This window comes from Luteimonas sp. MC1750 (assembly GCF_016615955.1).
Lineage (GTDB): Bacteria > Pseudomonadota > Gammaproteobacteria > Xanthomonadales > Xanthomonadaceae > Luteimonas.
In genome coordinates this window covers 112,727-167,987 of the sequence record NZ_CP067113.1, presented here as the reverse complement: position 1 = coordinate 167,987, position 55,261 = coordinate 112,727, and the positions used below count along the sequence as shown (strand labels likewise).

Sequence of the window (55,261 nt, the reverse complement as noted above, 5' to 3'; positions counted from 1 at the left end):
TCCGAGCAGGAAGTACGCCGCCATCGCCACCAGCAGCACCGGCACCAGCCCGGCGAGGAAGGAGGGGTCCACCAGCTGGATCGCGATCGCGCCGCCGACCGAGCCGGCGAACGCCCCCACGGCCGGCCACAGTACGCGGCGGAAGTCGATCCGTCCCTGGCGCGCGAAGGCCAGCACGGCGCTGGTGGTGCCGAAGCTCGACTGCAGCTTGTTGGTGGCGATCGCCTGCACCGGGGGGATGCCGGCGGCCATCAGCGCCGGGATCGTGATCAGCCCGCCGCCACCGGCGAGCGCGTCGATGGTGCCGGCCACGAAGGCGGCCAGGGCCAGCAGTGCCAGCACCTCGAAACCAAATTCCATGTCCCGCCCAGCCTCCGGTGAGTGTGCGCCCAGAACGGCGAAGGGCCGGACAAGCCGGCCCTCCCGTGCATCACTGCCGCGTGGTTACCAGACCACTTCGGCCATCGAGCAGTTCAGGCCCGAACCGATGCCCAGCAGCGCGATGCGGTTGCCCTTCTTCAGGCGGCCCTCCTCGCGCAGCTTGCTCAGGACGATCGGCACCGAGGCCGGGCCGATGTTGCCGTGCTCGCCGAAGATGGTCATGACCTTCTTCGGGTCGATGCCCATGGCCTTGGTGAAGGCCGCGGTGTGCACCTTGCTGACCTGGTGGATCACGAACTCGTCGAGTTCGGACGCCACCCAGCCCAGCTTGTGCTTGGCGACCTCGAAGGTCTTGGTGGCCAGCTTGATGCCTTCGATCAGCAGGGTGCGGGTGTCGGTGATCATGCCGTCGAGGTTGCCGCGGCAGAGCTTGTTCCACTCGGTGGCCGCGCGGGTCACGCCGCCGCGGTAGCGCGGGGCGCCCGGGGCCAGCTCGGCGCGCGCCAGCACCATGGCGGCGGCGCCGGAGCCCAGGGTCAGCGTGGCCAGTTCGTTGCGGAAGTCCTCGTCGGTGACGTCGGCGCGGGTCAGGCGATCGATCGTCTTCTCGTAGGCGAGGTCGGCGGTTTCGCCGTCCACCACGAGCGCGTACTCGATCTCGCCGCGCTCGATCATGCGGCTGGCGATGTCCATGCCGTTGATGAAGGCCAGGCAGGCGTTGGCGACGTCGAAGTTCTGGCAGGTATCGGGCAGGCCGAGGTTGCCGCTGACGATCGAGGCCGTGGACGGCTCGAGGTAGTCGCGGCTGACCGAGGTGTTGACCAGCAGGCCGACCTTGTCCGGGTCGATGCCGGCGTCGGCCAGCGCCTTCACGCCGGCCAGGGTGGCGGCGTCGGAGGCGAGCATGTCGCCGTCCCACAGGCGCCGGGCATGGATGCCGGCGATGTCCTTGAGGACGTCGGTCTTGATTCCGAGGCGGTCGAGCGTCGGCTTCAGGCGTGCGTTGATCTCGTCCGAGGACAACCGGCGCGGAGCGTCGATGTGGGCGAGGCCGGCAATGGCTACGTGCTGGAACAACATGGGCGAGCCGCCAGAATGCAGGAACAAAGATTTCCTAGGGTACCGGCTTCCGCCCCCACGCGCACTTTCCACCCGGCGAATCCGTTCACGTTCCTGTAGGAGCAGCTACATCAGCGCCCGCAGCGCCAGGCCGCCCAGCGCTGGGCGCCCCGCACCGGGTCGGAGAGCGGGTTGATGGTGTCCGCCTGCAGGCCCGGAGCCTCGTTGCGGGCCAGGGTCTCCAGCTCCTCGCGCACGCGCAGCGCGTTGCGGTCGATGAAGGCGACGCTGTGCTTCACCGCCACCTCGACCTCGCCACGCTTCTCGCAGCCGGCCGGCGGCGAGGCGGCGATGCGCACGGAAGACGCGCCCGGTGCCATGTGCACCCAGGTGCAGGCGGACAGGGTGGCGAGGAGGGGAATCAGCAGCAGTGGACGCATGGATCGGCTCCGTGACGAGTGCGCCGATTGTGCCCGGGAAACGCCCGGCCATCTGCAGGAGCCGCCATCGCTGCGACCGGGTGTGCCGACCCCGTTCAGATTTCGGCGGCGTGGGTCGCAGCTGCAGCTGCTCCTACAGGACAGGGAGGGACGGGCGCGGCGGGCCGGTGCCCGGGCCAATCAGCGGGCGACGGGCTTGCCGTCGGCGTCGAGTACCGTCACTTCGCCCAGCTCCAGCGCGCGCACCGGGGCCTCGATCTGCGACAGGTCGCCGACCACCACCCAGGTCAGGGCATCCGCGTCGATGGTCCGGGCGGCCTCGGCCACCTGCGCGGGGGTCATGGCCTCGATCTCGGCCTTGCGCCGCGCCACGTAGTCGTCGGGACGCCCGTACATCACGTTGCCGGCGATCGTGGACGCCACCGAGGACGCGGTTTCGTAGGCGCCCGGCAGGCTCAGGGTGTTGATCGCGCGGATGCGCTCGACCTCCGCCGCGGTCGGCGGGGCCTTGCCGCTGGCGAAGCCGGCGATCTCGCGCTGGATCTCGGCCATGGCGTCGGCGGTGCGGTCGATCTGCACCGGCGCCGAGGCCAGCCACGGGCGCTGGCCCAGGGCGCCGGAGGCGCCGCTGCGCGCGCCGTAGGACCAGTGCTTGTCCTCGCGCAGGTTCATGTTGAGCCGCGCAGTGAAGTCGCCGCCGACCACGCCGTTGGCGATGTCCAGGCGCACCGAACCGGAGTCGGTGGTCGGCGGCACCAGCAGGCCGGCATAGATGTTGGCCTGCACCGCGCCCGGCTGGTCGATCAGGAACACGCGCGCCTTGTCCGGGCGCGCCACCTCGGGAATCGCCGCGGCCACGGCCGGCGCCTCGCCGCTGCCGCGCCAGTCGCCGAGGTGCTTTTCCAGCAGCGGGACGATCTCCGCCAGGGTGGTGTCGCCGACCACGACCAGGGTCGCGCCCTCGGGGCGCACGCTGGCGCGGTGGAAGGCCAGCAGGTCATCGCGGGTCAACGCGGCGATCGAGGCTTCGGTGCCGCTGCCGGTGAACGGCATCGCATAGGGATGGCCCTCGCCGTACAGCAGCGGCGGCAGCACGCGCAGCGCGGCGGTCTGCGGCCGGGCCTTTTCCTGGGCGATGTTGGCGATCCAGGTGGCGCGCACGCGCTCGAGCTCGGCGGCGTCGAAGTCGGGGCGGCGCAGCATGTCGGCGAACAGCGCCACGGAGGCGTCGAGCTTTGCGCTCAGCGCGGACAGCCAGGCGGTGCCGGCGTCGAGCGCCGCGCCCGCGCCCAGCTGCGCGCCCAGGGTCTCGGCGCGCTCGGCGAACGCGAGCGGACCGGCGCCGGCGGCGCCCTCGTCGAGCATGCCCATCGCGAAGCTCGCGGTGCCCATGCGGCCTTCGGCGTCGGCGCTGTAGCCCGCGGCGGGGAACTGGTAGTTGAGCTGCACCACCGGCACGCCGCTGCGCCGCGCCAGCACCACGGTGCTGCCGTTGGACAGGGTGGCGCGCTCGACGGCGGGGAACTTCAGCTCCGGGAAGGCGGTGGGCATCGGCACGCCCTGGGTGCGATCGACCGCCACCGGCAGCGTGGCGTAGCGGGCGTCGACGTCGGGCAGCGTCCAGGGCTGCGGAACGCCGGCCGGGTCCTCGGCCAGCGCGGTGCGCTCTCCGGGCATGACCACCAGGGTGTGCTCGCCCTTGCCCAGCCACTGGCGGCCGGCGGCCTGCAGCTCGGCCGCGGTCGTGGTATCGATGATGCGCAGCGACTCGCGGAAGCAGCCAGGATCGCCGGCGTAGACCGCGCACTCGGCCAGCGCATCGGCCTTGCCGCCGAAGCCGCCGATGCGCTCGATGCCGCGGGTGAAGCCGGCGCGGAACATCGTGCGTGCGCGCTCCAGCTCCTCCGCGGTCGGACCCTCGGCGAGCAGGCGCGCGATCTCCTCGTCGATCGCGGCCTCCACCTTCGCCGGGTCCACGCCCTGCTTCACGTTGGCGATGACCATGAAGTTCGAGCCGAGCTGCTTGCCGTAGGAGCCGGCGCTGATGCTGTCGACCAGCTGGTCGCGGTGAAGCAGGCGCGCGTCCAGGCGCGAGGAACGGCTGCCGCCGAGCACCTGGGCCAGCAGCTGCAGCCGATCGAGGTCGGGATTGCCGACTTCGGCCACGTTCCAGACGCGGTAGATCCGCGGCTGCGGGACCTTGTCCTCCATGACCTCGCGCGTCGATTCCGCGCGGCGCGCCACGTCCACCTGCGGCTGCGCCATGTCCGGGCCGGCGGGGATGTGGCCGAAGTATTTCGTCACCTTGTCCTTCGCCGTGGCCAGGTCGATGTCGCCGGCCAGCACCAGCACGGCGTTGTTCGGGCCGTACCAGGCGCGGAACCAGGCGTGCACGTCCTCGAGCGCGGCCGCGTCCAGGTCGTTCATCGAACCGATCACGGTGTGGCTGTACGGGTGGCCCTCGGGATAGAGCGCCTTCATCAGCCGGGTCCAGGCCTGGCCGTAGGGCTGGTTCTCGCCCTGGCGCTTCTCGTTCTGGACCACGCCGCGCTGCTCGTCCAGCGCCGCCTGGTCGACCGCGCCCAGCAGGTGGCCCATGCGGTCGGACTCCATCCACAGCGCGGTATCGAGCGCGGTGGTGGGCACGTTCTGGAAATAGTTGGTGCGGTCGGTGTTGGTGGTGCCGTTCTGGTCGGTCACGCCGATCTGCTTGAAGGGCGCGAAGTATTCACCGTCGTGGTTCTCCGAGGCCTGGAACATCAGGTGCTCGAACAGGTGCGCGAAGCCGCTGCGCCCCGAGGGCTCGTCCTTGCTGCCGACGTGGTACCAGAGGTTCACCGCCACGATCGGCGCCTTGCGGTCGGTGTGCACCACCACGCGCAGGCCGTTGGGGAGGGTGAACTGCTCGTAGGCGATGTCGATGCCGGCCTCCGCGGACGCCGGCGGCGACGCGGCCCAGGCCAGGGGCGCGGCCACGCCGAGGGCGGCGGCAAGCGCGATGGCGAGGACGGTGGCGCGGCGCGGCTGGAGCTTGGAGGTCGGCATCGGGTCTTCCCTGCTGGATCGAACGGCCATGGTAGGCCTTGGCCCCGAAGGGGGAGCGGGCCATTGGTCCCGGCCGCCACGGCGCCGCCACCGCGGTTCGTGCATCCTCGGGCCATGGACATCCGCATCCGCACTTCGCTGGTCACCGGCGCCAACCGCGGCCTCGGGCTCGCCCTCGTCCGCCACCTGCTCGACCGCGGCGACCATGTCGTCGCCGCCTGTCGCGAGCCCGGGCGTGCCACGGCGCTCAACAGCCTTGCCGGCGAACATCCCGGCCGCCTGCACGTGCTGCCGCTGGACGTCGCGGATACGCGTTCGCGCGCGGCCTTCGTGGCCGAACTGCCGCTGGTGCTGGGAAACGGCCGGAAGGTCGGCCTGCTGCTCAACAATGCCGGGGTGCTGCACTCCGGCGAGCGCTTCGGCCGCCTGGACGAGGCCACGCTGGAGCACAGTTTCCGGGTCAACGCCATGGGGCCGCTGCTGCTGGTGCAGGCCCTCGCACCCCTGCTGGCGGATGGCTCGCGGGTCGCCAACCTCTCCTCGCAGCTCGGCTCGATCGCCGGCTGCACGCGCTTCGGCACGCCGAGCTACAACATGAGCAAGGCGGCGCAGAACATGGCGACCGCGCTGCTGGCGCATGCGCTGGCCGACCGCGGCATCGCCGTCGTCGCCCTGCATCCGGGCTGGGTCCAGACCGACATGGGCGGCGAACAGGCCACCGAGACGGTCGATGCGTCGGCCGCCGGGCTGCTGGATGTCATCGACGGCCTGGACGCCGGCGACAGCGGCCGCTTCCTCGACTGGCGCGGCGCCGCGCTGCCTTGGTGAAACCGCCTGGCCGGGTATCCTGCCGGCCCTGCCGTCCCGCCAGCGCGCGATGATCGACCTCATCCTGTACCAGCCCGAGATCCCGCCCAATACGGGCAATGCGATCCGCCTGTGCGCGAACACCGGCGCCCGCCTGCACCTGGTGCGGCCGCTCGGCTTCGACATGGACGACCGCCAGCTGCGGCGCGCCGGGCTCGATTACCACGAGTACGCGCGGGTGGCGGTGCACGACAGCCTGGACGCGGCCCTGGCCGCCATCTCACCGCCGCGTCTCTACGCGCTCAGCGCGCGGGGCAGCGTCCGCTACGACGCCCCGCGCTACCGCGCCGACGACGCCTTCCTGTTCGGCTGCGAGACCTCCGGATTGCCCACCGAGGTGCTGGCGCGCGTTCCGGACGCACAGCGTCTGTTGCTGCCGATGCGGCCGGGCAACCGCAGCCTCAACCTGTCCAACGCGATCGCCGTGGTCGCCTACGAGGCGTGGCGCCAGCTGGATTTCCCCGGCGCCGCGTGAGTGATCGCGAAAAGTTCCTGCACCGTCGAGTTCAATATTCAGGTGGCGTTGCCTTCGCGCTGGGAGAATGCGTCCACCGGCCACGGCGGGTATCCGATTTCCCCGATCGGTTCTCTCCCCTCCCCTGCCCCCGTGGCCGGTCCTCTCCCTAAAGCAATAACGAAATAGAGGCCTCTCCCCTGATGAAGCGTTCCCTGATCGCCATTGCGCTGGCGGCATCGATGCCGCTCGCCGCCAACGCCGCCGAAGGCGTGACCTACAACTACCTCCAGGCCGGCTATGTCGCCTCCACGGGCGATGTCGACGCCGACGGCTACGACGTCAATGGCTCCGCCGCGTTCCACCCCAATTTCCACGTCTTCGGCGGCTTCGGCAGCCAGGAGATCGACAACACCAACCTCGACATCGACCAGTACCGCATCGGCGTCGGCTACAACCTCGAGATCGCCCCGCGCACCGACCTGCTGGCGCGCGTGGCCTACCAGAAGCTCGACGCCGGCCGCGTGCTCGGCCAGGAGCTGGACTTCGACGGCTGGAGCACCGAGGTCGGCGTGCGCGGCCTGCTGGCGCGCAACTTCGACGGCTACGCGCTGGTCGGCTACGAGGACTATGACCGCGGCATCGACGGCGACTTCTACGGCCGTCTCGGCGCCAACGTCGCGTTCAACGCGAACTGGGGCCTCAACGGCGACGTCAAGTTCAACGGCGACGTGACCGAGTGGTTCATCGGCCCGCGCTTCACCTGGTAACACGGGTAACTCCCGGTCGCGGGGCGACCTCTCTCCCCGTTCCGCGACATGACCCCGGCCGCAAGGCCGGGGTTTCTTTTTTGGGCCTGCTTCTGAGTGCGGGCGGGACGCTTGGCGGCGCTGCGGCGCGATGCCTGCTGCCGCTCATGTCCCCCGGCTGCGCCCTTGCGGCCGCAGCCTCCTCCTTGACTTCCCGTCAGCAGGCATCGCACCGCAGTCCGAAGCATCGTCGGCCGCGCAACGCTTTCGCAGCGCCGGTCCACGTGGGTGCTCAGGCACCGCTCATCGCCCTTCGCTCTTCGCTCTTCGCTCTTTGCTCTTTGCTCTTTGCTCTTCGCCCTTCAGCTCTTCAGCTCTTCAGCTCTTCGCTCCTTGGCGGCAGCGCCCGCGCCCACGCACCGCTGCGGCGCGTGGCCTGCTGACGGGAAGTCAAGGAGGAGATGCCGGCCCAGCGGGCCGGCATCGGGGGACATGAGCGGCAGCAGGCCATGCGTCGCAGCGCCGCGCAGCAGCACCCGCGCTCGTCTCGCGAGCCCGTCAGCCCGCCAGCTGATCAGCCCTCAGCCCTCAGCCCTCAGCCCTCAGCCCTCAGCCGATCAGCTTGCCGGCGTATTCCGCCTTCTGCTCGCGCGCGAGCAGGCGCGCGAGGCCTTCGGCGGGGGTGATGTCGCCGTGCAGCACGTCGCGCACGTTGCTGGAGATCGGAAGCTCCACGCCGTGGGCCTCGGCCTGGCGCATCACCTCGTCGGCGGTCTGCACCGACTCGACCACCTGGCCGATCTCGCGCACCGCATCGTCCAGGCTCTGTCCGCGTCCCAGGGCGAGGCCCAGGCGGCGGTTGCGCGAAAGATCGCCGGTGCAGGTCAGCACCAGGTCGCCGAGGCCGGCCAGGCCCATCAGGGTCTCCGGGCGGCCGCCAATGGCGATGTTGAGGCGCAGCATCTCGTTGAGGCCGCGGGTGATCAGGCCGGCGCGGGCGTTGAGCCCGAGGCCCATGCCGTCGGCGACACCGGTGGCGACCGCCAGCACGTTCTTCATCGCGCCACCGAGTTCGGCACCGCGCATGTCGCTGCCGGTGTAGGCCCGGAACGCGGGGCCGTGCAGCACGTCGGCGACGGACTGGGCGAAGGCCTCGTCATCGCCGTGCACCGTCACCGCGGTCGGCATGCCGGCGGCAACCTCCTTGGCGAACGACGGCCCGGTGACCACGGCCAGCGGCACGTCGTCGCCCAGCACCTCGCCCGCCACCTCGTGCAGGAACCGGCCCGAACCGGGTTCGAAGCCCTTGGTCGCCCAGGCCACGCCGGCGTGCGCCGGGCGCAGCGGCGCGAGGTCGCGCAAGGTGCCGGCGAAGGCGTGCGAGGGCACCACCACCAGCACCAGGTCGGCACCGGCCAGCGCCTCGGCCAGCTCGGTGGTCGCGCGCAGCGCGCGCGGCAGGTCGATGCCGGGCAGGTAGCGCGGGTTGCCGGAGCCGGCGTTGATGGACGCAGCCACCGCGTGGTCGCGACCCCAGAGCAGGGTTGGATGCTGGTGGCGCGCGATCAGCGCGGCGAGCGCGGTGCCCCAGGAGCCCGCGCCGAGCACCGCGACCGCCGGCTTGCCCGGCGGTGCGATGGAAGGTTCCGCGGACACTCAGGCGTTGCCGCTGGTCTCGCCGCTGGCCAGGTCGGTGCCCTGCGCGGACTGCTGCTGCGCGCGCTGGCGCAGGCCTTCGGCGTACAGCGCCTCGAAGTTGATCGGCTGCAGCAGGAACGGGGCGAAGCCGCCGGCCTGGATCAGGTCGCCGATGATCTGGCGCGCATACGGATACAGGATGGTCGGGCAGTGGGTGCCGAGCATCGCGTCCAGCGACTGGTCGTCGAAGCCGGAGAGGTTGAACAGGCCGGCCTGCTGCACTTCGACCAGGTACACGGTCTTCTCTTCGGTCAGCTTGCAGGTCAGGTTGATGCCCAGCACCACCTCGAACGACGCGTCGGCGATGCGGGTCACGCGCTGGTTGAGGTTCATCTGCAGCTGCGGCTGGCCCTGCTCACCGAAGGCCTGCGGGGTCTTCGGGGCCTCGAACGAGACGTCCTTGACGTAGATCTTCTCGATCGTGAACTGCGGGCCGTTGGGCTGCTGCGCACCGCCGGCGGCGCCGTTGGCGTTGGTGGCTTCCTGGTCGGACATCTCGTGTTGCTCCAGCGGAATTCGGGTAAGAGGAGGATTATCGCATGTGGCCGGCGGCCACCCGCGCGGCTACTTGCCGCGTCCCTTGGCCAGCGGCAGGTCGGCCTGCTGCCAGGCGCCGATGCCGCCCTCGAGCACGTAGACCTTTTCGAAGCCGGCCTTGCGCAGGCGCTTGGCCGCGTCGACCGCGGACACGCCGGTCTTGCACACGGCCACCACCGGCAGCGACTTCGCCGCGGCCAGCGACTTGTTCTCGGGGTCGAACTGGGCCATCTGCACGTTCTTCGAGCCGGGGATGTGCCCCTTCTCGAATTCCGCCGACGCGCGCAGGTCCACGACCAGCGCGTCCTCGCGGTTGACCAGCGCGGTGACTTCAGCCGGGCGCAGGCCCTTGAAGCCGCGGAACACGCGCAGCAGTTCGGTGTAGACGATGGCGACCGTGATGCCGGCGAGCGCCAGGGCCAGCATGGGGTTGCGGCCAAGGAAGGCCCACAGTTCTTCGAAATTCACGTTGGTCGGCGATCCGGCGGCGGGCGGGGATTGTCTCCCAGCGCCGTCGGCGGCGCAAAGCCGCGCTGCGATTACTCGCCGCGCCAGAAGTCCGGCAGGCCGGCGGTGTTCCACCACGTGCCCGCCGTCTCGTCCCAGCGCCACGATTCGCGGTAGCGCAGGCCGCGCTCGGCCATGGTGTGGCGGTTGATCACGCCGATGTCGATGTCGCGCCCCACGCTGCCGTCCGCTGACGGCGGCGGCGCGCCGAGCTCGCGGTAGTGCGAGACCTGCACCTGGGCATAGCGCTCCAGCGCGACGTCGGTCAGCGGGTTCTGCTCGCGGTATTCCGGATCGACCAGGTTCCACGCACCCTCGAAGTCACCCCAGCGGATCGCCGCCGACCAGGCGTACTGCGCGCGCTGCAGGGCCTCGCCCTTGCCGGTGCTGGCGCAGCCGGGCAGCAGCAGCGCGCAGGCCAGCAGCGCAAGGAGGGCGAAGGCGTTGCGGGCGTGCATCGGTCGCATGTCGGGGTCCCCGGTGATGGCGGCGGCCATCCTAACCCCTGGCGATGGCGGCGTAGCCGGCGCGCAGGGTGGTGGCGATGCCGCCGTCGGGCAGCGGCACGCTGGCGGCGATGCGCACGCGGGCGCGTCCGCGGCTGCGCAGGGAGTCGTCGAACGGCGCCCAGCCGCTGCCATCGGCGGGCGCGGCGGTGGCCTGCAGGTCGGCGTACAGCGGCGCCAGGTAGCGGATCTCGCTGTCGGCGACGAAGACGTCGGCGTCGATCCCCAGCTGGTGGCAGCGCAGGGTCACCAGGCCCCAGCCGGCCAGGGTCATCAGCGAGACCAGGCTGCCGCCGAAGGCGCAGTGCTTGTCGTTGACGTTGAGCGCCAGCGGCGCGCGCAGGGTCAGCGTGTCGCCGTCGCGGCCGGCGATGGCGATGCCCATCGCCGCCACCGGCGGCATCGAGCGGTAGTGCGCATCCAGCGCACGGAGTTCGTCGTCCAGTTGCATGCAGCGCGTTCCAGGTCCTTGGGTGGTGCGGCTCGATGCCCGGCGGGCGGGCCGCCGCTTGCGGGTGCATGCCACAGGCACCAAGCTGGCACGATGCCTGCGCACGCCTCCACCGGGCCGCTGTCCGGATGCTACGTGATCTCGCTGCGGCCGGTCGGCGGCCACGGCGGCGTGCGCCGGGCCGCCGCGGCGCTCGGCGCGCGCACCCTCGCGCTGTCGCCCTGGCGCATCGACCACCTCGATGGCGACGACGCGCGCGCCGCGCTGCAGCGCTCGCTCGCCGCGGAACGGGTGGTGTTCACCAGCCCGGCGGCGGTGGCCGCCGCGGCCCGCCTGCATCCGCTGCGGCCGGCTCCGGCGCGCCCGTGGGTTGCGGTCGGCGCGGGCACCGCGCGTGCGCTGCGCCGGGCGGGCGCCGGCGAGGTCGCGTCGCCTGCGCGCATGGACAGCGAGGGACTGCTGGCCATGCCCCAGCTGCAGGACATCGAGAGCCTGGACGTCGGCCTGGTCACCGCCCCGGGCGGTCGTGGCGTGATCGCCGCGACCCTGGCCGCGCGCGGTGCGCGGGTGCTGCGCGCCAATGTCTATGCGCGCGTGCCGCTCGCGCCTTCGCCACGCGCGGTCGCCGCGCTGCGCGTGCTGGAGGCCCCGGCGTGGCTGCTGGTGAGCAGCGGCGAGGCGCTGGAGCACGTCCTCGCGACCCTGCCCGCGGCCGCCCTGGATGGCCTGCGCCGCGCGACCGTGGTGGCGGCCAGCGAGCGGCTGGCCGGCCTCGCCCGCGGCCACGGGCTGCGCGTCGCCGCGGTCGCGGCCAGCGCGCGCGTCCCTGACATGCTCGCCGCCTGCGCCGGGACCGCCGCAACGCCCTAACATGTGCGCCCCGGCCCCCTTGCGCGCGCGCCCTTGAACGCCCCCGAGTCCCCTGCGACGCCCCGCCGCCGCACCTCCGCCCTTGCCTGGCTGCTACTGGTCCTGCTGCTGCCGCTGGCGGCGCTGCTGGCGTGGCGGGCCTGGCAGTCGGAGCGCGACGAGCGTCGCGCGGCGGATACCCAGGACCGCATCGGCATCGAGGCCCTGCAGCAGCGCGTGGCGATCCTGCGCCAGGGACAGCAGGCGCAGGGCAAGCGCCTGCAGCAGGCCGAGGCCACCAACCGCCTGCTGCGCGACGAACTGCTGGCGATGGGCCAGCGCGCGGCCCTGCTGGAGGACAGCGTGCAGCGCCTCGCCGACCCGGCGCAGGACGCCGCACGCGCGCTGCGCCTGGACGAGATCGAGCTGCTGCTGGCCCAGGGCGGTCAGCGCCTGCTGCTGGCCGGCGACCTGCAGGGCGCGCGACGCGCCTACGGCCTGGCGGCGCGGCTGCTGGATGGCCTGCACGCCCCGGCCGACATCGACCTGCGCCAGGTGCTTGCCGACGAGCGCGCGATGCTCGACGCGCTGGGGCAGGACCCGCGCATTGTCGCGCTGGCCCGGATCGACGCCTTCGAGGCCGGCCTGGACGCACCCGCCGGACCCGCCGCGCCCTCCAAAGACACCACCGCGCCCGCGCCCGCGTCCGCCCAGCCCTGGTGGGAGCGCCTCGCCACGCGCATCGTCGACGTGCGACGCAGCGACGCCCTGCTGGTGGTCGATGCCGGCGAGCGCGCCGCCGGCCTGGCCGCACTGCGCCTCGAACTGTCGCTGGCGCGCACCGCCGCGGAGCGCCGCGACACCGCGGGCCACGCGGCCGCGCTGGCCCGGGTGCGCGCCCTGGTCCCGCGGCTGTGGCCGGCCTCGGCCACGCGCGACGCGCGCCTGCGCGAGCTGGACGCCATCGCCGCGCTGCCATTGAAGCCGGAGCTGCCAACGCTCGGCACCACGCTCGACCAGCTGCGCCTGCAGCGCGGACGCCTGGAGGGCGACCACGCAGCAATGTGAACACGGCCGCGACATCCGCGCCGCTACGGTGGCGGCGACTTTGGAGACTGCCATGAACCTGTTCCGCAACCTGCTCGTCTGGATCCTGCTGGCGATCATCGGCGCACTGGCCTGGCACCTGCTCGCGCAGGACCCCGGCTACGTGCTGGTGCGCTACCGCGGCTGGGACTACACCACCAACCTGCTCTGGGTCTCGGTGGCCGTGCTCGCCGGCCTGTTCGTGCTCTGGCTGCTGTGGTCGCTGATCGCCCTGCCGATGCGCGCCTGGCGCCATCGCCGCGAACGCCAGTCGCGCGAACGCCTGGGCAGCGGCCTCGAAGCGCTGCACCAGGGCCACTACGCGCGCGCCGAGAAGTTGCTTCCGCAGGCCGCCGAGGACAGCGACGCCGCCGTGGCGCGCCTGGCCGCGGCCCGCGCCGCGACCGCGCGCGGTGACCACGCCGCCGCGCGCAGCCACCTCGACGCCATCGACAGTGGACACGCCCTGACCCGCGCCATCGGCCGCGCCGAGCTCGCGCTGGCCGAGGACCGCCCCACCGACGCCCTGGTGGCGCTGGACGATCCGAACGCGCAGCCGCTCTCGCCGCGCGGCCTGGCGCTGCGCGCCGACGCCTACGCCGCTTCGCGGCGCGCGGCGGATGCCTATGCCCTGCTGGGCGCGCTGCGCCAGCAGCAGGCCCTGCCCGAAGGCGCGCTTGCGCAGCGCGAGCGCGTGTGGGCCGCCCAGGCGCTGGCCGAGGCCGGCGATGCCAATGCATTGGCCGACCGCTGGGAAAGCGTTCCGAAGGGCCTGCGCAGCGAGCCCGAGGTGGTCGCCGCCTACGCCGACCGCGCTGCCGCGCTCGGCTGGGACGACGCCGCCACCTCCAGCATCGAGCACGCCCTCGACACCCGCTGGGACGAGGACCTGGCCGCCCGCTACGGCCGCCTGCCGATCGCCCGCGTCGAGCACCGCGAAGCCGCGGCCCAGCGCTGGCTGCAGCAGCGCCCCGGCAGCCCCGCCCTCCTGCTCACCCTGGCCCGCATGGCGCGCGCCCGCGGCGACTGGCTGCAGGCCGAAGATCACCTGCAGCGCGCGATCGCCCAGGGCGCCGGCCCCGAAGCCTGGGAAGAACTGGGCGACGGCCACGCCGCCACCGGCGACGACACCACCGCCCGCATCGCCTACGCCAACGCCCTGCGCATGCAGCGCGGCGAACCCGTCACCCCGCTCGCCAACCGCTCGCCGGGACTCGGTGGGGAACGGCTGGAAGGGCTCTAGAAGCGTTTGCCACGGATTGACGCGGATAAGAGCCGATTTACACGGATAGAGCTAACGCTCAGGTAGAGAGCCGTTCCTGGTGACGCCATTCGCGAATTCGCTCGTCGCCAGCGAATAGACCGGCATCCGCGCGACCCACCCCAACCGCTTCTGCCCTATCCGTGTAAATCGGCTCTTATCCGCGTCAATCCGTGGCAAAAACGCTCTGCTCTCCCAACATCACCGCTCGAGAATCGCCACCACGCCCATGCCGCCGGCGGTGCAGATCGAAACCAGGGCGCGGCCGCCGCCGCGTTCCTGCAGCTGGCGGGCGGCGGTGGCGACCACGCGGGCGCCGGTGGCGGCGAAGGGGTGGCCGGTGGCCAGTGACGAGCCAACCGGATTGATCTTCGCGGGGTCGATGCGGCCCAGCGGTGCGTCGAGGCCCAGGCGGTTGCGGCAGTAGTCCTCGCTCTCCCAGGCGCGCAGCGTGCACAGCACCTGGGCGGCGAAGGCCTCGTGGATCTCGTAGATGTCAAAGTCCTGCAGCGCGAGGTTGTTGCGCGCGAGCATTTCCGCCACGGCCACCGTCGGCGCCATCAGCAGGCCCTCGCCGTGGACGAAATCGACCGCCGCGACATGCGCGTCGCGGACGTGGCACAGCACCTCGTGTCCGTGCTGCGCGGCCCACTCGTCGGTGGACAGCAGGCAGGCGGCGGCGCCGTCGGTCAGCGGCGTCGAGTTGCCTGCGGTGAGCGAGCCACGGCCGGAGGTGCGATCGAAGGCCGGCTTCAGCGTGGCCAGCTTCTCCAGCGTGCTGTCGGCACGCAGGATGTTGTCGCGCGAGACGCCGCGGAAGGCCACCACCAGGTCGTCGAAGAAGCCGCGTTCGTAGGCCGCGGCCAGCTTGTGGTGCGAGGCCACCGCCAGCTCGTCCTGCGAGTCGCGCGCGATGCTCCACTCCTTGGCCATGTCCTCGCAGTGCTCGCCCATCGACTTGCCGGTGCGCGGCTCGGCCACGCCGGGGAAGTCGGGCTTGAGCTCGCGCAGGCGGAAGCCGCGGAACTGCGCCAGCCGGTCGCGCGGGGCCTTGGCCGCGTTGGCCGCCAGCAGGCGGCGCCGCAGCGACTTGCCGTAGACGATCGGCACGTCGGACGTGCTGTCGCTGCCGCCACCGATGCCGCTGTCGATCTGCCCGGCGGCGATCCTGTTGCCGATGGTGATGATCGAATCCAGCGAGGTGCCGCAGGCGCGCTGCAGGGTGATGCCCGGCGTCAGCGGCGACAGGCCCGACGACAGCGCGGCTTCGCGGCCCAGGTTCCAGTCGCTGGAGTGCTTGATCACCGCACCCATGGCGACTTCGCCCAGGCGCTGGCCATGCAGGCCGAACTTCTCGACCAGGGCGCCAAGCGTGCGGACCGACATCCCGAGGTTGCCGACGTCGGCATAGGCGGTGTTCTGGCGGCAGAAGGGAATGCGGACGCCGCCGAGGACGGCGACGGGGCGACCATGCAGCATCTGGGGAACCTCGCAGGCAGCCCGCCGACCGTGGCAGGCATAATGGATCGGAGTTTAGCGCCGCTCACGCGCAGGGCCAATGAACCAGACCATCGCCAACCAGCAGGGACCCGCGCGCGTGCTCGGCGCGCTGGCGCTCGAACTGTCGCCGGGCAGCAGCAGCGGGCGCGACGCGCTCCCCCAGGCCGAGGCCGGAGCGCTGGCCGCGCTGGTCGCCACCGATCTCGCCGCGTTCGCACCCGAGGCCGCCCGCCTGGACTGCAGCCTGGTGGCCGCGCACTTCGATCCGGTCGAACTGCTGCGTCCGGGCTGGCCGCTGCACCAGGAACTCTGGCAGCTGGCGGCCAAGGCGCCGCGCGCCCCCGGCGGCGGGGCCCGCGTCCTTGCCTTCGGCAGCCACGAGGGCCGGCTGCCGGGCGCGCTGTCGCCATCGCCGGAGTACGCCGGCGGCCCGCTGCGCCTGCTGCCCTTCGTGCTCGATGGCGATCCGGCGACGGTGTCCACCGTGTCGGCGCGCCTCGAGGCGGACCTGATGGAAGAAGGCATGGCCGGCGCCGCGACCGCGCTTGCCGCGCAGGAGGCCTTTGGCATGCAGGTGGAGCACGCGCGCTACCTGACCGTCCACGACCTCTGCGCGATGACCGCGATGCAGTACGAGCATGCCGGCCTGGCCGGACTCTGGCCGCTGCTCGAGACCGCCCTGCTGTCACCGGCGCGCGACGCCTGGCTGGATGCGCCGCCGGAACCGCTGCTGCACTACGCGGGCAAGGGCCAGGTGCGCATGGCGCTGTTCGCTCCCGCGGCGTGGCGCTCGCATTACCGGGCCGCGATGCCAGGCGTGGACGCCGGCAGCGATGCAGACCCGGAACCGGTGGAGCGCATGGAACGGCTGTACGCCCACTTCGAGGCACGCCAGCGCCAGCTTGCGAGCCTGCTGCGCGCGCATGGACTGGCGGTGGAATTCATCCACTGCCGGGAGGATGCGCCGGCGGAGCTCGCCGCCCCGCCCGCGCCCTGAGCGGCCTTACCGGGCCTGTGCACCCGTCTGGCTGATGACGCCGCAGGCCAGGCGCGCGCCCGCGTTGCCGGTCGGCTGGGTCGCGTAGTCGTCGGGGTCGGCATGCACGATGACGCCGCGACCGAGCACGTCGGACGGCGCGCCGTCCGCCAGGGTCGCGCCCTCGAGCCGCGCGTTGACGACGGCCACGCCGGTGTCGTCGGCGGTGACGTTGTCGCTGTCGCCCACGTGGTGTTCGCCCGCACCGACACGACCGTGCGCCGCGCCCGCCGGGTTGAAGTGGCCGCCGGCGCTGCTGCCGTCCGGCGCGCTGCAGTCGCCGGTCTCGTGGACATGGAAGCCGTGCTCGCTGCCCGGCGCCAGCCCGTTGATCTGGCCGGTGATGGCCACGCCGCCGTCCACCGCCTCGAAGGCGAGCTCGCCGGTGACCGCATTGCCCTCGGTGGCCGAGAGCACCGCGACGGTATGCGGCGCGGGGGTCGTGGTCATGTCGGTCGCGCCGGGTGCCTGGCTGGCATCCGCCGGCGGAGTCACCGCGCCGGCCGCGGTCGCCGCATCCGTCGACGGCGTCGTGGAGGCACCGGCGTCGTCCTGGCGATCGCCACAGGCCGCAAGGGCCAGGGCCATCGAGGCGGCCAGCAGGGTCATGGGAATGGTGCGCATGGGTGGGACTCCTTCCTAGGGCGCGCCGTCAGGCGCAAGGGTGATGACGCCACAGGCGATCCGCGCACCGGTCGCACCGGCGGTGGATCCAAGCACGACGAGCGAACGCCCGGCGATGTCGTTCGCCGCGCCACCGCCGAGCACGGCGCCCGGCACCAGCTGGTCGACCCGGGCCACGCCGCCGGCGTCGGCGACGATGCGGTCGCTGCCGCCGTCGGGCGCGCCGCGACCAGTGGCGTCGAAATACGGCCCCGCGCTGGAGGCGTCGATCGCGCTGCAGTCGCCGCGCGCGTGCACCTGCAGCACGTGCGCACCGTGGCGGCTGAGGCCGCCGATCTCGCCGGCCAGGCGCACCCCACCCTGCACCGCGCGCAGGTCGATGCGTCCGCTGGCCAGGGTCGCCGAGGCCGCGGCCAGGTTCGCGCGTGCGGACGTGGCGGTGCCGGCGTCCACGCGTGGCGCCGGCGGCGACGTGGCGGCTGGCTGGCGCGGGAGCGTGGGCGGGGTGCTGGCGCAGGCCGCCAGCAGGACGCTGGCGGCGAGGGCGGCTGGGATGCGTCGCATGCCTTCCGATCGGATCCGGTAAAACGCCGAGGCTAGCGACACGGAGGTTCGCGATGCGTGAGTCACGGCCCGGGGCGCCGGGCGCCGAGCTTGCGCGTCAGGGTGTTGCGGCCGAGGCCCAGGCGCGCCGCGGCCTCGCCGCGGTGCTGCCCGGTGTGTTCGAGGGCCGCCTCCAGCAGCACCCGGTCGAGGCGCTCGCGGGCCTCGGCGTGGATGCCCTCGGCCTGGGCGGCCAACCTGGCCATCGCCCAGTCGCGCAGGCCCGACTCCCAGCGGGCCTCGTGCCCGCCTGCCGCATCCGCAGCGTCGGGGCGCGCGGCCGCGTCGGCCACGCCCCAGGCCTCGCGCAGGTCCTCGCCATCGACCACGTCACCCGGCGCCAGTGCGGCCAGGCGCCAGCACAGGTTCTCGAGCTCGCGCACGTTGCCTGGCCAGTCGTGGGCCTGCAGTCGTGCCAGCGCCTCGCGGGACAGGCGCTTGGCGGGCGCCTGGAAGCGCGCGGCCGCGCGCTGCAGGAAGCGCTCGGCCAGGCGGGGAATGTCGCCGCGGCGCTCGCGCAGCGACGGCAGGCGCAGGCGCACCACGTCCAGGCGGTGCAGCAGGTCGGCGCGGAAGCCGCCCTCGCGCACCTTCGCCTCGAGGTCCTGGTGGGTCGCCGCGATCACCCGCACGTCGACCCGGATCAGCTCGCGCCCACCCACGCGGAAGAACTCGCCCTCGGCCAGCACCCGCAACAGCCGCGTCTGCAGCGCCAGCGGCATGTCGCCGATCTCGTCCAGGAACAGCGTGCCGCCGTGGGCCTGCTCGAAACGGCCGACGTGGCGGCGCTGGGCGCCGGTGAAGGCGCCGGCCTCGTGGCCGAACAGCTCGCTTTCCAGCAGCTCGGACGGAATGGCGGCGGTGTTGAGCGCGACGAACGGCGCGCGCGCGCGCGGCGACTCGCGGTGCAGCGCGCGCGCCACCAGCTCCTTGCCGGTGCCGGTCTCGCCGGTGACCAGCACCGACAGCGGCGCCTGCGCCAGGCGGCCGATGGCGCGGAACAGCTGCTGCATCGCCGGCGCGTCACCGACGAGGGCATCGTCCGACGCGCCTGCGGGGTCCGCGGTGCCGTCGGCGTCCGCGCCGGCCGTGCGCGCGGCATCGCCGCGCGCGTCGCCCAGCGCGCGCGCGGCCAGCGCGACGGCGTCGTCGAGGTCGAAGGGCTTGGACAGGAACTCCTGCGCGCCGCCGCGGAACGCACCGGCGGTGCTGGCCACGTCGGTGTGCGCGCTCATCACCACCACCGGCAGCGACGGCAGGCGGCGCTTGAGCGCGTCGAGCAGCGCCAGGCCGTCCTGGCCGGGCATGCGCACGTCGGTGAACAGCAGCTGCGGACGCGGACCGCCGCGGTCGAGGGTGGCGAGCACGTCGGCCGCCGTTTCGAAGCCGGTGACCGTGTAGCCCGCGTCGCGCAGCGCGGTGGCGAGTACGAAGCGCACCGCGCGGTCGTCGTCGACGACCCAGACGCGGGCGCCTTCAGCGCCGGGCATGGCCCGCCTCCACGCCAATGCTCCGCGTGCCGGCATCGGCGTCGGCAGGCGCATCGCCCGCGGCCACCGCCGCATACGGCAGCAGCAGGGTGAACACCGTATGCCCGGGCCGCGAACGGAAGGCGATGCTGCCGCGGTGCTCGCGCGCCACCTGCTGCGCCATCGCCAGGCCGAGGCCGCTGCCGTCGGCGCGCCCGGAGACCAGCGGGACGAAGACCTGCCCGGCCAGCTCGTCGGGCACGCCGCGCCCGTCGTCGACGATGTCCAGGCGCAGCGCCAGCGCGTGCAGCTCGCTGCCGATGCGCACGCCACGCTCGGCGCGGGTGCGCAGCACCACCTCGCCGGAGCCGGCCTCAAGGGCATTGCGCACCAGGTTCCAGACCGCCTGCACCAGGCGGTCCGGATCGCCATCGAGCTCGGGCAGGCTGGGGTCGTAATCGCGCACCAGCTTCACCGCCCAGCCGGCGTCGGCCTCGGCCAGGCGCAGCACGCGCTCGAGCACGGCATGGACGTTGAGCGGCGCGTGCGGCGTGGGCGGCGCCGGATCGAGCAGGCGCTCGACCAGCTGCGCCAGGCGGCCCACCTCGGAATCGATGAGTTCCAGCAGCTCCCGCGCCGAGGCGTCGTCCCCGGGGATCCGCCGACCGAGCAGCTGCGCCGCGCCCTTCAGCCCCGCCAGCGGGTTGCGCAGCTCGTGGGCGAGGCCCTTGAGCGCCGCCGACAGCGCGAGCGGCAGCGCCGCCAGCGGGTCGCCGCCGGGGAACTCATCGACCGGGTGCAGCTCGAGCAGCCAGCCGCCGCCATCGCGCGGCGTCAGCCAGGCCTCGGCGAAGCGCGGGGCCGCTCCGGGATACGACAGGGCGAGGCGCGGGAGGCGGATGACGCCGGAGGGCGCGACCGCCACCGCCGCGGCCAGTGCCTCGCCCTCGACTTCCAGCGCCGCCACGGGCAGGCCCGGCAGGCGTCGGAGCGAGACCCCGAGCCACTGCCCGCTGGCCACGTTCCCGGCCTCGACCACGCCTGCGCGCGAGACAGCGAACATCGGGGTGCTCAGCTGGTCGAACGCGGGGTCGAGGCGAGGCGTCATTGCACCAATCTAGTGCAAGGCCGGGCCGGCGAACAGGGCTTCAGCGCGACGCGGGTACCAGCAGCCCCACCTGGTCCGGCAGCGTCAGCGCATGCAGGATCCGCAGGTCTTCCGCGTCCAGCACGGTGCCGGCATCGCCGCGGAAGCGGAGGCGGAACGCACGGATGGTCGCCTCGCGGTGGGTGGTGTCGTAACCGACCTGCTCCAGCGCGCGCATGGCATCGAATCCTTCCGGCGCCGGGGGCGCGTCGTCGGCCGGCCAGATGCCGAAGCCCGCCTCGGCCAGGCGCCGCCAAGGAAACAGCGGACCCGGGTCGATCTTGCGCGAAGGCGCCAGGTCGGAGTGCCCGATCACGTGGCTGGGCGGGATGCGCAGGCGCCCCGTGAGGTCCTCCAGCAGGCGCAGCAGCGCCTGCACCTGCGGCTCGGTGAAGGGCTCGCGGCCGTTGTTGTCGATCTCGATGCCGATCGAGGCGGAGTTGAGGTCGGTGATCGTGCCCCAGCGACCGCCACCGGCATGCCAGGCGCGATGGCCGTCGGCAACCAGCTGGTAGATCGCGCCGTCGTCGCCGACCAGGTAATGCGAACTGACCGGCCCGCCGCTGTTGCGCGTGCGCAGGGTGTGCAGGCTCTGCTCGACCGAATCCTGCTCGGTGTAATGAAGCACGATGACGACGGGGCGCCGTTCGTCGAAGTTGGGCGACGGCACCCAGGTCGCCATCGGGTTGCGTGGCGCCTGGTGGGCGCAGGCGGAGAGGAGTGCAACGCAGAGCGCGACGGCGGCAAGCTTCTTCATGCATCGCATTGCACCCGGCGCGCCCGCGCGACGCAAGTGCGGACGCGGCCGCTCCGGGAAGGAGCGGCGCTGCAGCCGCACCGGCGGGCGCGTCAGATGGCGTAGTACATCTGGTATTCCAGCGGATGCACCGCGCCGCGGAAGGCGGTGACTTCCTTCATCTTCAGCGCGATGTAGGCGTCGATGAAGTCGTCGCTCATCACGCCGCCGGCCTTGAGGAACTCGCGGTCGGCGTCGAGCGCTTCCAGCGCCTGGTCGAGCGAGTGGCAGACGGTCGGGATGCCCTTGGCCTCTTCCGGCGGCAGGTCGTAGAGATCCTTGTCGCTGGGGCCGCCCGGGTCGATCTGGTTCTTGATGCCGTCCAGCCCCGCCATCATCAGCGCGGTGAAGATCAGGTAGCCCGAGTTCATCGGATCCGGGAAGCGGAACTCCACGCGGCGCGCCTTCGGGTTGGACACGTAGGGGATGCGGCAGGACGCCGAGCGGTTCGACGCCGAGTAGGCCAGCATCACCGGCGCCTCGAAGCCCGGCACCAGGCGCTTGTAGCTGTTGGTGCTGGAGTTGGCGAAGGCGTTGATCGCGCGCGCATGCTTGAACACGCCGCCGATGTACCACAGCGCGGTCTGGCTCAGGCCGCCGTAGCCGTCGCCGGTGAACAGGTTCACGCCGCCCTTGGCCAGCGACTGGTGCACGTGCATGCCGCTGCCGTTGTCGCCGACGATGGGCTTGGGCATGAAGGTGGCGGTCTTGCCGTTGCGGTGCGCGACGTTCTTCACGATGTACTTCATCGTCAGCAGTTCGTCGGCCTTCTGCACCAGCGAGCTGAACTTGGTGCCGATCTCGCACTGGCCGGCGTTGGCCACCTCGTGGTGGTGCACCTCGACCTCGATGCCGACCTGCTCGAGCGTCTTGCACATCTCGGCGCGGAGGTCGTGCAGCGAATCCAGCGGCGCCACCGGGAAGTAGCCGCCCTTGACGCCCGGACGGTAGCCGGTGTTGCCGCCGGCGTATTCGCGGCCGGAGTTCCACGCCGCTTCTTCCGAGTCGATGTGGAAGAAGGTGTGGCCCATCTCGTTGGCGTAGCGCACCGAGTCGAAGATGAAGAACTCCGGCTCGGGGCCGAAGAAGGCCTGCTCGGCGATGCCGCTGGCCTTGAGGTAGGCCTCGGCGCGGCGGGCGATGCCGCGCGGATCGCGGTTGTAGGCCTGCATCGTGGCCGGATCCAGCACGTCGCAGGTCAGGACCAGGGTCGGGTCGGCGGTGAACGGGTCGAGGAAGGCGGTGTCCGGGTCGGGCAGCAGGACCATGTCCGAGTTCTGGATGCCGCGCCAGCCGCCGATCGACGAGCCGTCGAACATCTTGCCGTCCTCGAACAGGCCGGGCTCGATGATCGACTTCGGATAGGTCACGTGGTGCTGCACGCCGCGCATGTCGGCAAAGCGCAGGTCGATGAATTCGACGCGGTGGTCGGTGATCAGCTTTTCGACGGTCTCGAAGGACATGGGGGCTCCGCTGGGATGGTGGCTGGTAGGCCCGGGCTTCCGGGCAGGTCGGACGGAAGGACGCAAGCGCCATGCCAATCGCAAACCTTTGATTCAACTCGGGCCAGCAAGAATACGGGCGGGACAAAGCACCAGAAAGGTGCACCATTTCTAATGATTGCACCCGAATGATGCAACCTCGATCCGCTATGCTGCCGCGCTTCCGGCGCCGCGCACCGGCACCACCCGCGCCTCCACCACGGACCCACCGATGACCGACCCGCTGGCCGCCCTGCTCCTGGGCATCCTCGAAGGCCTGACCGAGTTCCTGCCGATCTCCAGCACCGGCCACCTGCTGATCGCCCAGCACTGGCTGGGCGCACGCTCGGACTTCTTCAACATCGTGATCCAGGCCGGCGCGATCCTGGCGATCACCCTGGTGTTCCGCGAGCGCCTGGTGTCGCTGGCCGCCGGCCTGGGCGAGGCGCGCAACCGCGACTACGCCATGAAGCTCGCGGTCGCCTTCCTGGTCACCGCCCTGGTCGGCCTGCCGGTGCGCCTGATGGGCTGGGAGCTTCCGGAGACGGTGACCCCCATCGCCTGGGCGCTGGTCATCGGCGGCGTCTGGATGATCGTGGCCGAGCGCGTGGCCGAGCGCCGCAGTCCGGACGGCACCCGCGTGACCTGGACGATCGCGGTACTCGTCGGCCTGGCCCAGGTGGTGGCGGGTGTCTTCCCGGGTACTTCGCGCTCGGCGGCGGCGATCTTCATCGCCATGCTCGCCGGCCTCAGCCGGCGCACCGCGGCGGCCGAGTTCGTGTTCCTGGTCGGCATCCCGACCATGTTCGCGGCCAGCGCCTGGACCTTCCTCGAGCTGGCAATGGACGGCGGGCTGGGCGGCGAAGCCTGGGCCGACGTCGCCATCGCCTTCGCGGCGGCCACGATCACCGGCTTCCTGGTGGTCAAATGGCTGCTCGGCTACATCGAGCACCACCGGTTCACCGGGTTCGCGGTGTACCGGATCCTGCTGGGCGCGGCCCTGCTGCTGTGGCTGCCCGCCGGCGATTGAGGCCCACGCAACCCCGTTCCCGCGCCTCGCGCGTTGACCCAGGTCCCTGCCCCGGAGCCACGCCATGAAGCCACTGCTCGCACTCGTCCTGCCCCTCGTGCTGGCGGCCTGTTCGCCCGGCACCGACGACGCCGCGACCATCGCGACGCCCGCGCCGGCCACGGCCCCGGCGGCGCCGGGCACGACGCCCGCTCCCGACCTCGCGGCCACGCTCGGCGCCTACCACTGGCAGCTCGACGCCGCGACCGCCGCCGATGGCAGCCGCATCGACGCCCTGTTCGCCAACACCGACGCCGCGCTGCAGCTCGACTTCAGCGATGGCCGGGTCTCGATCTCCAACGCCTGCAACCGCATGGGCGGCGACTTCAACCTCGGCGCCGACACCATCGCGGTCGGCACGATGATGAGCACCGAAATGGCCTGTGCCGAGCCACTGATGGCGATGGAGCGCGAAGCCCACACGCGCCTGTCGGGCAGCCATGCGCTCGCGCTGGACGATGGCGCGCCGCCGCGGCTTGCGTTGACCAATGGCCTGGGCGACCGCCTGGTCTTCATCGGCGCGCCGACCGCGCGCACCCGCCACGGCGCCGAACCCGAGCGCGTCTTCCTTGAAGTCGCCGCCGAGCGCGTCGACTGCCACCATCCGCTGATGCCCGGCCACCGCTGCCTGCAGGTGCGCGCGATCCGCTACGACGACGGCGGGATCAGGCAGGACAGCGGCGAATGGGGGCCGATGTACGAAGAGATCGAGGGCTTCGCGCACACGCCCGGCGTGCGCACGGTGCTGCGCCTGGACCGCTACCCGCGCAAGGACGTGCCGGCCGACGCATCGGCCGTGGTGCACGTGCTCGACATGGTGGTCGAGCAGGAGCAGGTGGCTGCCGCCGAATAGGCGGGGTCCGTCGCGGTCGCAGCTGTAGCTGCTCCCATAGGCGTCCGGGTGTGGGCGCGGGTCAGGCGTGCAGGCTGTAGCTGCCCCAGGTCGCGGCCTCGGCCAGCACGTGGCCCTGGATCGCGCGCAGCACGTCGCCGGCGGTGAACCGTTCCGGCAGCTCCAGGCGCGCCACGTCCAGCGCGAACACCCGGAAGAAGTAGCGGTGCTCGCGCAGGTCGTGCGCCGGCGGATACGGGCCGTCGTAACCCGCCCAGTCGCCGCCCATGTCTGCATCGCCGGCGAACCAGCCGGTGTAGTCGTTGAGGCCCTGGCGTGCGCCGTCCGGGCCGGGCGGCGTGCGCTTGCCGCCGCGGGTGACGCCATCGCTGCAGCTGCCGGCGGGGACCGCGGTGACCTGCGGCGGGATGTCGACCATCGCCCAGTGCACGAAGTCGCCGCGCGGATGCGCGACCGGAATCGCGACCTGGTCGTTGGCGACCAGCGCGGGATCGGTGGGCGCGTCGGTGTCGATGCACAGCAGCGCGAACGAACGCGTGCCGTCCGGCGCGCCGCCCCAGGACAGCTGCGGATTGCGGTTGCCGCCGAAGCCGCCGGGCGCGCCGAGGGCGAACTCCGCCGGGATCGGTTGGCCGTGGCCGAAGCTTGCGCTGCTGATGTGCATGGTCGTGCTCCTCGTGGTCAGGCGTCGGGGTAGCCCAGGCGGCGGGCCACCGGGGCCAGGGTGGCGAACGGCCCCGCCAGCAGGCCGGCATAGTCGCGCCAGCCGCCAGCCGGGAAGCGCGCGGCACCGAAGTAGCCGGGCGGCGGCTCGGACAATTCGAGTCCCAGGGCGTCGCGCAGGCGCGCCACGATCGCCACCGGGTCCTCGCTGACCTCGTCCAGGCGCAGCAGGTGGTGCGGCACCAGGTCCTGCTCGTGCAGGTCGGCCAGCTGCGCGAGCGCCCCGGCCAGCCATTCCGCCGCGACCTGCGGCGACGCCAGGGCGAACGGCGTCGAGGATCCGAACGCCAGCCAGTTCAGCAGCATGTCGCGAGGATCGCGGATCACCGCCAGCAGCCGCGCCTCGGGCAGCGCCTCGCGCAGCACCGCGGCATAGGCGTTGTCCCACCACAGCAGCCAGTCGATCACCGCGCCGTCCACGCCGCGCGCGGGCAGCGCACCGCGCCACGAGGCGGCGACCGCGGCCGGCGCCACGGCGCCCTTGGCGATCGCGACCGGGGTGGCGATGTTCTGCAAGGCGTCCGACGGTGGCCGGGCGCCGAAGCGGTCCGGGCGGAACGCGGGCACGGCGCCGGCCAGCAGGTCGGCCACGCGTTCGACCGGACTGCCGGGAAGACCGGCGAGGAAGACCACCTGCGAGGCGGCGGGGTCGGCCGCGGCCTGCTCCGGCCACGCGTCGCGCGCCGGCGACAGGGTCGGCAGCGGCACGCGCTCCGACGCCTGGCGCGCATTGAGCCGCTCCCAGCAGGCCAGCGCGGCCTTGCGGTCGCCGGCGTGGTGGTGGGCGACGCCCAGGCGCTGGCCCAGCAGCGCGTGGTCGCCCGGCGTGTCGGCCCGGGCCAGCAGTGCGTCCAGGCGTCGGGCGGCCTCGGCCGGATCACGCTCCAGCAGGCTGTCGGCGAGCTGCAGCTCGGCGCGCATGTGGCCGGGCGCGCGTTCCAGCAGCGCGCGCGCAACCGAATCGGCCTCGTCCTGGCGGCCTTCGCGGATGCGCAGGGCCAGCGCGGCGTCGAGCGCCTCCAGCGAGTCCGGCATGATCGAGCGCCAGCGTTCGACCAGCCCGGACGAGACCCGCGTGTCGCGCCATTCGAACATCAGGCGCGCGCGCCACAGGTCGTCGCTGTCGGGCGTGGTGGCGAGCGCGGCGTCCAGCGTGCGACGGGCGTCGTCGATGGCGCCCAGGCGGGCCCAGGCCGCCATGATCGCGGACAGCGTGCGCCCGTCGCGCGGGTCGGCGGCCAGCGCCGCGCGCAGCAATTCCAGCCCGCGCTCGGGCCGGCCCGCGGCCAGCTGCAGCTCGCCGGCGTGCCGGCGCAGTTCGGCGGTGGCCAGCGCCGGGTCGGACACCAGGGTCGCGAGCTCGTCGGCCGCCTCGGCCGTGCGGCCCTGGCGCTGCAGCAGCTCCGCGATCAGCAGCCGCACCATGCCGGCCGCCGGCGCGTGCTCGAGCAGGCTGCGGAAGGCCTGTTCGGCGAACGCGAAGTGGCCCTTCGTCATGTGCGCGATGCCCAGCGCGTGCAGCGCAACCACATCGTCGGGCGCGCGCTTCACCGAGTCGGACAGCAGGGCCAGGGCCTCGTCGACGCGGCCACGGCGCAGCGCCAGCGTGCCGGTCACGCCCTGCAGGGCCGGATCGTCCGGCGAGACGCGGGCGGCGAGCCGCGCCAGGCGCTCGGCCTCGTCCAGGTCGTTGCGGCCCATGGCCAGCTGGGCCTGCACGATGTAGGCGCCGAACGCGTTCGGGTTGTTGCCGATGGTGGCGTCCAGCGAGCGCGCCGCGCCCTCCACGTCGCGCTGGCCCAGCAGCAGCCCGGCGTGCTCGAGGTGCAGGGCGGCGTCGTCGGGCGCCAGCACCATCGCGCGCTCGATGGCCGCGCGGGCGCCCGTATCGTCGCCGCTGCTGCGCAGGGCCAGGGCGAGCAGGCGCTGGGCCTGGGCATCGTCCGGCGCGCTGCCGGCAAGGCGGCGGGCGGCGTCAACGGCGGCGGCGGTGTCGCCGCGGCGCAGCGCGTCGAGGATCTGGTCGTGCATCGAGTGGGTTCCTGCAGGCGCTGGGCGCGGAAAACCTCGATTGTAGCCCGCGCCTAATCCGCGCCCGCCAGGCGATCGACCACCCAGCGCTCGGCATAGCCCTCCAGCCGCGGGCCTTCGAGGAAGCCGCAGTGCCCGCCCCAGCGGGCGATCTCGAGGCTGGCGTGGTGCGGCAGCGACAGGCGCGCGAAGTCGTCGACCGGGATCACCGGGTCGTCCGCGCTGGTCAGGATGGAGGCCGGCACGGCGAGGCCTGCCAGGCGGTCGCCGGCGATCGAGTAGCGGTCGAAGTAGGCGTCGAGGCTGCCGAAGTCGGTGTGCCGAAGCACCAGCCATTCGGTGAGCGCGCGCATGCGCAGGCGCAGCACGCGGTCGTCGAAGCCCACGCGCTCGGGAAACAGCTCGCGCTTGCGCACCAGCGAACGCCGCCAGCTCTGCTCGAAATGGCGCAGGTACAGCGGCAGCCCGCGCTCCATCGCCTCCATCGTGCGCGCGGGGTCCAGCACCGGGCAGACCGCGGCCACGGCGTCGACCTGCAGGCCGGCGGCCGGCGCGCGCAGCGCCAGGCGCAGGGCGAAATTGCCGCCGAGGGAATGGCCGGCCACCACCAGCCTCGGCCGCGGCATGCGCCGGGCGACATCGCTTGCGGCGTGCACCACTTCGTCGATGCGCGCGGAGTGGAAGATGTCGGGATTGAGGTGGTGGCTGCCGCCGTGGTCGCGAAAGTTCAGGCGGAACACGTCCCAGCCCCGGGCCAGGAAGCCCGCCGCCGCCAGGCAGACGTAGGCCGACTCCGCGCTGCCTTCCCAGCCGTGCAGCAGCAGGGCCATGCCCCGCGGCTCCGCGCCCGGGCGCGCCGTGTGCAGGCCGAGCAGGCGCACGCCGTCGCCGCCGTCGACGATGACCGGGCGGGTCTGCGCGCCGGCCTGCCCCAGCGCGGCCAGTCCGCGCCGGCGCCGCGGCGGGCTGCCCGCCAGCACCGACTGCAGGTGCGGGTTGCGCAGCCAGCGCGGCGGACGGTAGCCGCTGGCCGCGGCGGCGTTCACGGCGCGCGCAGCGCCTCGACGATGCGCTCGCGGGCCAGCTTCGCGATCCCCGCCCGGCCCTCGGCCGCGCCCGGCAGCACCGGTTCGAGGAAGACCACGTCGACCGTGCGCGGCGGCTCGCCGAGCAGGCGCAGGAAGTTCTGCAGGAAGTTCTCGCGCGTCTGGAACGCCACCGCGCGCTGGCCTTCGCCGGCGGCCCCGTAGCGCAGCGCCACCGGCTGCACCGGCACCCCGGCCTCGACCGCGGCGGTGAAGATGCGCGCGTGGAACGGCCCGACCTCGTCGCCGTCGCGGGTGCGGCCCTCGGGGAACACGCCCACCGAGCGCCCCTCGCCCAGCCGCAGGCGCATCGCCTCCAGCACGCCGCCCAGCGATTCCTGGCTGCCGCGCTGGTGGAAGATCGTGTCGCCGCGGCGGGCCATCCGGCCCACCACCGGCCAGCCCTCGATTTCCTGCTTGGCGACGAAGCCCATCATGCGCTGGCTGTGCAGCGCCGAGATGTCCATCCAGCTGACATGGTTGGCGACGAACAGGGTCGCGCCGGGCAGCGGCGTGCCGACGCGCCGCATGCGCATGCCGAAGACGCGCATCAGCCCGCCCTGCCAGAACTGCACGATCCGGCTGCGCAGGTCCCGGCCGCCCAGCGTGATCCGCTCGCTGGGCAGGGCCAGGCCGAGCATCACCAGCGGGAGGTGGATGAAGACATGCCAGAGCAGCATCGGCACGCGCAGGGCATAGCGGCCCGCGCGCGCCAGGCGGCCTCCGGCGGGCGCGGTGAGGACGATGGGGGAACGCATGCGCGAACGATACCGGATGGGGATCGCGCGCCGGTAGCGGCGCGAGCGCTCAGGCCGCGGGAACCACCGCGAGGGTGATGCGCGAGATGCAGGCCAGTCGGCCGCGCGCGTCCTCGATGCGGATCTCCCACACCTGGGTGCTGCGCCCGAGGTGCAGCGGCCTGGCGGTGCCGGTCACCCGGCCCTCGCGGACGGCGCGCACGTGGTTGGCGTTGATCTCGAGGCCGACGCAGACCTCGCCTTCGGCCACGCACATGTTGCCTGCGCTGCTGCCGAGGGTCTCGGCCAGCAGCACCGAGGCGCCGCCGTGGAGCAGGCCGTAGGGCTGCAGGGTGCGTGCGTCCACCGGCATGCCGGCGACGAGGTGGTCATGGCCGATGGCCAGGAATTCGATGCCCAGCGCCTCAATCGCCGTGCCCTTGGAGAGGGCGTTGAGCGCGGCCAGGTCGAGGCCGCGGCGGAAGATCGGGGTTTGGGGGGTCATGCCGGGCTCCGTGTCCCGGGCTGGCGCCGGGGGCGGGCCAGCCTAGGACCGGGTCCCCCCCGGGTCAATCGGTTCAGGCGAGACGGAAGCGGGTGAGCGGCTGGCTGCCCGGGGTGTAGCGGCGGCTGGCGGCGTAGCCGCTGCTGCTGCCATAGCCGGTGCCGAAGTCGCGGCTGCGGTAGCGCGGCGCGTGGACGAGCGGGCGGGCGGCGGCGGCGGCGGCGGCGCGGGCGGACGGGGCGGCGTTGGCGTCGGTGCGGTACATGGCGATCTCCATCGGGGGGTGTGTGGCTTGGTGTGTTGGTAAAGTACCACACCACACATCTACCGCAATAGGTCAAAGGTCACGCCTGCCCGTGCCGGAGGGTCCGGCCGACGAACGGTCGTCAGGGCGTCAGAGGATCGGGGCCAGGCCCGCGCCGAAGGCGGTGAAGATGCGCGTCAGGATCGCCTTGAGCCCGATCTGCACTTCGGGGAAGTCGCCCACCGGTTCGTGGCAGTCGCGAAACCGGGGATCACGCGGCGGCGGCGGCGCGGAACAGCCGGGACCGGGGCGGAACTCGTAGCTGGTCGCGTAGCGCGTGGGCCAGAGGTCGAACACCGGCAGCGACTCGGACACCTTGCCCAGCGAGTAGTCGAGCCCCGACAGGACCACCGGACGGTCGCGCGGCGCGATCACCCAGGCATTGGCCGGCGCCATGTCGCGACGGATGCTGTCGGCGAGCACGCGCGCGAACGCTCCGTCCTCGATCACCACCGCGCTCTCGGTGTTGTAGTCGTCGCCACGCGGATCGAAGTTGTGCGTGCCGACCACGCCGACGCGCTCGTCGACCACCAGCGACTTCGAATGCAGGCCGAAGCGCACGCCGCCGCGCTGCAGCGGCACGCGCTCGTGCGCCGAGAAGCCCGACCAGCGCAGCGCGGAATACTCGCGCTCCAGCGGCCGCGTGCGTGGTGCGCGGGAGCCGTCGGAGAGCGTCGTCGCCGACGGCGCCTGGCCATCGCCCAGGTCCACCGTGCCGGTCGCCTCGACGTCGATCGGCGCATCCTGCGGGAAGGGCTTGAACTCGTGGATCTCGAAGCCGAACTCGCGCAGGTGGCGGCGCTTGTACTTGTACGACAGCGCGTAGGTGATGAAGGCGTCGGTCGCGGCCAGGCTGTTGGTCGACACCAGCACCCGCGGGGCGTCCTCGCGCTGGTGCAGGCTGGCGAACAGGTCCTGGGCACCCGGCGACAGCACCAGGTAGGGCGTCTGCAGGATCACTTCCTTGCGCGCGCCCTCGATCAGGTCGAGCAGGCCGCGCGTCGACGGCGCCACGCCCTCGTAATCGGCGCGGTGCTTTTCCGGCGGATCGGAGATGAAGTCGACCACGCCCACCGGCAGCGACTCCGCGGCCAGCGCCTCGACCAGCCAGGGGTCGTCGGCGTCGCGCGAGATGCGCTCCACCCGCTCCGGCAGTTCGAAGGGCGCGTGCGGCAGCGCGGGCACGCCGTCGCGCAGCAGCCGGCGGCCCACGTCGGCCAGGCCCGGCAGGCTCCGGGTCAGGCGCGCGCTCCAGTACTGCTCGAAGCTCGCGGCCATGTCGGCCACCGCGGGGCCGGCGAGGAACAGGTCGCGGTCGCGGAAGTTGTACCCGGGGTCCCAGTCGTAATAGCTGTCCTGGTAGTTGCGGCCGCCGGTGATGCCGACCAGGCCGTCGACCAGCAGCAGCTTGTTGTGCATGCGCTGGTTGAGCCGCCGCCAGCAGCATGCGGCCGCCAGCACGTACTGCGGATAGCTGATGCGGGCGCGCCCGAGCACCGGGTTGTAGATGCGCAGCTCGAAGTTGGCGTGCGCCCCGGCCAGCGCCGCCAGCGTGTCGACCTCGCGCAGCGCAGAAAGCTGGTCGACCAGCACCCGCACCTTGACCCCGCGGCGCGCGGCGGCCAGCAGCTCGTCGAGGAACAGGTGGCCGGCGTCGTCCTCGTCGAAGATGTAGGTCTGCAGGTCCACGCTCTGCTGCGCGGAGCGGATCAGGCTCAGCCGCGCCAGCAGGGCGTCCTGGCCATAGTCGAGGATCAGTGCGTGGTGGCGCGGCGCAGCCGGCGTACTGGCCGCCAGCGCCTCGCGGCCCAGCGCGCGCAGCGCGGACGGCGATGCGCAGGCATCGTCACGCGCGCAGTCCACCAGCACCGGCTGCGCCTGCTTCGCGATGCGCGACGCGGCGGCGGCCTGTTCCGGCGAGAGACTGGCGCAGGCGCCCGCGGCCAGCGCCCAGGCCAGCACCAGCATGCGCAGCAGCGGCTTCACTCTTCGCGGTCCTCCACCAGGATGCGCAGCTCGAAGCGGACCTTGCGCGCGACCACCACCGGCCAGCGGTTGATGCCGTACGCCGCGCGGTCGACCATGCCCGCCGCGCGCACCGGGCAGTCGCGGGCCGGTCGCGCGCACGCGGAGGCGGCGACCGTGAACGCCTCGCGCCGCTCCACATCGCGGATGCTGAGCAGGCCCGGCAGCTGGCCGCCGCGCGCGAGCAGCTCCGGTTCGAAGGGATCCGACAGGAAGGTGATCCAGGGATAGCGCCTGGCGTCGAAGAAGCCGGCGCCGCGGGTCATCTGGGTGCGGCGCGCGCTGTCCAGTATCTCCACGTCGGCCGCCGACAGCGACAGCCGCACCTGCTGGCGGCCATCCGGCAGCCGCGACACCTCTCCGTCAAAGACCGGGAACCGGCCGTCGATCACCTCGCCCCAGCGGGTGACCAGCTGGAAGCCCACCTGCGACGCGGCGGCATCGATGCCGGTTGCCCGGACCGGCGCTGCACCCAGGACGAGCGCGACGAGGGACAGGCATGCCGGGACGCAGGAGGCACGGCTCACGGCCACCAGAAGTCGGCGAGGCTGGCGCCGCCGGGTTCCACCTCGACCGCCGCCGGCAGCCGCAGGTGCACGATCGAACCCGGCGGCATCCCGCGGTAGTCGCCCGACTGGCCGCTGTGGAGCAGCGCCGCCAGCCGTTCGAGGCCCGGGTTGTGGCCGACCAGCATCAGCCGGCCGAGGTCGCGATGGCCATCGGCCAGGGCCGCCAGGGTGCCGGGCGTGGCCTCGTAGATCGCGGGCTCCAGGCGCTGGTCGACATAGCCGATCACCGCGAGCACGGCTTCCAGCGTCTCGCGCGTCCGTCGCGCCGGCGAGCACAGCACCAGGTCCGGCAGCAGGTGGTGTTCGAGCAGCCAGCGCCCGGCGGCTTCGGCCTCGGCCTGGCCCTCCGGCGACAGCGGCCGGTCGAGGTCGGCCTGCCCCGGCCCGGCCGCTTCGGCATGGGCGTGGCGCAGCAGCAGGATGTCCCGGGTATCGATGGCCATGATGTCGTTCTCCTTGCCGGGCCCGCCGCTCAGGGCTTGCCCAGCCATTTCAGCAGCGGGGCCCAGTCCGCCTGATGGTCGCGGACCTGGGCCGAACGGTAGTCGAACAGGCTGCGGCCCAGGCCCACCAGCAGCACATAGGCCTGGCTGTCGCGCAGCGTGGCGACCACCGGGTAGGGCCATTGGCCGAGCAGGTCGAGCGTGGCCTGCGAGGCATTCGTCCAGGGCTTCATGCGGTTGGCCACCAGGCCGACGCGCAGCTCGCCGCGGCGCACGCGCGGGTGCTGCGCGAGCGTGTTGAGGAAGTGCACGGTGGCGTCGAGGTCGAGCGCCGAGGGCTGCACCGGCACCACCACCGCATCGGCGTGTTCGAGCCAGGTGTCGAGGTCCTCGGCCATGGCGCCGGCCGGCGCATCGACGACCACGCGCTGGGTGTCGTCGGGCAGGGACTTCCAGACCGCCTTCGCGCGCCGCGCGCCGGAGACCGGGAGCACCGCGGCTTCGAGCCCGGCGCGGCGTTCGGCCCAGCGCGTGGAGGACTGCTGTGGATCGGCGTCGACGAGGACCGTATGCAGGCCATCCAGGGCCGCATGCGCGGCGAGATGGGTGGCGATCGTGGTCTTGCCCGCACCGCCCTTGGAACTGGCCACCAGCACCGTCTTCATCCGCTCTCCGGTCACGTCCGCCCGCGTTCGCAGTCGAGGGTACACCGCCCCGGCCGACCTGGCGCACATAGAATGCCCGCTCTCCCGACACGTGCACGCGACCGATGAGTGACCTGCAGGACCTGGCCGCGCTGATCCGCGCAGACACCCCCCTGATCATCATCGAGACCCCGGACGAACCACGGGTGGTCGAGCTGTTCCGCCAGTCGCTGCTGCATGTCTGGCGCGCGCTGTACCGCTGGACGATCACCGAGGGCCTGCGCCGCATCGACCTCGACGGCGAGGACCCGGCCGAGGACGCGCCCGACGCCACCAGCACGCTGCGCGCGATCCACGCCGCCGGGCAGCGCGGCGTCTACCTGCTGCTCGATTTCCACCCCTACCTGGGCTATGCCGGCACCCAGCGCATGCTGCGCGACATCATCCAGCGCCGCGGCTGCCAGCCGCACGTGCTGGTGCTGGTGGGCCACAAGGTCGAGCTGCCGGGCGAGCTCGAGGCCAGGGCGGTGCGCTTCCGCACCCGGCTGCCCGACGCGAACGCGCTGTTGAAGATGGTCCGCGAGGAAGCCGGGCGCTACCAGGCCGAGCATGGCGGCCGCCGCGTCGAGGCCGATGCCGAGGCGGTGACGCTGATCGTGCGCAACCTCCAGGGCCTGTCGCTGCCGGACGCGCGGCGCATCGCGCGCCAGCTGATCTTCGGCGACGGCGCGCTCGGCCATGACGACCTGCCGCGGCTGGCGCAGCTGAAGTTCGAGCTGCTCAACCGCAGCGGCCACCTGCATTACGAATACGACACGGCGCGCTTCTCCGACGTCGCCGGTGCCCGTGCGCTGAAGCGCTGGATCGAGCAGCGGCGCGCGGTGTTCACCTCCGGCCGCGCGCCGCCCGGGCTGGACCCGCCCAAGGGCGTGCTGCTGCTGGGCGTGCAGGGCTGCGGCAAATCACTGCTGGCGAAGTCGATCGCCGGCGGCTTCGGCGTGCCGCTGGTGCGGCTGGACTTCGGCACGCTGTACGACAAGTTCCACGGCGAGACCGAGAAGAACCTGCGCACGGCACTCGAATCCACCGAGCAGCTCGCGCCCTGCGTGCTGTGGATCGACGAGATCGAGAAGGGCCTGGCCTCCTCCAGCGGCGATGGCGACGGCGGCGTGTCGCGGCGCGTGCTCGGCTACCTGCTGACCTGGATGGCCGAGCGCAAGGCCCACGTGTTCCTGGTCGCCACCGCCAACCAGGTGCAGGAGCTGCCGGCGGAACTGCTGCGCAAGGGCCGCTTCGACGAGATCTTCTTCGTCGACCTGCCCGATGCCGCTACGCGCGCCGAGCTGTTCGCCCTGCACCTGCGCCGGCGCGGCCTGGAGCCCGGTGGCTTCGACCTCGACGGCCTGGCGGCGGCGGCCGACGGCTTCTCCGGCGCCGAGATCGAGCAGGCCATCGTCTCGGGCCTGTATGCCGCGCATGCCGCCGGCACGCCGCTCGGCGACTTCCTGCTGCGCGCCGAGCTCAAGCGCACCCGCCCGCTGTCGGTGGTGATGGCCGAGCAGGTCGACGCCCTCCGCAGCTGGGCCCACGGCCGCACCGTCCCGGCCGACTGAGCCCCCCCTTCTTCTGCCCACCTTCACCTGCCCACCTTCACCTGCCCGCCTTCCCCTGTAGGAGCGGCTATAGCCGCGATCAGGAGCTGCGGCATCGCCATGGCATTGATCGCGGCTGTAGCCGCTCCTACAGGAGGGGGTGCCTAGGGTCGCTCCCAGCTGGCGACCCGCGCGGCCCTGGCTAGGCTGGGGGCATCCAGATCCGGAGTCGGCCCATGAGCCTGTCCATCGCCAGCCAGCTGTCGGTCCCCCAGCAGGCGCGCATCGACGACCGTTTCACCCAGCCGCTGCAGCCGCAACCCTTGCTGATGCTGGTGGCCAACTCCTGGCCGCGCGGCGACGGCAGCTTCGCCAGCCAGGTCGCCGGCACCCAGCCGCAGCCCGACCTCGACCTGCAGCTGGCGATGATGGCCAACGATGTCTATGCCGCCGACAACCCGCAGACCGAACAGGCGCTGCAGGACGCGGGCTGGCAGCGGCTCGAGCCCAGCGCCGATGGCAGCGCCCTGGTCGATGCCCGCGGCAACGAGATCCCGATCGATCCGGCACTCCTGAGCACCGCCGAGGGCTTCGACGCCGCGATCTACCAGAACGAGCAGGGCCAGTACGTGGTCGCCTATCGCGGCACCGACGACTGGGGCCTGGCGCCGTCCGGCGACGCCGACGACAACGGCCTGCAGGGCCTGGGCTTCGAGACCGGCCAGTACCGCGACGCGGTGGCCCTGGCCGAGGCCGCGCAGCGCGCCTTCGGCGAGGGCAACGTGGCGTTCACCGGCCATTCGCTCGGTGGCGGCCTCGCCTCCGCGGCATCGCTGGCGACCGGCATCCCGGGCGTGACCTTCAATGCGGCCGGCCTCAGCGACCAGACTCTGGAATCGCTGGGCTTCAACCCCAACGCCGTGCGCGACGATGCCGCCGACAGCGGCCAGTTGCGCCGCTACATCGTCAACGGCGATCCGCTCAACGCCGCGCAGCAGGACGTGCCGCTGATCCCGCTGCTGAACATGTCGCCCTCCAACGCCGTCGGCCACGAACTGCGCATCGACCCGCCCGCGGGCATGGGCGGACTGGGCGACCTGGCCGCCCTGCACGGCGGCGGCGGCGATGGCGCCTCCTACGTCGACGCGCTGAGCCAGAACACCGCCTACGATCCCGCCACCCGCCCGACCCTGTCCGAACAGGCCGGCAGCGCGGTCAACGGCGGGCTGAACGGCCTGGGCGACCTGGCCAACCGCGTGCTGACCGCCGGCGGCGAGCCCGCGCTGGGCTGGGCGGTGGACGGCCTGCTCGACGCGGGCGGCGACGTGCTCGACGCCGGCATCAGCGTCGCCGGCAACATCGCCGTGGACGGCCTCGAGCGCGCCGGCGAATACAACCTCAACCAGCTCGGCAGCGTCCTCCGCCAGGGCCAAGAGCTGTTCGGCGAGCTGCGCGGCAACGGCGCCGAAATGATCGACGGGCTGTCCCAGGCGGGCCAGGAGTTCCTCCAGGGCGATGCCGTCGACGGAACCGCGCAGGCGCTGGGCGACGTGGCCGACTTCGCGATCGACACCGTCGGCAGCCTGGCCGACGGTGCGCTCGGCCTGGTCGGCGACACCACGCAGAACCTCGCCAATGCCGGCGGCGGCCTGCTGCGTGACATCGGCGATGCCACCGGTCTCGACGCGCCGCTCGATGCCGTGGCCGGCTTCGTCGAGGGCGCGGGCCAGGTGGTGAGCGATGCCGCCGACACCGTGGGCGATGCGGTCGACGTCGCCGCCGACGCGATCGGCGACGGAGTCGAGTTCGTCGCCGACGTGGCCGGCGATGTCGGCCAGGCGGTCAGCGACGGTGCCACCTGGCTGGGCGAGAAGCTCAACCCGGTGAACTGGTTCTGATCCGCGCCGCGCCGGTCACGGAAGGCGCGGCCCTGACGTAGTAAGTTGGCGCGCATGTCCGACGCACCCCGCAGACCGCCCATGACGGCGCCTTCCATCCGGTTGGCGCCGCCTGGCATGCGCGCACTGCTGGCCGCGTCGCTGATGCTTGCCTCCACCGCCGGCTGCGCCCGGCAAGGGACAGACGTGAACCCAGGCCAGGCCTTTGCAAACCCGGGCAGCACCCAGCTGGCCGACGCCGTGCTCGCGGGCGACGACGCGCTGGCGCGCGAACTGATCGCCGCCGGCGCCAACCCGAACGCCGAGGACGACCGGGGCCAGCCGCTGCTGCAGTGGGCGATGAAGCGCGGCGACCGCGGTGCCTTCCGCCTCCTGCTGGCGCTGGGCGCCGACCCCGCGCGCGGCAACCGCGACGGCCGCACCGCGCTGCACGTCGCGGCGATGGGCAAGTCGCGCGAGTGGCTCGAGGCGCTGCTCGAACACGGCATGTCGCCCGACACGCCCAACACCGTCACCGGCGCGACGCCGCTGTACGACGCGCTGCGCGCCGACAGCGACGCGAACATCGACGTGCTGCTGCGCGCCGGCGCGCGGCTGGACGTCGCCGATCGCAACGGCACCACCCCGCTGCACCAGGCCGCGCTGGTCAAGGATGCCGGCGCGGCGCTGCGGTTCCTCCAGGCGGGCGCCGACCCGCGCGCCACCGACCGCACCGGCGCGACCTTCCAGGACTACCTGTACAAGGGCGATCCCAAGCTGCTCAACGCCGCCACCCGACGCGACCTCGGCAGGATCGACGCCTGGCTCCAGGCCAACGGCGTCAGCGTGCAGCCGCGCGGCTGACGGTCACACGCCCGCTTCAACGCGCCCGCTTCAGCGCGCCGGCTGCTCCCACGGCGCCCGCCAGTCCGCCGGCGGCAGCGGCGCGACCCCGGCATCGAGCAGGATCCGCCGCACCAGCGCGTCTTCCGTGGTGATCGAGGTGTCGGCCAGCAGCCGCGCATGGACCCCTGCGCTGGCCGCGCCCTCGCGCGCCGCCAGGTCCGCCATCTGTTCGTCGCGCCAGTCGACGCCGCGGCGACGCGCGTCCAGTGGCGCGCGCTCCGCGGCGCTGCGGCTCAGCGCGCGCGCCAGGGACAGACCGATGCGCTCGTCGTGCAGGGTCTGCGGATCCGACAGCAGCAGGGCGGACAGGTGCCGGCAGCCCTGCGCACGGCCGGGCGCACCCAGCTGGCGCCCGGTGCAGGCGCCCAGGACCTCGCGATAGTCCGGCACCAGCAGGCCCTGCACGGCACCGGCGGTCAGCGCGGCGCCGGTTCCTGCCGACGGACGCGGACCCTCGCCGAACGCCGCCCACTCGGCGGCGCTGGGCGCATGCGGGCGCATGGCGGTGGCGACCCAGCGCTGCAGCGCGAGCGGATCGGACGCCTGGCGGCCGGACCGTGCGGCGGCGGCAAGCGTGGCGTCGGCGCCGAGACCCTGGAACAGCAGCGGCGCCAGGTTGCCGGGTTCCAGCGCCTGCCAGCGGAGCGCGGCCACGCCAGCCGCGTCCGGGTCGCCGGCCGCGATGCCGGCGGCCACCAGCAGCTGCTGGGTGATGCGGTCGCCCGCGCCCCGCGTGGACGCGGTCTCGCGCCAGGTCGCCGCGGTTGGCGATGCGCGCGCGACGCCATCCTCGTCCGCGGGGCGCGCCAGGGCCTCCAGCACGACCGCCAGCGCCCGTTCCCGCGCACCGTCCGAGCGCGCAAGCGCATGGGCCGCGCGCGAGGCATAGGCCTGCCAGGCGTCCGATCGCGCCTGCGCCTGCTGCAGTTCCGCCGCGGTCGGCTCGACCGGCTGCGGCGATTGCGCCTGCACGGGGGCGGCCAGGGCCGCGAAGAGCAGCAGCGGAAGGAGGCGTGGCGGCATCGGTCGGTCCCTGGTCACAACGGTCCGCCGCAGCATAGCCGCGCCTGCGTCAGTAGCCCGCGGCCTGCCCGTCCTTGCGCGACTCGCTGGCGCCGGTCCAGCCGCCCTGCGGGTTGGCCATGATCGCCTGGTAGCCGCCGAAGGGGCCGAGTGCCGAGCGCACCGAATGCCCGCGGTCCATCAGCGCGCGCACCGTCGCCTGCGGGAAGCCCGACTCGAGTTCGACCCAGCCGCCGTCGGACATCACCGTCGCGCGCCCCGCGGGCTCGGTCGAGCCGTCATGGTGGATGCGCGGCGCGTCGCCGGCCTCCTGCAGGTTCATGCCGAAATCGATCATGTTGATCAGGATCTGCACGTGGCCCTGCGGCTGCATCGCGCCCCCCATCAGGCCATAGGACAGCCAGGGCTTGCCGTCCTTCGTCGCGAACGCGGGGATGATGGTGTGGAACGGTCGCTTGCCCGGCGCATAGGCGTTGGGGTGGGTCGCATCGCCGAGCACGAACTGCTCGCCGCGATCCTGCAGGATGAAGCCCAGCCCCGGCGGCGCCATGCCGCTGCCCATGCCGCGGTAGTTGGACTGGATCAGCGAGACCATCATCCCGTCGGCGTCGGCGGTGGTGAGGTAGATCGTGTCGCCCTGGTCGAGCTCGGCCGGGGTGGCCGGCTGCACCTCGCGCAGCACGCGTTCGGGCGACATCAGTCGACCGCGTTCACGCGCGTAGTCCTTCGAGATGAGCTTCGACACCGGCGCCGGATGGAAGGCCGGGTCGGCGTACCAGCGCGCGCGGTCGGCGAAGGCCAGCTTCTTGGCCTCGACGAACAGATGCACGTGCTCGGGGCTGCCGAAGCCGTAGGCGGCGAGGTCATACGGCTCGAGCAGGTTGAGGATCTGCAGCGCGGCGATGCCCTGCCCGTTGGGCGGCAGCTCCCACAGCGTGTAGCCGCGATAGTCCGTCGACACCGGCTCCACCCACTCGCCCTGGTGGGCGGCGAGGTCCTCGTAGGACAGGAAGCCGTCGTTGGCGGCGAAGTAGGCCGCCATCGTGCGCGCGATGTCGCCCCTGTAGAACGCGTCGCGGCCGCCATCGGCGATCTGCTGCAGGGTGTCGGCGAGGTTCGGGTTCTTCCAGGTCTCGCCGTTGCGGGGCGCGCGGCGGCCGTCGCCGTCGGCGACGGTGAACTGGTCGCTGAAGCCCGGCCATTTCGACAGCCGCGGCACCGAGCGCGCCCAGTAGTAGGCGATGGTCTCGTGCACCGGATGGCCGTCGCGCGCGTAGCGGATCGCCGGCGCCAGGTTCTCGGCCATGCTGCGCCGGCCGAAGCGCCCGTGGAGCGCGAACCAGCCGTCGACCGCGCCCGGCACGGTGACCGGCAGCGGGCCGTGCGCGGGAATGTCGGTGAGCCCGCGTTGCGCGAACTCCGCCGCCGTGAGCGACATCGGCGAGCGCCCGGAGCCGTTGTAGCCATGCAGCCTGCCCGTCCGGGGATCCCAGACGATGGCGAAGAGGTCGCCGCCGATGCCGTTGCCGGTGGGCTCCATCAGGCCGAGCGCGGCGTTGGCGGCGATCGCGGCGTCGACCGCCGTGCCGCCGGCCTTCATCACGTCCAGCGCCACCTGGGTGGCGAGCGGGTGCGAGGTCGCCGCCATCGCATGCGGCGCATGCACTTCGCTGCGGGTGGCGAAGGTGTGGCCGGTGATGCGGTCGGCGGCGTCGGCGACGGGGACCGCGGCGAACAGCAGCGCGGCAAGGACGAAGCGGGAGCTGGCGGGCATGGAGGGCGACCATCGGAGCGGAAGCGCGACCTTAGCAAGCCGACCTAGGGTCCGCCCCCGATTGAACCCGCCTGCCGGGAGCGGTCCACTGGCTGCAGACCCCCGCTGGACCGCTCCCATGCTGCACGCACGCCTGGACCACGACTCGAGCTCGGCCCTCCACCTGCGTCGCCTGCAGCCGGCGCCCCCGCCGCCGCCCGAGGCGGCCAACGCACCGGCGCTGCAGCCGCTGCAGGGCCGCCACGAGCCCGGCTACCACCCACAGCTCGGCGCGCTGGCCCCCGGAGCGCAGGCCACGCAGCCGCCGTCGCCGCAGTGCGCGCCCGGCGGCGTCGGCGCGGGCGAGCTGTCGGCGCTGGCCGGCGGCCAGCAGGCGCAGGCCTTCGACGTGGTGCTGTCGCAGCTCGCCACCGCCGTCTACGGCACGCGCGGCGCACCGCCGGCCGGCTGGTCCGAAGTGACCGACGCCGACCTGGCCGCGCGCGGCATCAGCGATCCGGCCGCCTGGCGCGCGCAGTACCTCGACGGCGGCGACCAGCTCGCCGCCCAGCATTTCAAGGCCGAGATCTACCAGGACTGCAACGGCAACTTCGTCCTCGCCTACCGCGGCACCGACGGCACCGGTGCCGACTGGATGAACAATTTCCGCCAGGGCGCCGGCTTCACCACCAGCGACCAGATCGACAAGTTCAGTGGCCTGGCCACCCGCACCGCGGTGGAATTCGAGCGCCGCTTCGGCACGCCGGATGCCGACGGCAACGCCACCAACCTCGCCATCACCGGGCATTCCCAGGGCGGTGGGCTGGCTTCGGTGGCCTCGCTCGCCTCGGGCGTGCCGGCGGTCACCTTCGACGCCTCGGGCCTGCATCCGAACACGCTGGACCGCCTGGGCATCGACCCGCAGGCCGCGCGCGACCTGGCCGAAGGCGGCCTGATCCGCCGCTATTCGATGGCCGACGACCTGCTGACCAACTTCCAGGAGAACAGTCCCTTCGCCCTGGCCGCGCCCGACGCGCTGGGCACGAAGATCGTGGTCGACCCCGAAGGCGTGCAGGACCTGACCCTGGTGCCGCGCGGGCTCGACGCCGAAACCGGCCTGCCGACGCCGGTGGCCTGGGGCCTGGGCGCGGGCCTCGAGGTCATGGACCGCCTGGACGTCCCGGTGCTCGGCGACATCGCCGGCCTGGTGCGCGGTGCCGTCAGCCACAGCCCCGAACTCCTGACCGAGGCGATGATCCAGCAGCAGCCCTGGCAGGCGGGCTACCGCAACCCGTCGCAGGGCACCGCGGCGAGCCTCATCGACCGGGTGCCGGACGCACTGCAGGACGACTTCGCGCGCAATACCCATGACCTGGCCAGCGACATCGTCGACGTGGTGCAGACCGACTTCGCCCGCGGCAACGGCATCCAGGGCGGCTTCCGCATCGCCGGCGACGTGGTCGAGGGCGTGGTCAATTCCGCCGCCGACACCCTGCGCCAGGGCACCGATTCGCTGGCCCGGCGCATCGACGACCGCCATGACGGTCCGGTCAGCGACGTCGCCGCCAGGGTGGTGTCGGGCACCGGCAACGTGGTCGAGGGCGTGATGGACTTCGGCGGGAACGTCATCGAATCCGGCGCCGACCTGGTGGGCGGCGGCCTGCAGGCGGTCCGCAACTGGTTCCGCTGAGCCAGGGACCCGCCTCCACCGGCCGGGCTCGCGACGCTGTGGCACCATCGCCGGTGATGCGCACCTGTGCCCTGATCCTCCTCCTGGCGGCAAGCGCGGCCGCATGCAGCGGACCGCCCACCATGGACCATCCCTTTACCGACCCGAAGCTCGCGCCATTGGCCGACGCCGTGGCGCGCGGCGATGCCGACGCGCTGCGTGCCCGCTTGTCGGGCATCCACGCCGATACGCCGGGCAGCGACGGCAGCAGCCTGCTGCAGCTGGCCGTGGCCGCCGGCCGCGCCGACGTCGTGACGGTGCTGCTCGATGCCGGCGCCGATCCCGACCGCCAGGCGCCCGGAGGCGGCAGCGCGGTGCACGTGGCGGCCTTCGGCGACGATCCGGCCCTGCTGCAGCTGCTGCTCGCGCGCGGTGGCGACCCCGACCTGCGCAACAGCGCCACCGGCGAGACGCCGCTGGTGCGCGCCATCCTGGGCGGCGGCCGCGAACAGGTGCGGATCCTGCTGGCGGCAGGCGCGGATCCTGGCGTGCCGGACAGCAACGGGGCCACGCCCCTGCATGCGGCCGGCGCGGTCAATGCGGGCGGGATCGTGCTGGAGCTGCTCGAGGCCGGCGCACCGGCGCATGCGACCAATTCGGCCGGCGAGACCTTCCAGCCCTACTACTTCCAGATGCGCGAGGCCCTGCTCAACGAACGGGCGCGTGGCGAGCGCGAGGCGGTGCGCGCCTGGCTGCGCGCGCACGAGGTGCCGCTCGAGGCCGGCAGCGGCGGCTGAGGCCGGAACACCCCGCCCCGAGGGGCGCCGAGGCGGGTGGCCCAGGCGGCGCGCAGGCGCCGCCGGATGCTCAGGGCCAGGGCGGAGGCGCCACCTTCCACGCGGCGGCGACCTGGGCCAGCACGTCGCGGTCGGCCTGGCTCCAGCCGGGCAGCAGGCGCTGCAGGTCGGGCGTGGTCCACAGGGCCGGCTCGGTGCGCACGGCGGCCGCGTACCAGCGCACCGCTTCGTCGCGGCGGTCCAGCTGCCACAGTCCGAGCGCCAGCGTCGGCGGCAGCCAGGCCGGGCCCTTCAGCCGCTCGGCGCCGGCGATCCGCCACTGTTCGATCGCGCCGGCGACGTCGCCGCTGCGATACAGGTCCCAGCCGTGGTTCCAGTGCAGCGCGTCGCGCTGGCGCGCATTGTCCGGGCGCTGCAGGGCTTCCTGGTAGAGCGCGGCGCCGGTTTCCGCGCGGCCGCCGGCATAGGACAGGTGCGCCAGCTGCGCGGTGGCCAGGTTGGCATCGCGGCGACCGTTGCGGCGCGCCTGCAGCAGGCGCTCCACGGTGGCGTCGTCGGTGCCCGGGTACAGCTCGAGCGGCCGGGCGACGTCGGCGTCGGATTCGAAGTAGAACTCCTTGGGCCAGGGCAGGTTCTGCGCACACAGGCCGAAGGGAAGAAGCGCGAGCACGAGCACGGCGAGCCGGCGTGCGGAAACGTGGTTCATTGCGTCGTACGGGTAGCGGGGCCCCTGTACCCCGGCACCATGGTAGCGGCAACCGCCGGTGGAATCAGCCCGCGCGCGTGAAGATGGAACGCAGGTCCGCCTCCGGCATCGGGCGTGCGTAGTGGAAGCCCTGTCCGTAGGCGATCCCGCAGTCCATCACCGCGCGCGCCTGGGCGGCGGTCTCCACGCCCTCGGCCACCACCTGCAGCCGCGCCCTTGCGCCCACGGTCGCGATCGCGGCGAGGATCGCCATGTCCAGCGGATCCCCGGGCAGGTCGGCCACGAAGCCCCGGTCCACCTTGAGCCCGTCGATCGGCAGCTGCTTGAGCCGGGCCAGCGATGACTGGCCGGTGCCGAAGTCGTCCAGGGCCACGCGCACCCCAAGCTCGCGCAGGCGCTGCAGGGTCGCGATCGCGAACGGGGCATCGGCGAGGAGCGCGGTCTCGGTGAGCTCCAGCCACAGCCGCGCCGGCGCCAGGCCGCTGGCGTCGAGCGCGGCCGCGACGTCGCCGACCAGGCCCGGCTGTTCGAGCTGGCGCGCCGAGACGTTGACCGCCAGGGTCAGCGGGCCGGCCTCGGCCGGCCAGGCCGCGGCGGTGGCGCAGGCGGTGCCGAGCAGCCAGCGGCCCAGCGGCACGATCAGGCCCGAAGTCTCGGCCACGTCGATGAACTCGGCGGTCGGCCGCCAGCGGCCGCCGTCGTCGCGCCAGCGCAGCAGCGCCTCGGCGCCGATCGCCCGGCCGTCGGCCAGCCGGACCACGGGCTGGTAGTGCACGTGCAGGCGTCCCTTCTCGTGCGCCTCGCGCAGCTCGCGCTCCAGGCGCATGCGCTCCATCAGCTCGCGGTGGCGGCCGGCGTCGAAGACCTCGCAGCGGTCCAGCCGGCCGAGGCTGCGCGCGCGATGGCTGGCCAGCTCGGCGTTGCGCAGCAGCATGTCGGCCGAGGGGGCGGCGAGGTCGTGCGAGAACGCGATCCCGGCCACCACCCGCGACCGCTCGCCACCGCGACCGGCGCGCTCGGCCAGTTCGACGCAGCGGCCGGCGAGCTCGAGCGCTTCCGCCCCCCGCAGGCTGCGGTGCGGCACGAGGGCGAAGGCGTCGTCGCGCACGCGGGCCAGGGTCGCGTCCTCGCCGAACCCTGCGCGCAGGGCCGCCGCCACGGCCACCAGGTTGGCCACGCGGTCGCCCTCGCCGGGCTCCACCTGGAGGTGGATGGCGGTGATCGCGGGTTCGCCGCTGCCCGCCGGGCACAGGGCGCTGTGCGCCACCTCGAGCAGGTGGTCGCGGTTGGGCAGGTTGGTCTGCGGGTCGTGCAGCTCCAGGTAGCGCAGGCGGCGCTCGGCGTCGTGGCGGCGGTGGATCTCGATGACCATGGCCACGCAGTCGCCGATGCTGGCGGCGAACGCCTGGTCGGCCTCGCTCCATGCCCGCGCGCGCCCAACCTGCTCGTGGCAGACCACGCCCAGCAGCGCGCCCTCGCCGCGGACCGGGGCGTCGAGCAGGGACGCCACCCGGTAGCGCTCGAAATACGACTGCAGCGTCGCCAGGCCGGGGTCGCGGTGCACGTCGATGGCGTCGATCACCCGCACCTCGTCCAGCCGCCGGCCGTACTCGCAGTCGGCGTCCAGCGCCTCGCCGTAGCCGCCCGCATCGTGCGCGCCGCCATGGCGGTCGTAGGCGTGGATGCAGCGCAGCACGCCGTGGGCGGGGTGCAGCCGCCAGACGTTCACCCGGTCCACCTCGAGGACTTCGGCCGCGGTCTCGCAGATCCGGGCGAGCGCCCATTCCAGGCTCTGGAGCCCGGTCCAGCACTGCCGCGCCAGCGCCACCAGCGCCTGGTTGTGGCGGCGTGCGCTGTTGCCGACGTCCGGCGGCACGGCCGCGCAGCGCTCCTGCATGGCGGACACCTCCTTTTCCCCAACGGGCCAGGCCCGCGGCCCATGTAGCGCCGGCAACTGTTAAGGAAAAGTCACGAAAACCGCCCCGCTGATAGAATCCGCGCCGCTTCCGCGTCCCCACCCGCCCGTGCGCCCCGCGCCCGGCCGCCGGGCCGCGCCCTCAGCCAGCGCCTTGCCCGCACGGGGTCCCGCATGACCAGCACCGCCGAACTCTCCTCGCCCGCCTCCGCCCATGGCGGCCTCACCCGCGGCGTGACCGATCCCGACTACACGCTCGAGGACAAGTACGCGCGCACCCGGGGCCGGATCTACCTCTCGGGCGTGCAGGCGCTGGTGCGGCTGCCGCTGATGCAGCGCCTGCGCGACCAGGCGGCGGGGCTGGAGACGGGCGGCTTCATCTCCGGCTACCGCGGCTCGCCGCTGGGCGGCTTCGACCTCGAGCTGTGGCGCGCGCGCCGGCACCTGGAAGGCGCCAACGTGCGCTTCCAGCCGGGTCTCAACGAGGACCTTGGCGCGACCATGGTCTGGGGCAGCCAGCAGACCAACTTGTTCCCGGGCGCGACCGTCGATGGCGTGTTCGGCATGTGGTACGGCAAGGGACCGGGCCTGGACCGCTCCGGCGACGTGTTCAAGCACGCCAATGCCGCCGGCACCTCGCCGCACGGCGGCGTGCTGGCGCTGGCCGCGGACGACCATGCCTGCCGCTCGTCCACCCTGCCCCACGGCTCGGAAGGCGAGTTCACCAGCGCGCTGATGCCGATCCTCAACCCGGCCGGCGTGCAGGACATCCTCGACATGGGCCTGGTCGGCTGGGCGATGAGCCGCTACACCGGCCGCTGGATCGGTTTCAAGACCATCGCCGAGACGGTGGAGTCCTCGGCCTCGGTCGACGTCGATCCGTTCGCGGTCCGGATCGTGACCCCGGACGACTTCGAACTGCCGCCCGGCGGCCTCGGCATCCGCTGGCCGGATCCGCCGATGGACCAGGAGATGCGCCTGCACCGCTATGCGGTGAAGGCGGCGCAGGCCTTTGCCCGCGCCAACCGCATCGACCGCGTGGTGATCGACTCGCCGAACGCGCGCCTGGGCATCGCCACCACCGGCAAGAGCTACCTCGACGTGCTGCAGGCGCTGGAGTACCTCGGCCTCGACGCGCGCGCATGCGCCGAGCTGGGCATCCGCGTCTACAAGATCGGCATGACCTGGCCGCTGGAGCCGGTCGGCATCCGCGCCTTCGCGCGCGGGCTGGAAGACATCCTGGTGGTGGAGGAGAAGCTGTCCTTCATCGAGAGCCAGATGAAGGAGCTGTTCTACAACTTCGACTTCGGCCTCGACGGCGGGCGCCGGCCGTCGATCGTCGGCAAGCATGACGAGGCCGGCGAGTGGATCCTGCCGTCGACCGGCGAGCTGACGCCCGCGACCATCGCCGGCGTGATCGCGCGGCGCATCCTGCGTTTCATGCCCGAGGGCAGCGATGGCGCGGCGCGTATCCACACGGTGCTGCGCTGGATGGACGACAAGGAAGGCGCGCTGGCGCTGCCGCGCGCGCAGTTCCCGCGCGTGCCGCACTACTGCGCGGGCTGCCCGCACAACACCTCCACCCAGGTGCCCGAAGGTTCGCGCGCCATGGCCGGCATCGGCTGCCACTACATGGTCACGTGGATGGACCGCAGCACCGAGACCTTCACCCACATGGGTGGCGAAGGCGTGACCTGGTCGGGGCAGGCGCCGTTCACCGAAACGCCGCACGTGTTCCAGAACCTCGGCGACGGCACCTACTTCCACTCCGGCACGCTGGCGATCCGCCAGTCGGTCGCGACCGGCGTCAACATCACCTACAAGATCCTCTACAACGACGCGGTGGCGATGACCGGCGGCCAGCCGGTGGACGGCACGCTGTCGGTGCCGCAGATCGCGCACCAGGTGCGGAGCGAAGGCGTGGAGGTGATCGCGCTGCTGTCCGACGAGATCGAGAAGTGGAGCGACCACTCCATCTTCCCGGCGGGCGTGACCTTCCACGACCGCCGCGAGCTGGATGCCGTGCAGAAGCGCCTGCGCGAGGTGAAGGGCACCAGCGTGCTTATCTACGACCAGACCTGCGCCACCGAGAAGCGCCGCCGCCGCAAGCGCGGCAAGCTGCCGGATCCGGCCAAGCGCGTGGCCATCAACTCGCTGGTCTGCGAAGGCTGCGGCGACTGCGGCGTGAAGTCGTTCTGCGTGTCCGTGCTGCCCAAGGAGACCGAGTTCGGGCGCAAGCGCGAGATCGACCAGTCGGCCTGCAACAAGGACTTCAGCTGCGTGGAAGGCTTCTGCCCCAGCTTCGTCACCGTGCTCGGCGGCAAGCCGCGCAAGGGCAAGCCGGCAACGGGACTGTCGAAGCTCGCCAACCTGCCCGACCCGGTGTTCGCCAGCGACGACTCGCGGCCCTGGAACATCCTGGTCACCGGCGTCGGCGGCACCGGCGTGGTCACCATCGGCGCGCTGATGGGCATGGCCGGGCACCTGGAAGGCCGCGGGGCGAGCGTGCTCGACCAGACCGGCCTGGCGCAGAAGGGCGGCGCGGTCACCACCCACATCCGCATTGCGCCGAAACCTTCCGACATCCACGCCGTGCGCATCGCCGCCGGCGAAGCCGACCTGGTGCTGGGCTGCGACATGGTCGTGGTCAACGACTACTGGACGCTGTCGAAGCTGCGCGCGGGCCGCTCGCAGGTGGTAGTCAACAGCTACGAGGCGATGCCGGGCACCTTCACCACCCGGCCGGACATGCAGTTCCCGGCCACCGACATCATCAGCGCGGTGCGCACGGCGCTTGGACTGGACGCCGCCACGGTGGACGCCGCCGGCACGCAAGCACTTGCCGTCGTCGACGCCACCCAGCTCGCCACCGCCCTGATCGGCGACGCCATCGCCGCGAACCTGTTCATGCTCGGCTACGCCTGGCAGCGCGGCCTGGTGCCGCTGTCGCTGGACGCGCTGATGCGCGCGGTCGAGCTCAACGGCGCCGCGATCGAAATGAACAAGACCGCCTTCGCCTGGGGCCGCCTGGCCGCCGTCGACATCGAGGCGGTGTACGAGGCTGCCGGCATCGTGCGCAATCCGCGCACGCTGGCCGAGGCGACGCCGTCGCTGCTGGATGCGCTGCCGCCGGGCGACTGGGAGGGCAACGAATGGGGTGCCACCAGCGCGCCCAAGCCGCAGCGGCGCGAGGACGAGCTGCGCCACCTGCCCTCCGGCGCCGACAACCTGGCCTTCCTGCCGCTGGACGACGCGCGCCTGTCGCGCAGCCTGGACGAGCTGGTCGCGCGCCGCACCGCCTTCCTCACCGACTACCAGGATGCGAAGTACGCGAAGCGCTACGCCGACTTCGTGGCCCGCGTGCGCAGCGCCGAGGCCACCCGCGCGCCCGGCAGCACCGACCTCGCCGAGGCGGTGTCGCGCTATTTCTTCAAGCTCATGGCCTACAAGGACGAGTACGAAGTGGCCCGGCTCTACACCAGCGGCGAGTTTGAGCGCCGGCTGGAGCAGCAGTTCGAAGGCGATTTCCGCCTGGAGTTCCACCTCGCGCCGCCGCTGCTGGCCAGGCGCGACGCCGAGGGCCGGCTGCGCAAGCAGGCCTTCGGTCCATGGGTGTTCAGCGCCTTCAGGGTGCTGGCGAAGCTGAGGGGACTGCGCGGCACGCCGCTGGACGTCTTCGGCTACACCGCGGAGCGGCGCGTGGAGCGCCAGCTGATCACCGAGTACGAGCGCACGGTGGGCGGCCTGCTGGACACCCTCGATGCCGGCAACGTGGCGCTGGCGGCGGACATCGCCTCGGTGCCCGAGCACATCCGCGGCTACGGCCACGTCAAGCACGCGCACCTGGAGAAGGCGCAGGCGCGCGAGGCGGACCTGCTGCGCGTGTGGAACAACCCGCTGCGGATCGTGCAGGCCGCCTGAGGTCGGCAGCAACGGATCGCGGCTGTAGCCGCTCCCACAGGATCGGGGGGGATCGCGGCTGTAGCCGCTCCTACAGGAAAGAAGGAACCCTGTAGGAGCAGCTACAGCTGCGATCGCTCCCTCGGGTCCGCTTCCACCTCACCCGCTGCACCCGCCGCAGCAGACCGAGGGTTGCTGTTCGACCTCGGCTGGCAGCACGGCGCCACCGACGCCGTTGAGCAGGTCCACCAGCTGCGCGGCGTCGATGGCCGCGCTCACGCGCAGGCCCTGCGCCGGGTCGAGATCGACCACCGCCGCCGGGTCGAACGCAAGCAGCGCGTCCTCGATCACCGCGAGCGGCGGCAGCGGCCGCGACGCGCGGACATGGAATTCCATCGTCGTCTCCTGCCAGCGGCGCGCATGGCGCCGATGGCCCATGCTCGCGCCGCTCGCGCCGTCGCGCGCTGACCCAGGTCAAGCGGCGGGCGGCGCGGCTCAGCCCAGCGCTTCAAGCGGCGCGATCATGCGGCAGCGCCGCTCAGCCCAGGGCTTCGACGTGCGCGACCATGCGCCTGCGGCCGGCCTCGTCCGGCAGGCGGCCACGGGCCGCGCCCATGTTGTCGATCATGTTGCGGGCCTGGCTGGTCGACGGCGTCGCCGCGGTGACCGCCGGATGCGAGACAGCGAACTTCAGGAAGAACTGGCCCCAGGTGGCGATGTCGTAGTCGGCCGCCCAGTCGGGCAGCGCGTGGCCTTCGACCTTCTGCCAGAGCCGCGTGCGCCCGAACGGCTGGTAGACCAGCACGCCGATGCCGCGCTCGCGGGCCAGCGGGAAGATCCGCTCCTCCATCGTGCGGTTGTCGACGGCGTAGTCGACGCCGATGAAGTCCAGGCGCCCGGTCTTCATCAGCGCTTCCAGCGCGTCGTACTGCGACTCCGACGTGGTGGTCGCGCCCAGGTAGCGGATGCGCCCGGCGTCGCGCTGCTCCTCGAGGATGCCGAGCTGGGTCGGCACGTCGCCCATGTTGTGCACCTGCACCAGGTCGATCGGTGACTTGCCGATGCGCGCGAACGACTGCTCGAGCTGCGCGCGCGCCGCAGCGGGGTCGGCCGCGTCGCCACCGCGCCCGGCGACGTTGAGCTTGGTCGCCCAGAACAGGCGTTCGCCCAGGCCGGCTTCGCGCACCACGCCGCCGGCCACCTCTTCCGCCACGCCATAGCCGGGGGCGGTGTCGAAAACGCGACCGCCGTGCTGCAGCAGCGCTTCGAGCACCGCGCGCACCCGGTCCAGCTCGCCCTCGCCGGCGATGCGCGCGAACGAGGCCGAACTGCCCAGGCCGACCACCGGCAGCTGCTCGCTGGTGCCGGGGATGGTGCGGGTGATCAGCGCCTGCGGTGCATCCTGCGCGAGCAGCAGGCGGGGGTTGATCGCCAGCGCCACGCCCGCCGCAGCGGACAGCTTCAGGTATTCGCGACGGGTGAGCATGGTGGTGCCTCGCTGCCGTGGACAGGCCGACGTTCTACCACAGCGGCCAGGCGCGGCTGCCCGTCCGTGGGCGGCCCGCGCGCCGTGCGGCGGCTACTTCGCCGGGCCTTCGAGCCGACGGCCCTCCGGCAGCCGGCCTTCGAGCAGGAAGTAGGCCAGGTGGCCAAAGCCGGTCGCACCGAGCAGGAGGGCCACCACGCCCGGGGTCACGTCGCGCACCCCGGCCAGCTCCACCAGGCCGAAGCCGATGGCCAGCGCCACCATCACCGCGCCCCACTGCAGGGACGACTGGCGGCGCCGGCGCGTCTCGCCCTCGAGCAGCGCGCGCACCAGCTCCTCGGAGCCGCGGGTCTCGATGATGCGCCGCCGGGTATAGGCCTCCACCGTCACCTTGATGGCATAGGCGACGGCGATGAAGAGGGTGATCGGGATCAGGATGTCGACGTTCATGGCGGTGTCCGCAGTGGAGGGTCGGCACAGGAGATACTCGCCGCGCCGCGCCGGTTGCACTGCATCCCGCTGCAACCGCGGCGCAGCCGACCGTATCCCTGTCCGTCATGCCCGACGCCTGCCCGCCGCCCGCCGATGCCCACGATGCCGACCGCGCATTGGCCGCGGCCGTGCTCGCTGGCGCGCCCGGCGCCTTCGAACGCCTGGTGCGCGACTACCAGGGCCTGTGCTGGCACATCGTCGACCGGATGCTGCGCCACCCGGAGGACACCCGCGAGCTCTGCCAGGAGGTCTTCCTGCGCATCCACCGCACGCTGCACCAGTACCGCGGCGACAGCGCGCTGAAGTCGTGGATCGCGCAGGTGGCGTGGTCGATGGCGGTGCGCCACCTCGAGCGCCGGCGCATCCCGGTCGTCGACCTGGACGGCGATGGCCCTCCGCTGGAGGAGCTGGCGGGCGACGGCTTCGACCTCGAGGCCGCCGCGTCCGACGACGAGCGCGTGCGCCACCTGCACGTCGCGATCGAGTCGCTGCCACCGCTGCAGCGCAGCCTGCTCGCGCTCTACCATCTCGAGGAACTGCCGATCGCCGCCATCGCCGGCATCACCGGGCTGGCCGAGGGCACGATCAAGAGCCACCTGTTCCGCGCGCGCAGGCGCCTGCGCGACCTGCTCGAAGCCCGCATCGGAGTCCCGGCATGAACACCACACGCACGCCTTCCGCCATCGATGGCGACGAATGGGCCCGGCAGGAACAGGGCCTGCGCGCCGCACGGCTGGACGCGGCCGGATCCTTCCAGGGCGGACATGGCCACGGCACGGATGCGCGGCGGATCGACGACTACCGGCTCGTCGCGACCGCCATCGCCACCGCGCCGCGCAGCCGGCCGCCGCTCGACTTCGCCGCCGCGGTCGCGGCGAAGGCGGGATCCGCGGCACCCGATCCGGGCTTCGAACCGACGCTGGCCGGAGGCCTGCTCCTGCTGCTGGGGGGCGCGGCGCTGGTGGCCGCCGTATCCGCCGTCGGCCCGGCCTGGGACGCCCTGCGGCAGAGCGTTGGCGCGGGCAGCGTGGGGTGGATGGCGGTACCGGGTGCCTGCATCGCCCTCGGCTGGGCGCTGGGCCAGGTGCGCCAACTGCGCGAACACGCGCCGCGCGCCGTAGCGCCCTGAGGCGCACTGGGGCACTCGGGCGCCGCGGCCGATGCCGTCAGGCGGCCGCTACGCGCCTCCACACCAGGCAGCGGTTGTTGGCCGGCATGGCCACGTCGTCGACGGGCACCAGCCCCGCCGCCCGCGCCAGCGCGTCGACGGCTTCGATGTCGCGGATGCCCGAACGCGGATCACGCGCCTTCAGCCAGCCGTCGAAGTCGCGATTGCTCTCGCTGGTGTAGGCGCCGCCGCGGTTGAACGGCCCGTACGCGACGAGCGGCGCGTCCGGCGTCCCGGCCAGCACCTGGCCCACGCCGCGGAAGAAGGCCTCGACCGCGTCCCAGCCCATGATGTGCAGCGTGTTGGCGGTGAACACCGCGTCGGCGCCGACGTCGGGCCAGGGCGCCTGCAGCACGTCCAGCGCCAGCGGCGGCGGCGTATTCGCAAGCCGCGCCTCGGCCAGCCACGCGCGGATGCCGGGCAGGTTCTCCGGGACGTCGGAGGCCTGCCAAGCCAGCCACGGCATCGCCTGCGCGAAATGCACGGCGTGCTGCCCGGTGCCACTGCCGATCTCGAGGACCCGGCGACAGCCGGCGAAGTGCCGCTGCAGCACGGCGAGGATCGGCTCGCGGTTGCGTTCGCAGGACGGCGCGTGGGGTCTGGTGGCTTCGGATTCCATGCCGCCACCGTGCCGCAAGGTGCACGCAGGCGCCAGATCCGGGATCGGTGCGCCGCGTCGGTCAGCGCCTGCGCGACGCGGCGCTGGCCTCGCGCGCCGCACGGAACTCGCTGCCGGCGTCCCACTCCGGCCAGGCCTCCGAGTCCGCGACGCCGCGCACCAGCCGCAGCACCACGGCCGTATCGGCCGTCGGACCCCGCATGTCCCAGCTACCGTCAAAGGCGTCGCCGGGCTGGTGGTAGCGCCTGGCGAAGTAGTCGGCGCGCGCGGCCCGGCCACCCTCGACGCCGCCCTTGAGCTGGTCCATGCCGGGGCCCACGGTGATCGCCGGCACCCCGGCCTGCGCGAACGCGAAATGGTCGGCGCGGTAGAAGAAGCCGGCCTCCAGCTCCGGATCGGGCGAATAGGTCCGGCCCTCCGCCCGCGCCGCCGCCTCCAGCGCGCGCTCCAGCGAGACCTTGCCCTGGCCCCAGCTCGAGATGTCGCGCGTCGGCCCGTCCGGACTCCACATCTCCATGTTGATCGCCGCCGCGGTCGTGGCCAGCGGACGCAGCGGATGCGCCGCGTAGTGGGTCGCCCCGAGCAGCCCGCTCTCCTCCGCCGTCAGCGCGATGAACAGCACGCTGCGCGCCGGCCGCGCCCCCGCGGCCATGACCCGCGCGATCTCGAGCATCGACGCGATCGCGGTCGCGTTGTCGACCGCGCCGTTGATGATGGCGTCGCCGCCCGCGTCCGGCGTGCCGATCCCGAAGCTGTCCCAGTGTCCCGACACGATCACCGTCTCGTCCGCACGCGCCGCGCCGGGAAGGAGCCCGAGCACGTTGTGGCTGGTGATCCGGCTGCGCGCCACCGCGAACGCCGCCGAGAACGCCACGCCCTCCAGCGCGCGCGCCCGGAAGCCCGGCTGCTGCGCCTCGCGCTTCGCGGCGTCGAACGACAGCCCGGCGTCCGCGAACAGCCGCTCGGCCGTCGCCCGCTGGATCCAGCCGCGCACCGGCAGGTGCCAGTCCGCCGCGTCGGCACGCACGATGTCGAACTGCGGCGCCGCCCGTCCGTTGCGCACCGTCGCCCACGGATACGCCGCCGGCGCCGTCTCGTGCACGATCAGCACCCCCGCCGCCCCGCGCTTCGCGGCCTCGATGTACTTGTAGGCCCAGCGCCCGTACCAGGTCATCGCCCGCCCGCCGAAGCGCTCCGGTGCCGTCTCGAAATCCGGATCGTTGACCAGCACGACCACCACCTTGCCGCGCACGTCCAGGCCCGCGTAATCGTCCCAGTCCAGTTCCGGCGCCGTGATCCCGTAGCCCGCGAACACCACCGGCACCCCGCGCAAGGCCACGTCGCCCTGCGGATGCAGCGTCTCCAGCGCGATGTCGTCCCCATTCGCCAGCGTCCACTCGCGCCCGCCGACCGAGAACGACGCCGCCACCGGCCCCGCGATCTCCGTCCGCTCCAGCGTTACCGCCTGCGTCCAGCCCCCGTTCTCGCCACCCGGCTGCAGGCCCGCCGCCGCGAACTGCTCCCGCAGGTACGCAACCGTCTTCTCTTCCCCCGCGGTCGCCGGTGCCCGCCCCTCGAACGCGTCCGACGCGAGCACCCGGATGTGTTCCGCAAGCCTCGAACTGTCGACCACCGCCGGAGCCGCTCCCGCCGAAGCAAAGGCATCGCTGCCCACAGGCGCCCGCGTGGCCACGGGCCCACCGCTGCACCCCGCCAACGCCAGGACCAGCACCCATCCCATCACTCTCCAACCCGCCGCGCGCGCCATGGCTGCCATCCCATCCGAAGAACCCCGATTCTGCCCCCTTCGGCACAGCTGACACA

Annotated in this window: 52 protein-coding genes (1 of these 52 only partly in view); 17 read left to right on the top strand and 35 right to left on the bottom strand. The window is 72.8% G+C overall.

Translation table 11 applies throughout. The features are described 5' to 3' along the window. The 4 genes from JGR68_RS00805 to JGR68_RS00790 form a co-directional block, all read right to left on the bottom strand. A protein-coding gene (locus JGR68_RS00805; protein ID WP_199362976.1) for a TSUP family transporter crosses the window boundary here: on the bottom strand, positions 1-360 show its 5' end (the start). 432 nt of this gene lie to the left of the window's left edge; only the first 360 of its 792 coding nucleotides appear in the window; its start codon is at positions 358-360; its stop codon lies off the left edge, out of view. Positions 361-444: 84 nt separating this feature from the next. Next, positions 445-1,461, bottom strand: coding sequence for a 3-oxoacyl-ACP synthase III (locus tag JGR68_RS00800; RefSeq protein ID WP_199362977.1), 1,017 nt, complete (start codon positions 1,459-1,461; stop codon positions 445-447). A 110-nt stretch (positions 1,462-1,571) separates the two neighbouring features. Next, positions 1,572-1,880, bottom strand: a complete 309-nt coding sequence (locus JGR68_RS00795) for a DUF4156 domain-containing protein (protein ID WP_199362978.1) — start codon at positions 1,878-1,880, stop codon at positions 1,572-1,574. Positions 1,881-2,060: 180 nt separating this feature from the next. Next, positions 2,061-4,925, bottom strand: coding sequence for a pitrilysin family protein (locus JGR68_RS00790; RefSeq protein ID WP_199362979.1), 2,865 nt, complete (start codon positions 4,923-4,925; stop codon positions 2,061-2,063). Positions 4,926-5,039: 114 nt separating this feature from the next. Between JGR68_RS00790 and JGR68_RS00785 the strand changes: the two genes are divergently transcribed. From JGR68_RS00785 to JGR68_RS00775, 3 genes are all read left to right on the top strand, one after another. Next, the gene (locus JGR68_RS00785; protein ID WP_199362980.1) at positions 5,040-5,753 is read left to right on the top strand and encodes an SDR family oxidoreductase; all 714 of its coding nucleotides are present in this window, start codon (positions 5,040-5,042) and stop codon (positions 5,751-5,753) included. A 49-nt stretch (positions 5,754-5,802) separates the two neighbouring features. After that, on the top strand, positions 5,803-6,267 hold the full coding sequence (locus tag JGR68_RS00780; protein WP_199362981.1) for a tRNA (cytidine(34)-2'-O)-methyltransferase: 465 nt from the start codon (positions 5,803-5,805) through the stop codon (positions 6,265-6,267). Positions 6,268-6,449: 182 nt separating this feature from the next. Next, the gene (locus JGR68_RS00775) at positions 6,450-7,016 is read left to right on the top strand and encodes a diffusible signal factor-reguated Ax21 faimly protein (protein ID WP_199362982.1); all 567 of its coding nucleotides are present in this window, start codon (positions 6,450-6,452) and stop codon (positions 7,014-7,016) included. A 588-nt stretch (positions 7,017-7,604) separates the two neighbouring features. On the opposite strand, the gene JGR68_RS00770 is transcribed toward JGR68_RS00775, so the two are convergent. The 5 genes from JGR68_RS00770 to JGR68_RS00750 all read right to left on the bottom strand — a co-directional run bounded on the left by JGR68_RS00770 (position 7,605) and on the right by JGR68_RS00750 (position 10,694). Beyond that, positions 7,605-8,633 (bottom strand): NAD(P)H-dependent glycerol-3-phosphate dehydrogenase, encoded by a 1,029-nt coding sequence (locus tag JGR68_RS00770; RefSeq protein ID WP_199363122.1) that lies wholly within the window; start codon positions 8,631-8,633, stop codon positions 7,605-7,607. An 18-nt stretch (positions 8,634-8,651) separates the two neighbouring features. After that, positions 8,652-9,188 (bottom strand): protein-export chaperone SecB, encoded by a 537-nt coding sequence (gene secB, locus JGR68_RS00765; protein WP_199362983.1) that lies wholly within the window; start codon positions 9,186-9,188, stop codon positions 8,652-8,654. A gap of 69 nt (positions 9,189-9,257) precedes the next feature. Then, positions 9,258-9,698 carry a rhodanese-like domain-containing protein gene (locus JGR68_RS00760; RefSeq protein WP_199362984.1) on the bottom strand — a complete coding sequence of 147 codons (441 nt, stop codon included), beginning with the start codon at positions 9,696-9,698 and terminating at the stop codon, positions 9,258-9,260. Between the two features lie 71 nt (positions 9,699-9,769). After that, entirely contained in the window at positions 9,770-10,234 is a 465-nt protein-coding gene (locus JGR68_RS00755; protein ID WP_234446540.1) for a hypothetical protein, read from the bottom strand. Between the two features lies 1 nt (position 10,235). Beyond that, positions 10,236-10,694 carry a YiiD C-terminal domain-containing protein gene (locus tag JGR68_RS00750; protein ID WP_199362985.1) on the bottom strand — a complete coding sequence of 153 codons (459 nt, stop codon included), beginning with the start codon at positions 10,692-10,694 and terminating at the stop codon, positions 10,236-10,238. Positions 10,695-10,787: 93 nt separating this feature from the next. On the opposite strand from JGR68_RS00750, the gene JGR68_RS00745 reads away from it, so the two are divergent. The 3 genes from JGR68_RS00745 to JGR68_RS00735 are packed head-to-tail and all read left to right on the top strand — an operon-like array spanning position 10,788 to position 13,872. After that, positions 10,788-11,564 (top strand): uroporphyrinogen-III synthase, encoded by a 777-nt coding sequence (locus JGR68_RS00745; RefSeq protein WP_199362986.1) that lies wholly within the window; start codon positions 10,788-10,790, stop codon positions 11,562-11,564. 33 nt (positions 11,565-11,597) lie between these two features. Beyond that, on the top strand, positions 11,598-12,611 hold the full coding sequence (locus JGR68_RS00740; RefSeq protein WP_199362987.1) for a uroporphyrinogen-III C-methyltransferase: 1,014 nt from the start codon (positions 11,598-11,600) through the stop codon (positions 12,609-12,611). A gap of 52 nt (positions 12,612-12,663) precedes the next feature. Then, positions 12,664-13,872 carry a heme biosynthesis HemY N-terminal domain-containing protein gene (locus JGR68_RS00735; protein ID WP_199362988.1) on the top strand — a complete coding sequence of 403 codons (1,209 nt, stop codon included), beginning with the start codon at positions 12,664-12,666 and terminating at the stop codon, positions 13,870-13,872. Positions 13,873-14,091: 219 nt separating this feature from the next. Here JGR68_RS00735 and JGR68_RS00730 read toward each other — a convergent pair whose 3' ends face one another. Then, a complete protein-coding gene (locus JGR68_RS00730) occupies positions 14,092-15,369 on the bottom strand; it encodes an acetyl-CoA C-acetyltransferase (protein WP_199362989.1) in 1,278 nt (425 codons plus the stop codon). Positions 15,370-15,448: 79 nt separating this feature from the next. Between JGR68_RS00730 and JGR68_RS00725 the strand changes: the two genes are divergently transcribed. Next, the gene (locus tag JGR68_RS00725) at positions 15,449-16,387 is read left to right on the top strand and encodes a hypothetical protein (RefSeq protein WP_199362990.1); all 939 of its coding nucleotides are present in this window, start codon (positions 15,449-15,451) and stop codon (positions 16,385-16,387) included. Between the two features lie 6 nt (positions 16,388-16,393). Here the strand turns inward: JGR68_RS00725 and JGR68_RS00720 are convergent, their stop codons facing one another. The 6 genes from JGR68_RS00720 to glnA all read right to left on the bottom strand — a co-directional run bounded on the left by JGR68_RS00720 (position 16,394) and on the right by glnA (position 22,528). Then, complete coding sequence (locus tag JGR68_RS00720; RefSeq protein ID WP_199362991.1) at positions 16,394-17,050, bottom strand: superoxide dismutase family protein; 657 nt, start codon at positions 17,048-17,050, stop codon at positions 16,394-16,396. Between the two features lie 15 nt (positions 17,051-17,065). Then, on the bottom strand, positions 17,066-17,614 hold the full coding sequence (locus JGR68_RS00715) for a superoxide dismutase family protein (protein ID WP_199362992.1): 549 nt from the start codon (positions 17,612-17,614) through the stop codon (positions 17,066-17,068). Between the two features lie 62 nt (positions 17,615-17,676). After that, positions 17,677-19,143: a nitrogen regulation protein NR(I) gene (ntrC, locus tag JGR68_RS00710; RefSeq protein WP_199362993.1), complete on the bottom strand. Its 1,467-nt coding sequence runs from the start codon at positions 19,141-19,143 to the stop codon at positions 17,677-17,679. Then, positions 19,130-20,185 carry an ATP-binding protein gene (locus JGR68_RS00705; RefSeq protein WP_234446668.1) on the bottom strand — a complete coding sequence of 352 codons (1,056 nt, stop codon included), beginning with the start codon at positions 20,183-20,185 and terminating at the stop codon, positions 19,130-19,132. The genes ntrC and JGR68_RS00705 overlap by 14 nt, the downstream gene beginning before the upstream one ends. Positions 20,186-20,270: 85 nt before the next feature. Continuing rightward, positions 20,271-21,026 carry an N-acetylmuramoyl-L-alanine amidase gene (locus tag JGR68_RS00700; protein WP_199362995.1) on the bottom strand — a complete coding sequence of 252 codons (756 nt, stop codon included), beginning with the start codon at positions 21,024-21,026 and terminating at the stop codon, positions 20,271-20,273. A 92-nt stretch (positions 21,027-21,118) separates the two neighbouring features. Continuing rightward, positions 21,119-22,528, bottom strand: coding sequence for a type I glutamate--ammonia ligase (glnA, locus tag JGR68_RS00695; protein WP_199362996.1), 1,410 nt, complete (start codon positions 22,526-22,528; stop codon positions 21,119-21,121). A 250-nt stretch (positions 22,529-22,778) separates the two neighbouring features. Between glnA and JGR68_RS00690 the strand changes: the two genes are divergently transcribed. Further along, positions 22,779-23,576 (top strand): undecaprenyl-diphosphate phosphatase, encoded by a 798-nt coding sequence (locus tag JGR68_RS00690; RefSeq protein ID WP_199362997.1) that lies wholly within the window; start codon positions 22,779-22,781, stop codon positions 23,574-23,576. Between the two features lie 64 nt (positions 23,577-23,640). Next, complete coding sequence (locus tag JGR68_RS00685; RefSeq protein ID WP_199362998.1) at positions 23,641-24,468, top strand: META and DUF4377 domain-containing protein; 828 nt, start codon at positions 23,641-23,643, stop codon at positions 24,466-24,468. A 61-nt stretch (positions 24,469-24,529) separates the two neighbouring features. Here JGR68_RS00685 and JGR68_RS00680 read toward each other — a convergent pair whose 3' ends face one another. The 10 genes from JGR68_RS00680 to JGR68_RS00635 all read right to left on the bottom strand — a co-directional run bounded on the left by JGR68_RS00680 (position 24,530) and on the right by JGR68_RS00635 (position 33,555). Further along, positions 24,530-25,132, bottom strand: a complete 603-nt coding sequence (locus JGR68_RS00680) for a YbhB/YbcL family Raf kinase inhibitor-like protein (RefSeq protein WP_199362999.1) — start codon at positions 25,130-25,132, stop codon at positions 24,530-24,532. A 17-nt stretch (positions 25,133-25,149) separates the two neighbouring features. Next, positions 25,150-27,222 carry a tetratricopeptide repeat protein gene (locus JGR68_RS00675; RefSeq protein ID WP_199363000.1) on the bottom strand — a complete coding sequence of 691 codons (2,073 nt, stop codon included), beginning with the start codon at positions 27,220-27,222 and terminating at the stop codon, positions 25,150-25,152. A gap of 53 nt (positions 27,223-27,275) precedes the next feature. Continuing rightward, the gene (locus JGR68_RS00670) at positions 27,276-28,268 is read right to left on the bottom strand and encodes an alpha/beta fold hydrolase (RefSeq protein ID WP_199363001.1); all 993 of its coding nucleotides are present in this window, start codon (positions 28,266-28,268) and stop codon (positions 27,276-27,278) included. After that, positions 28,265-29,065: a lysophospholipid acyltransferase family protein gene (locus JGR68_RS00665; RefSeq protein ID WP_199363002.1), complete on the bottom strand. Its 801-nt coding sequence runs from the start codon at positions 29,063-29,065 to the stop codon at positions 28,265-28,267. Before JGR68_RS00665 ends, JGR68_RS00670 begins: the two co-directional genes overlap by 4 nt. A 49-nt stretch (positions 29,066-29,114) precedes the next feature. Further along, complete coding sequence (locus tag JGR68_RS00660) at positions 29,115-29,549, bottom strand: hotdog fold thioesterase (protein ID WP_199363003.1); 435 nt, start codon at positions 29,547-29,549, stop codon at positions 29,115-29,117. A 73-nt stretch (positions 29,550-29,622) separates the two neighbouring features. Next, complete coding sequence (locus tag JGR68_RS00655; RefSeq protein ID WP_199363004.1) at positions 29,623-29,814, bottom strand: hypothetical protein; 192 nt, start codon at positions 29,812-29,814, stop codon at positions 29,623-29,625. A 129-nt stretch (positions 29,815-29,943) separates the two neighbouring features. After that, the gene (locus JGR68_RS00650; RefSeq protein WP_199363005.1) at positions 29,944-31,839 is read right to left on the bottom strand and encodes a phospholipase D family protein; all 1,896 of its coding nucleotides are present in this window, start codon (positions 31,837-31,839) and stop codon (positions 29,944-29,946) included. Next, complete coding sequence (locus JGR68_RS00645; RefSeq protein WP_199363006.1) at positions 31,836-32,405, bottom strand: YceI family protein; 570 nt, start codon at positions 32,403-32,405, stop codon at positions 31,836-31,838. Before JGR68_RS00645 ends, JGR68_RS00650 begins: the two co-directional genes overlap by 4 nt. Further along, positions 32,402-32,890 carry a histidine phosphatase family protein gene (locus JGR68_RS00640; protein WP_199363007.1) on the bottom strand — a complete coding sequence of 163 codons (489 nt, stop codon included), beginning with the start codon at positions 32,888-32,890 and terminating at the stop codon, positions 32,402-32,404. The genes JGR68_RS00645 and JGR68_RS00640 overlap by 4 nt, the downstream gene beginning before the upstream one ends. A gap of 29 nt (positions 32,891-32,919) precedes the next feature. After that, positions 32,920-33,555, bottom strand: coding sequence for a ParA family protein (locus JGR68_RS00635; RefSeq protein ID WP_199363008.1), 636 nt, complete (start codon positions 33,553-33,555; stop codon positions 32,920-32,922). 104 nt (positions 33,556-33,659) lie between these two features. On the opposite strand from JGR68_RS00635, the gene JGR68_RS00630 reads away from it, so the two are divergent. The 3 genes from JGR68_RS00630 (at position 33,660) to JGR68_RS00620 (ending at position 37,867) form a co-directional block, all read left to right on the top strand. Beyond that, complete coding sequence (locus JGR68_RS00630; protein ID WP_199363009.1) at positions 33,660-35,147, top strand: AAA family ATPase; 1,488 nt, start codon at positions 33,660-33,662, stop codon at positions 35,145-35,147. Between the two features lie 215 nt (positions 35,148-35,362). Further along, positions 35,363-37,024, top strand: a complete 1,662-nt coding sequence (locus JGR68_RS00625; protein WP_199363010.1) for a DUF2974 domain-containing protein — start codon at positions 35,363-35,365, stop codon at positions 37,022-37,024. Between the two features lie 186 nt (positions 37,025-37,210). Continuing rightward, a complete protein-coding gene (locus tag JGR68_RS00620) occupies positions 37,211-37,867 on the top strand; it encodes an ankyrin repeat domain-containing protein (RefSeq protein WP_199363011.1) in 657 nt (218 codons plus the stop codon). Positions 37,868-37,897: 30 nt separating this feature from the next. Here the strand turns inward: JGR68_RS00620 and JGR68_RS00615 are convergent, their stop codons facing one another. Continuing rightward, positions 37,898-38,932, bottom strand: coding sequence for a hypothetical protein (locus JGR68_RS00615; RefSeq protein WP_199363012.1), 1,035 nt, complete (start codon positions 38,930-38,932; stop codon positions 37,898-37,900). Positions 38,933-38,981: 49 nt separating this feature from the next. Beyond that, complete coding sequence (ggt, locus tag JGR68_RS00610) at positions 38,982-40,706, bottom strand: gamma-glutamyltransferase (RefSeq protein WP_199363013.1); 1,725 nt, start codon at positions 40,704-40,706, stop codon at positions 38,982-38,984. Positions 40,707-40,824: 118 nt separating this feature from the next. Between ggt and JGR68_RS00605 the strand changes: the two genes are divergently transcribed. Together JGR68_RS00605 and JGR68_RS00600 are read left to right on the top strand one after the other, a co-directional pair. Then, positions 40,825-42,375: an Mbeg1-like protein gene (locus JGR68_RS00605; protein WP_199363014.1), complete on the top strand. Its 1,551-nt coding sequence runs from the start codon at positions 40,825-40,827 to the stop codon at positions 42,373-42,375. A gap of 122 nt (positions 42,376-42,497) precedes the next feature. After that, a complete protein-coding gene (locus JGR68_RS00600; protein ID WP_199363015.1) occupies positions 42,498-43,151 on the top strand; it encodes an ankyrin repeat domain-containing protein in 654 nt (217 codons plus the stop codon). Between the two features lie 70 nt (positions 43,152-43,221). Here JGR68_RS00600 and JGR68_RS00595 read toward each other — a convergent pair whose 3' ends face one another. Both JGR68_RS00595 and JGR68_RS00590 read right to left on the bottom strand, forming a co-directional pair. Then, positions 43,222-43,857 (bottom strand): tetratricopeptide repeat protein, encoded by a 636-nt coding sequence (locus JGR68_RS00595; RefSeq protein ID WP_199363016.1) that lies wholly within the window; start codon positions 43,855-43,857, stop codon positions 43,222-43,224. Positions 43,858-43,921: 64 nt separating this feature from the next. Next, on the bottom strand, positions 43,922-45,754 hold the full coding sequence (locus JGR68_RS00590; RefSeq protein ID WP_199363017.1) for a sensor domain-containing phosphodiesterase: 1,833 nt from the start codon (positions 45,752-45,754) through the stop codon (positions 43,922-43,924). A 192-nt stretch (positions 45,755-45,946) separates the two neighbouring features. Here JGR68_RS00590 and JGR68_RS00585 point away from each other — a divergent pair, with 192 nt between their 5' ends. Further along, positions 45,947-49,693 (top strand): indolepyruvate ferredoxin oxidoreductase family protein, encoded by a 3,747-nt coding sequence (locus JGR68_RS00585; RefSeq protein WP_199363018.1) that lies wholly within the window; start codon positions 45,947-45,949, stop codon positions 49,691-49,693. A 138-nt stretch (positions 49,694-49,831) separates the two neighbouring features. Here JGR68_RS00585 and JGR68_RS00580 read toward each other — a convergent pair whose 3' ends face one another. The 3 genes from JGR68_RS00580 to JGR68_RS00570 all read right to left on the bottom strand — a co-directional run bounded on the left by JGR68_RS00580 (position 49,832) and on the right by JGR68_RS00570 (position 51,608). Beyond that, on the bottom strand, positions 49,832-50,068 hold the full coding sequence (locus tag JGR68_RS00580) for a hypothetical protein (protein ID WP_199363019.1): 237 nt from the start codon (positions 50,066-50,068) through the stop codon (positions 49,832-49,834). 142 nt (positions 50,069-50,210) lie between these two features. Continuing rightward, positions 50,211-51,158 (bottom strand): aldo/keto reductase, encoded by a 948-nt coding sequence (locus JGR68_RS00575; RefSeq protein WP_199363020.1) that lies wholly within the window; start codon positions 51,156-51,158, stop codon positions 50,211-50,213. A gap of 93 nt (positions 51,159-51,251) precedes the next feature. Then, the gene (locus JGR68_RS00570; protein ID WP_199363021.1) at positions 51,252-51,608 is read right to left on the bottom strand and encodes a hypothetical protein; all 357 of its coding nucleotides are present in this window, start codon (positions 51,606-51,608) and stop codon (positions 51,252-51,254) included. Positions 51,609-51,715: 107 nt separating this feature from the next. Between JGR68_RS00570 and JGR68_RS00565 the strand changes: the two genes are divergently transcribed. Both JGR68_RS00565 and JGR68_RS00560 read left to right on the top strand, forming a co-directional pair. Next, entirely contained in the window at positions 51,716-52,309 is a 594-nt protein-coding gene (locus JGR68_RS00565) for a sigma-70 family RNA polymerase sigma factor (RefSeq protein WP_199363022.1), read from the top strand. Beyond that, complete coding sequence (locus tag JGR68_RS00560) at positions 52,306-52,779, top strand: hypothetical protein (protein ID WP_199363023.1); 474 nt, start codon at positions 52,306-52,308, stop codon at positions 52,777-52,779. Before JGR68_RS00565 ends, JGR68_RS00560 begins: the two co-directional genes overlap by 4 nt. Before the next feature lie 37 nt (positions 52,780-52,816). Here the strand turns inward: JGR68_RS00560 and JGR68_RS00555 are convergent, their stop codons facing one another. Both JGR68_RS00555 and JGR68_RS00550 read right to left on the bottom strand, forming a co-directional pair. Continuing rightward, complete coding sequence (locus JGR68_RS00555; RefSeq protein ID WP_199363024.1) at positions 52,817-53,437, bottom strand: DUF938 domain-containing protein; 621 nt, start codon at positions 53,435-53,437, stop codon at positions 52,817-52,819. Between the two features lie 61 nt (positions 53,438-53,498). Continuing rightward, entirely contained in the window at positions 53,499-55,070 is a 1,572-nt protein-coding gene (locus JGR68_RS00550) for a M28 family peptidase (protein ID WP_234446539.1), read from the bottom strand. Positions 55,071-55,261: the final 191 nt, after the last annotated feature.

What these genes read in the sequence shown, in the direction of transcription:
- glnA (WP_199362996.1), bottom strand. Translation starts at nt 22,528, where the DNA reads ATGTCCTTCGAGACCGTCGAAAAGCTGATCACCGACCACCGCGTCGAA.
- JGR68_RS00605 (WP_199363014.1), top strand. Translation starts at nt 40,825, where the DNA reads ATGCTGCACGCACGCCTGGACCACGACTCGAGCTCGGCCCTCCACCTG.
- ntrC (WP_199362993.1), bottom strand. Translation starts at nt 19,143, where the DNA reads ATGCCCGGCGCTGAAGGCGCCCGCGTCTGGGTCGTCGACGACGACCGC.
- JGR68_RS00785 (WP_199362980.1), top strand. Translation starts at nt 5,040, where the DNA reads ATGGACATCCGCATCCGCACTTCGCTGGTCACCGGCGCCAACCGCGGC.
- JGR68_RS00690 (WP_199362997.1), top strand. Translation starts at nt 22,779, where the DNA reads ATGACCGACCCGCTGGCCGCCCTGCTCCTGGGCATCCTCGAAGGCCTG.
- JGR68_RS00580 (WP_199363019.1), bottom strand. Translation starts at nt 50,068, where the DNA reads ATGGAATTCCATGTCCGCGCGTCGCGGCCGCTGCCGCCGCTCGCGGTG.
- secB (WP_199362983.1), bottom strand. Translation starts at nt 9,188, where the DNA reads ATGTCCGACCAGGAAGCCACCAACGCCAACGGCGCCGCCGGCGGTGCG.
- JGR68_RS00750 (WP_199362985.1), bottom strand. Translation starts at nt 10,694, where the DNA reads ATGCAACTGGACGACGAACTCCGTGCGCTGGATGCGCACTACCGCTCG.
- JGR68_RS00630 (WP_199363009.1), top strand. Translation starts at nt 33,660, where the DNA reads ATGAGTGACCTGCAGGACCTGGCCGCGCTGATCCGCGCAGACACCCCC.
- JGR68_RS00745 (WP_199362986.1), top strand. Translation starts at nt 10,788, where the DNA reads ATGCCTGCGCACGCCTCCACCGGGCCGCTGTCCGGATGCTACGTGATC.
- JGR68_RS00730 (WP_199362989.1), bottom strand. Translation starts at nt 15,369, where the DNA reads ATGCTGCATGGTCGCCCCGTCGCCGTCCTCGGCGGCGTCCGCATTCCC.
- JGR68_RS00700 (WP_199362995.1), bottom strand. Translation starts at nt 21,026, where the DNA reads ATGAAGAAGCTTGCCGCCGTCGCGCTCTGCGTTGCACTCCTCTCCGCC.
- JGR68_RS00575 (WP_199363020.1), bottom strand. Translation starts at nt 51,158, where the DNA reads ATGCTCACCCGTCGCGAATACCTGAAGCTGTCCGCTGCGGCGGGCGTG.
- JGR68_RS00675 (WP_199363000.1), bottom strand. Translation starts at nt 27,222, where the DNA reads ATGCACGACCAGATCCTCGACGCGCTGCGCCGCGGCGACACCGCCGCC.
- JGR68_RS00555 (WP_199363024.1), bottom strand. Translation starts at nt 53,437, where the DNA reads ATGGAATCCGAAGCCACCAGACCCCACGCGCCGTCCTGCGAACGCAAC.
- JGR68_RS00560 (WP_199363023.1), top strand. Translation starts at nt 52,306, where the DNA reads ATGAACACCACACGCACGCCTTCCGCCATCGATGGCGACGAATGGGCC.
- JGR68_RS00585 (WP_199363018.1), top strand. Translation starts at nt 45,947, where the DNA reads ATGACCAGCACCGCCGAACTCTCCTCGCCCGCCTCCGCCCATGGCGGC.
- JGR68_RS00600 (WP_199363015.1), top strand. Translation starts at nt 42,498, where the DNA reads ATGGACCATCCCTTTACCGACCCGAAGCTCGCGCCATTGGCCGACGCC.
- JGR68_RS00640 (WP_199363007.1), bottom strand. Translation starts at nt 32,890, where the DNA reads ATGGCCATCGATACCCGGGACATCCTGCTGCTGCGCCACGCCCATGCC.
- JGR68_RS00790 (WP_199362979.1), bottom strand. Translation starts at nt 4,925, where the DNA reads ATGCCGACCTCCAAGCTCCAGCCGCGCCGCGCCACCGTCCTCGCCATC.
- JGR68_RS00655 (WP_199363004.1), bottom strand. Translation starts at nt 29,814, where the DNA reads ATGTACCGCACCGACGCCAACGCCGCCCCGTCCGCCCGCGCCGCCGCC.
- JGR68_RS00720 (WP_199362991.1), bottom strand. Translation starts at nt 17,050, where the DNA reads ATGCGCACCATTCCCATGACCCTGCTGGCCGCCTCGATGGCCCTGGCC.
- JGR68_RS00635 (WP_199363008.1), bottom strand. Translation starts at nt 33,555, where the DNA reads ATGAAGACGGTGCTGGTGGCCAGTTCCAAGGGCGGTGCGGGCAAGACC.
- JGR68_RS00680 (WP_199362999.1), bottom strand. Translation starts at nt 25,132, where the DNA reads ATGCACATCAGCAGCGCAAGCTTCGGCCACGGCCAACCGATCCCGGCG.
- JGR68_RS00775 (WP_199362982.1), top strand. Translation starts at nt 6,450, where the DNA reads ATGAAGCGTTCCCTGATCGCCATTGCGCTGGCGGCATCGATGCCGCTC.
- JGR68_RS00595 (WP_199363016.1), bottom strand. Translation starts at nt 43,857, where the DNA reads ATGAACCACGTTTCCGCACGCCGGCTCGCCGTGCTCGTGCTCGCGCTT.
- JGR68_RS00665 (WP_199363002.1), bottom strand. Translation starts at nt 29,065, where the DNA reads ATGCGTTCCCCCATCGTCCTCACCGCGCCCGCCGGAGGCCGCCTGGCG.
- JGR68_RS00755 (WP_234446540.1), bottom strand. Translation starts at nt 10,234, where the DNA reads ATGGCCGCCGCCATCACCGGGGACCCCGACATGCGACCGATGCACGCC.
- JGR68_RS00735 (WP_199362988.1), top strand. Translation starts at nt 12,664, where the DNA reads ATGAACCTGTTCCGCAACCTGCTCGTCTGGATCCTGCTGGCGATCATC.
- ggt (WP_199363013.1), bottom strand. Translation starts at nt 40,706, where the DNA reads ATGCCCGCCAGCTCCCGCTTCGTCCTTGCCGCGCTGCTGTTCGCCGCG.
- JGR68_RS00565 (WP_199363022.1), top strand. Translation starts at nt 51,716, where the DNA reads ATGCCCGACGCCTGCCCGCCGCCCGCCGATGCCCACGATGCCGACCGC.
- JGR68_RS00705 (WP_234446668.1), bottom strand. Translation starts at nt 20,185, where the DNA reads ATGTTCGCTGTCTCGCGCGCAGGCGTGGTCGAGGCCGGGAACGTGGCC.
- JGR68_RS00615 (WP_199363012.1), bottom strand. Translation starts at nt 38,932, where the DNA reads ATGCCGCCACGCCTCCTTCCGCTGCTGCTCTTCGCGGCCCTGGCCGCC.
- JGR68_RS00715 (WP_199362992.1), bottom strand. Translation starts at nt 17,614, where the DNA reads ATGCGACGCATCCCAGCCGCCCTCGCCGCCAGCGTCCTGCTGGCGGCC.
- JGR68_RS00660 (WP_199363003.1), bottom strand. Translation starts at nt 29,549, where the DNA reads ATGACCCCCCAAACCCCGATCTTCCGCCGCGGCCTCGACCTGGCCGCG.
- JGR68_RS00685 (WP_199362998.1), top strand. Translation starts at nt 23,641, where the DNA reads ATGAAGCCACTGCTCGCACTCGTCCTGCCCCTCGTGCTGGCGGCCTGT.
- JGR68_RS00625 (WP_199363010.1), top strand. Translation starts at nt 35,363, where the DNA reads ATGAGCCTGTCCATCGCCAGCCAGCTGTCGGTCCCCCAGCAGGCGCGC.
- JGR68_RS00570 (WP_199363021.1), bottom strand. Translation starts at nt 51,608, where the DNA reads ATGAACGTCGACATCCTGATCCCGATCACCCTCTTCATCGCCGTCGCC.
- JGR68_RS00725 (WP_199362990.1), top strand. Translation starts at nt 15,449, where the DNA reads ATGAACCAGACCATCGCCAACCAGCAGGGACCCGCGCGCGTGCTCGGC.
- JGR68_RS00590 (WP_199363017.1), bottom strand. Translation starts at nt 45,754, where the DNA reads ATGCAGGAGCGCTGCGCGGCCGTGCCGCCGGACGTCGGCAACAGCGCA.
- JGR68_RS00795 (WP_199362978.1), bottom strand. Translation starts at nt 1,880, where the DNA reads ATGCGTCCACTGCTGCTGATTCCCCTCCTCGCCACCCTGTCCGCCTGC.
- JGR68_RS00780 (WP_199362981.1), top strand. Translation starts at nt 5,803, where the DNA reads ATGATCGACCTCATCCTGTACCAGCCCGAGATCCCGCCCAATACGGGC.
- JGR68_RS00800 (WP_199362977.1), bottom strand. Translation starts at nt 1,461, where the DNA reads ATGTTGTTCCAGCACGTAGCCATTGCCGGCCTCGCCCACATCGACGCT.